This window comes from Hymenobacter edaphi, from assembly GCF_003258365.1.
GTDB lineage: Bacteria > Bacteroidota > Bacteroidia > Cytophagales > Hymenobacteraceae > Solirubrum > Solirubrum edaphi.
This window is the reverse complement of the sequence record NZ_QHKM01000005.1, coordinates 1-56,436: the sequence shown is the minus strand read 5'-3', so window position 1 is coordinate 56,436 and position 56,436 is coordinate 1. Positions and strand designations below refer to the sequence as shown.

At 64.9% G+C, this 56,436-nt stretch carries 49 protein-coding genes and 1 tRNA gene (1 of these 50 only partly in view); 24 read left to right on the top strand and 26 right to left on the bottom strand.

Annotated features, from left to right (window positions below; genetic code table 11):
• On the top strand, positions 1-671 hold the 3' portion of the coding sequence (locus tag DLM85_RS16225; protein WP_243635997.1) for a serine hydrolase domain-containing protein. 2,530 nt of this gene lie to the left of the window's left edge; 671 of the gene's 3,201 nt are visible here — the last part of the coding sequence; its start codon lies beyond the left edge, outside the window; its stop codon occupies positions 669-671.
• 304 nt (positions 672-975) lie between these two features.
• Here the strand turns inward: DLM85_RS16225 and DLM85_RS16220 are convergent, their stop codons facing one another.
• Positions 976-1,473, bottom strand: coding sequence for a DUF2059 domain-containing protein (locus tag DLM85_RS16220; protein ID WP_165822165.1), 498 nt, complete (start codon positions 1,471-1,473; stop codon positions 976-978).
• Positions 1,474-1,732: 259 nt separating this feature from the next.
• On the opposite strand from DLM85_RS16220, the gene DLM85_RS16215 reads away from it, so the two are divergent.
• Entirely contained in the window at positions 1,733-2,404 is a 672-nt protein-coding gene (locus DLM85_RS16215; RefSeq protein WP_133257097.1) for a hypothetical protein, read from the top strand.
• A gap of 125 nt (positions 2,405-2,529) precedes the next feature.
• On the opposite strand, the gene DLM85_RS16210 is transcribed toward DLM85_RS16215, so the two are convergent.
• The 5 genes from DLM85_RS16210 to nagB all read right to left on the bottom strand — a co-directional run bounded on the left by DLM85_RS16210 (position 2,530) and on the right by nagB (position 11,988).
• Complete coding sequence (locus tag DLM85_RS16210) at positions 2,530-3,708, bottom strand: acyltransferase family protein (RefSeq protein ID WP_111479172.1); 1,179 nt, start codon at positions 3,706-3,708, stop codon at positions 2,530-2,532.
• Between the two features lie 170 nt (positions 3,709-3,878).
• Positions 3,879-5,066, bottom strand: coding sequence for an acyltransferase family protein (locus DLM85_RS16205; RefSeq protein ID WP_111479171.1), 1,188 nt, complete (start codon positions 5,064-5,066; stop codon positions 3,879-3,881).
• Between the two features lie 86 nt (positions 5,067-5,152).
• Positions 5,153-6,475: a RagB/SusD family nutrient uptake outer membrane protein gene (locus tag DLM85_RS16200; RefSeq protein ID WP_111479170.1), complete on the bottom strand. Its 1,323-nt coding sequence runs from the start codon at positions 6,473-6,475 to the stop codon at positions 5,153-5,155.
• Between the two features lie 20 nt (positions 6,476-6,495).
• Positions 6,496-9,717 (bottom strand): SusC/RagA family TonB-linked outer membrane protein, encoded by a 3,222-nt coding sequence (locus DLM85_RS16195; protein ID WP_111479169.1) that lies wholly within the window; start codon positions 9,715-9,717, stop codon positions 6,496-6,498.
• A 348-nt stretch (positions 9,718-10,065) separates the two neighbouring features.
• The gene (gene nagB, locus DLM85_RS16190) at positions 10,066-11,988 is read right to left on the bottom strand and encodes a glucosamine-6-phosphate deaminase (RefSeq protein ID WP_111479168.1); all 1,923 of its coding nucleotides are present in this window, start codon (positions 11,986-11,988) and stop codon (positions 10,066-10,068) included.
• Positions 11,989-12,339: 351 nt separating this feature from the next.
• Between nagB and DLM85_RS16185 the strand changes: the two genes are divergently transcribed.
• The 3 genes from DLM85_RS16185 (at position 12,340) to DLM85_RS16175 (ending at position 18,477) form a co-directional block, all read left to right on the top strand.
• A complete protein-coding gene (locus DLM85_RS16185; protein ID WP_111479167.1) occupies positions 12,340-15,468 on the top strand; it encodes a SusC/RagA family TonB-linked outer membrane protein in 3,129 nt (1,042 codons plus the stop codon).
• Positions 15,469-15,589: 121 nt separating this feature from the next.
• On the top strand, positions 15,590-17,140 hold the full coding sequence (locus tag DLM85_RS16180) for a SusD/RagB family nutrient-binding outer membrane lipoprotein (RefSeq protein WP_111479166.1): 1,551 nt from the start codon (positions 15,590-15,592) through the stop codon (positions 17,138-17,140).
• 47 nt (positions 17,141-17,187) lie between these two features.
• Entirely contained in the window at positions 17,188-18,477 is a 1,290-nt protein-coding gene (locus DLM85_RS16175) for a hypothetical protein (protein ID WP_111479165.1), read from the top strand.
• A gap of 121 nt (positions 18,478-18,598) precedes the next feature.
• On the opposite strand, the gene DLM85_RS16170 is transcribed toward DLM85_RS16175, so the two are convergent.
• The 4 genes from DLM85_RS16170 to DLM85_RS25525 form a co-directional block, all read right to left on the bottom strand.
• Positions 18,599-20,407: a glycoside hydrolase family 10-like protein gene (locus DLM85_RS16170; protein WP_243635996.1), complete on the bottom strand. Its 1,809-nt coding sequence runs from the start codon at positions 20,405-20,407 to the stop codon at positions 18,599-18,601.
• Between the two features lie 150 nt (positions 20,408-20,557).
• Positions 20,558-21,001 (bottom strand): BLUF domain-containing protein, encoded by a 444-nt coding sequence (locus DLM85_RS16165; protein WP_165822164.1) that lies wholly within the window; start codon positions 20,999-21,001, stop codon positions 20,558-20,560.
• A gap of 204 nt (positions 21,002-21,205) precedes the next feature.
• Positions 21,206-22,045 carry an alpha/beta hydrolase gene (locus DLM85_RS16160; RefSeq protein ID WP_111479162.1) on the bottom strand — a complete coding sequence of 280 codons (840 nt, stop codon included), beginning with the start codon at positions 22,043-22,045 and terminating at the stop codon, positions 21,206-21,208.
• A 414-nt stretch (positions 22,046-22,459) separates the two neighbouring features.
• Positions 22,460-22,630, bottom strand: a complete 171-nt coding sequence (locus tag DLM85_RS25525; RefSeq protein WP_165822163.1) for a hypothetical protein — start codon at positions 22,628-22,630, stop codon at positions 22,460-22,462.
• 255 nt (positions 22,631-22,885) lie between these two features.
• Here DLM85_RS25525 and DLM85_RS16155 point away from each other — a divergent pair, with 255 nt between their 5' ends.
• Both DLM85_RS16155 and DLM85_RS16150 read left to right on the top strand, forming a co-directional pair.
• On the top strand, positions 22,886-23,524 hold the full coding sequence (locus DLM85_RS16155) for a flavin reductase family protein (RefSeq protein WP_111479161.1): 639 nt from the start codon (positions 22,886-22,888) through the stop codon (positions 23,522-23,524).
• Positions 23,525-23,539: 15 nt separating this feature from the next.
• Complete coding sequence (locus DLM85_RS16150) at positions 23,540-23,941, top strand: DoxX family membrane protein (RefSeq protein ID WP_111479160.1); 402 nt, start codon at positions 23,540-23,542, stop codon at positions 23,939-23,941.
• 79 nt (positions 23,942-24,020) lie between these two features.
• On the opposite strand, the gene DLM85_RS16145 is transcribed toward DLM85_RS16150, so the two are convergent.
• Positions 24,021-24,737 (bottom strand): 3-ketoacyl-ACP reductase, encoded by a 717-nt coding sequence (locus DLM85_RS16145; protein WP_111479159.1) that lies wholly within the window; start codon positions 24,735-24,737, stop codon positions 24,021-24,023.
• Between the two features lie 199 nt (positions 24,738-24,936).
• Between DLM85_RS16145 and DLM85_RS16140 the strand changes: the two genes are divergently transcribed.
• A complete protein-coding gene (locus DLM85_RS16140) occupies positions 24,937-26,205 on the top strand; it encodes a tol-pal system protein YbgF (RefSeq protein ID WP_243635995.1) in 1,269 nt (422 codons plus the stop codon).
• Between the two features lie 3 nt (positions 26,206-26,208).
• Here DLM85_RS16140 and DLM85_RS16135 read toward each other — a convergent pair whose 3' ends face one another.
• The gene (locus tag DLM85_RS16135) at positions 26,209-26,631 is read right to left on the bottom strand and encodes a hypothetical protein (protein ID WP_111479157.1); all 423 of its coding nucleotides are present in this window, start codon (positions 26,629-26,631) and stop codon (positions 26,209-26,211) included.
• Positions 26,632-26,994: 363 nt separating this feature from the next.
• Between DLM85_RS16135 and DLM85_RS16130 the strand changes: the two genes are divergently transcribed.
• Together DLM85_RS16130 and DLM85_RS16125 are read left to right on the top strand one after the other, a co-directional pair.
• On the top strand, positions 26,995-28,278 hold the full coding sequence (locus DLM85_RS16130) for a T9SS type A sorting domain-containing protein (protein WP_111479156.1): 1,284 nt from the start codon (positions 26,995-26,997) through the stop codon (positions 28,276-28,278).
• 204 nt (positions 28,279-28,482) lie between these two features.
• A complete protein-coding gene (locus DLM85_RS16125; protein WP_111479155.1) occupies positions 28,483-30,288 on the top strand; it encodes a DUF885 domain-containing protein in 1,806 nt (601 codons plus the stop codon).
• Positions 30,289-30,460: 172 nt separating this feature from the next.
• Here DLM85_RS16125 and DLM85_RS16120 read toward each other — a convergent pair whose 3' ends face one another.
• Positions 30,461-30,892: a hypothetical protein gene (locus DLM85_RS16120; RefSeq protein WP_111479154.1), complete on the bottom strand. Its 432-nt coding sequence runs from the start codon at positions 30,890-30,892 to the stop codon at positions 30,461-30,463.
• 166 nt (positions 30,893-31,058) lie between these two features.
• On the opposite strand from DLM85_RS16120, the gene DLM85_RS16115 reads away from it, so the two are divergent.
• Positions 31,059-31,841 (top strand): adenine nucleotide alpha hydrolase, encoded by a 783-nt coding sequence (locus DLM85_RS16115; protein ID WP_243635994.1) that lies wholly within the window; start codon positions 31,059-31,061, stop codon positions 31,839-31,841.
• 147 nt (positions 31,842-31,988) lie between these two features.
• On the opposite strand, the gene DLM85_RS16110 is transcribed toward DLM85_RS16115, so the two are convergent.
• The 4 genes from DLM85_RS16110 to DLM85_RS16095 form a co-directional block, all read right to left on the bottom strand.
• Positions 31,989-33,101: an MBL fold metallo-hydrolase gene (locus tag DLM85_RS16110; protein ID WP_111479152.1), complete on the bottom strand. Its 1,113-nt coding sequence runs from the start codon at positions 33,099-33,101 to the stop codon at positions 31,989-31,991.
• A gap of 29 nt (positions 33,102-33,130) precedes the next feature.
• A complete protein-coding gene (locus DLM85_RS16105) occupies positions 33,131-34,603 on the bottom strand; it encodes an HTTM domain-containing protein (protein ID WP_243635992.1) in 1,473 nt (490 codons plus the stop codon).
• A gap of 158 nt (positions 34,604-34,761) precedes the next feature.
• Positions 34,762-35,229 (bottom strand): hypothetical protein, encoded by a 468-nt coding sequence (locus DLM85_RS16100; protein WP_111479151.1) that lies wholly within the window; start codon positions 35,227-35,229, stop codon positions 34,762-34,764.
• A 223-nt stretch (positions 35,230-35,452) separates the two neighbouring features.
• Entirely contained in the window at positions 35,453-35,746 is a 294-nt protein-coding gene (locus DLM85_RS16095; RefSeq protein WP_133257096.1) for a hypothetical protein, read from the bottom strand.
• 243 nt (positions 35,747-35,989) lie between these two features.
• Between DLM85_RS16095 and DLM85_RS16090 the strand changes: the two genes are divergently transcribed.
• Positions 35,990-36,394, top strand: a complete 405-nt coding sequence (locus DLM85_RS16090; RefSeq protein WP_111479149.1) for a thiol-disulfide oxidoreductase DCC family protein — start codon at positions 35,990-35,992, stop codon at positions 36,392-36,394.
• A gap of 40 nt (positions 36,395-36,434) precedes the next feature.
• On the opposite strand, the gene DLM85_RS16085 is transcribed toward DLM85_RS16090, so the two are convergent.
• Positions 36,435-36,917, bottom strand: a complete 483-nt coding sequence (locus tag DLM85_RS16085; protein ID WP_111479148.1) for a MarR family winged helix-turn-helix transcriptional regulator — start codon at positions 36,915-36,917, stop codon at positions 36,435-36,437.
• Between the two features lie 145 nt (positions 36,918-37,062).
• On the opposite strand from DLM85_RS16085, the gene DLM85_RS16080 reads away from it, so the two are divergent.
• Both DLM85_RS16080 and DLM85_RS16075 read left to right on the top strand, forming a co-directional pair.
• Positions 37,063-38,064, top strand: a complete 1,002-nt coding sequence (locus DLM85_RS16080; protein WP_111479147.1) for a zinc-binding dehydrogenase — start codon at positions 37,063-37,065, stop codon at positions 38,062-38,064.
• Between the two features lie 117 nt (positions 38,065-38,181).
• The gene (locus DLM85_RS16075) at positions 38,182-38,445 is read left to right on the top strand and encodes a hypothetical protein (RefSeq protein ID WP_111479146.1); all 264 of its coding nucleotides are present in this window, start codon (positions 38,182-38,184) and stop codon (positions 38,443-38,445) included.
• Positions 38,446-38,528: 83 nt separating this feature from the next.
• Here the strand turns inward: DLM85_RS16075 and DLM85_RS16070 are convergent, their stop codons facing one another.
• Both DLM85_RS16070 and rfaD read right to left on the bottom strand, forming a co-directional pair.
• Positions 38,529-39,959, bottom strand: coding sequence for an FAD/NAD(P)-binding protein (locus tag DLM85_RS16070; protein WP_111479145.1), 1,431 nt, complete (start codon positions 39,957-39,959; stop codon positions 38,529-38,531).
• 108 nt (positions 39,960-40,067) lie between these two features.
• Positions 40,068-41,033, bottom strand: a complete 966-nt coding sequence (rfaD, locus tag DLM85_RS16065) for an ADP-glyceromanno-heptose 6-epimerase (protein ID WP_111479144.1) — start codon at positions 41,031-41,033, stop codon at positions 40,068-40,070.
• A 376-nt stretch (positions 41,034-41,409) separates the two neighbouring features.
• Here rfaD and DLM85_RS16060 point away from each other — a divergent pair, with 376 nt between their 5' ends.
• The 5 genes from DLM85_RS16060 (at position 41,410) to lpxB (ending at position 46,103) form a co-directional block, all read left to right on the top strand.
• Positions 41,410-42,321: a bestrophin family protein gene (locus tag DLM85_RS16060; protein ID WP_111479143.1), complete on the top strand. Its 912-nt coding sequence runs from the start codon at positions 41,410-41,412 to the stop codon at positions 42,319-42,321.
• 175 nt (positions 42,322-42,496) lie between these two features.
• Positions 42,497-43,405, top strand: coding sequence for an ABC transporter substrate-binding protein (locus tag DLM85_RS16055; protein ID WP_111479142.1), 909 nt, complete (start codon positions 42,497-42,499; stop codon positions 43,403-43,405).
• Entirely contained in the window at positions 43,402-44,406 is a 1,005-nt protein-coding gene (locus tag DLM85_RS16050) for a FecCD family ABC transporter permease (RefSeq protein WP_111479141.1), read from the top strand. Before DLM85_RS16055 ends, DLM85_RS16050 begins: the two co-directional genes overlap by 4 nt.
• Positions 44,407-44,482: 76 nt before the next feature.
• The gene (locus DLM85_RS16045) at positions 44,483-44,902 is read left to right on the top strand and encodes a 6-pyruvoyl trahydropterin synthase family protein (protein ID WP_111479140.1); all 420 of its coding nucleotides are present in this window, start codon (positions 44,483-44,485) and stop codon (positions 44,900-44,902) included.
• Positions 44,903-44,993: 91 nt separating this feature from the next.
• Positions 44,994-46,103 (top strand): lipid-A-disaccharide synthase, encoded by a 1,110-nt coding sequence (gene lpxB / locus DLM85_RS16040; RefSeq protein WP_111479139.1) that lies wholly within the window; start codon positions 44,994-44,996, stop codon positions 46,101-46,103.
• A 348-nt stretch (positions 46,104-46,451) separates the two neighbouring features.
• Here the strand turns inward: lpxB and clpX are convergent, their stop codons facing one another.
• The 6 genes from clpX to DLM85_RS25105 all read right to left on the bottom strand — a co-directional run bounded on the left by clpX (position 46,452) and on the right by DLM85_RS25105 (position 51,449).
• On the bottom strand, positions 46,452-47,678 hold the full coding sequence (gene clpX / locus DLM85_RS16035) for an ATP-dependent Clp protease ATP-binding subunit ClpX (RefSeq protein ID WP_111479138.1): 1,227 nt from the start codon (positions 47,676-47,678) through the stop codon (positions 46,452-46,454).
• Positions 47,679-47,935: 257 nt separating this feature from the next.
• Entirely contained in the window at positions 47,936-48,229 is a 294-nt protein-coding gene (locus tag DLM85_RS25110) for a hypothetical protein (protein WP_133257095.1), read from the bottom strand.
• 112 nt (positions 48,230-48,341) lie between these two features.
• On the bottom strand, positions 48,342-49,046 hold the full coding sequence (locus tag DLM85_RS16030) for an ATP-dependent Clp protease proteolytic subunit (protein WP_111479137.1): 705 nt from the start codon (positions 49,044-49,046) through the stop codon (positions 48,342-48,344).
• Between the two features lie 134 nt (positions 49,047-49,180).
• A complete protein-coding gene (gene tig, locus DLM85_RS16025) occupies positions 49,181-50,509 on the bottom strand; it encodes a trigger factor (protein WP_111479136.1) in 1,329 nt (442 codons plus the stop codon).
• A gap of 127 nt (positions 50,510-50,636) precedes the next feature.
• A tRNA-Leu gene (locus DLM85_RS16020) sits at positions 50,637-50,721 on the bottom strand.
• Between the two features lie 257 nt (positions 50,722-50,978).
• On the bottom strand, positions 50,979-51,449 hold the full coding sequence (locus DLM85_RS25105) for a hypothetical protein (RefSeq protein ID WP_133257094.1): 471 nt from the start codon (positions 51,447-51,449) through the stop codon (positions 50,979-50,981).
• 262 nt (positions 51,450-51,711) lie between these two features.
• On the opposite strand from DLM85_RS25105, the gene DLM85_RS16015 reads away from it, so the two are divergent.
• From DLM85_RS16015 to DLM85_RS25790, 5 genes are all read left to right on the top strand, one after another.
• Positions 51,712-53,919: a RelA/SpoT family protein gene (locus tag DLM85_RS16015; protein ID WP_111479135.1), complete on the top strand. Its 2,208-nt coding sequence runs from the start codon at positions 51,712-51,714 to the stop codon at positions 53,917-53,919.
• Between the two features lie 74 nt (positions 53,920-53,993).
• Positions 53,994-54,464, top strand: coding sequence for a Fur family transcriptional regulator (locus tag DLM85_RS16010; protein ID WP_111479134.1), 471 nt, complete (start codon positions 53,994-53,996; stop codon positions 54,462-54,464).
• Positions 54,461-54,811: an STAS domain-containing protein gene (locus tag DLM85_RS16005; protein WP_078011413.1), complete on the top strand. Its 351-nt coding sequence runs from the start codon at positions 54,461-54,463 to the stop codon at positions 54,809-54,811. Before DLM85_RS16010 ends, DLM85_RS16005 begins: the two co-directional genes overlap by 4 nt.
• Positions 54,812-56,083: an adenylosuccinate synthase gene (locus DLM85_RS16000; protein ID WP_111479133.1), complete on the top strand. Its 1,272-nt coding sequence runs from the start codon at positions 54,812-54,814 to the stop codon at positions 56,081-56,083.
• Between the two features lie 59 nt (positions 56,084-56,142).
• The coding region (locus tag DLM85_RS25790) for a hypothetical protein (RefSeq protein WP_207891043.1) at positions 56,143-56,436 on the top strand (294 nt) is incomplete at its 3' end.

Here is a 56,436-nt window from a genome sequence, read left to right as displayed (position 1 = left end):
ACTCCGACCTCTCGTTCTACCTCTACCCGCAGCTGGTGCAGCAGCAGACCGGCAAGTCCTTCGAGCAGTTTCTGAGCGAGGAGCTGTACCGCCCGCTAGGCGCCGGTACCCTGGGCCTGCACCCGCAGTGGCGCTTTCCGCAGGCGCGCATCGTGCCGACGGAATACGATTCGCTGTTCCGCAAGCAGCTGCTGCACGGCACGGTGCACGACGAAGGCGCGGCCCTGCAGGGCGGCCTTTCGGGCCACGCCGGTTTGTTCGGCTCGGCCAACGATTTGGCCAAGCTGGTGCAGCTCTACGCCTGGGAAGGCCAGTACGGCGGCCAGCAGCTGCTCAAGGCCGAGACGGTGCGCGAGTACACCAAGTGCCAGTTCTGCCCCGACAACCGCCGCGCCCTGGGCTTCGACCGCCCCGCCAACGACCCCAAAGTCAACACGGCCAAGGACGCCTCCGTGCGCAGCTACGGCCACACCGGCTTCACCGGTACCTACTTCTGGGTGGATCCGCAGTATGATCTAATGGTCATCCTGCTCACCAACCGCGTGAACCCCACGCGCCGCAACAACAAAATCACCGAGCTGAGCGTGCGCTCGAAGCTGCTGCAGCTGGCCATCGACGCGGTGAAGTCCGAGCGGCCCCAGGTGGAGTCGACGGTGGAGAAGGAGGAGTAGAAATCAGGGCGTCATCCTGAGCAGAGCGAACCGCCGGAAGGCGAAGTCAAGGACCTTCCGCCAACCCTGCACCAACCGAGAAGCGCAGCCACCAACGCCCAATCGTCCGGGCTCGGTGGCTGCGCTTCTGGGTTTACCCGAAAAGCGTCTGCTCGTTGTAGGCAGCGGCGGTGCAAGGGTCGAGGAAGGTCCTTGGCTTCGCCTTCCGGCGGTTCGGCGGCGCCGCACGCCAGATGAAGGATGACAGGCTATTTTATCGACGGGCAAATTCACGACGGGCAATTCTGCCGTTTCGCTACCCGTACTACTCCTTCATCGTCCTCGATAGTTTGTCTTCGATGCTTTTCTGCAGCTCGGGCAAATGCTCCTGCATGCGGCGCTGCCCCAGGGCCATGCCGGCGGCCATCAGCTGGCTTTGCTTGCCGGTGAATTTCTGGCCGGTGGGGGAGGTGTAAAACTTGCGCAGGTCTTTCAGCTCCTTTTCGCTGAACTCGCGGGCGTAGAGGTCGGCCATGTCGTCCTTGAGCGCGGCCCAGCTCATGTACTTGTGCAGAAAGCCGCGCATTTCGGGCTCCACGGCCTTCAGCTCGGGCCGCTGAATCATTTGGGCCGTCACCATCTGGTCGAGGGCGTTGGTGGCGGTTTGCTCCATCTGCATGGCCACGAGCAGCTCTTCGGCGGCTTTGCGCTGGGCCGGGGCTACGGGCGTTACGGGGGCGGCACTGGGTGTCGCAGTGGCCTGGGCCGAGGCGGCCGGCGCGGCCAGCAGCAGGCCGGCGGCAAGCGCGAGTAAGTGTTTCATAGCAAGGCGGTACGGGATTTTACGGCCCGCGGCCACGCCGGCAAGCAACCATTTGTCCCCGATGGCTATCTGTAGCAGTGAAGGCGGCAGCGGCGGGGTACTCATTACCAGGCCGCTGCCGTCGTGTTTGCCGGCGTTTCGCTTAGCTGACAACCACATGCTTATGCTATTTACAAGCGCCGTCGTCCGCCCCATCTTTGCATCGTTGGCCGGCGCTACCCGCCGCCCCGCTTCGCCCCCGCTTACGCCCCTGCCCGCTATGAAAACAATGCTATCCACCTGGCTGCGCCGCCCCGTGCTGCCGACCGCGCTGGCCGCCGGGCTGCTGCTGCCCGGCTGCGGCAGCGGGCTTTTTCCCGAGCCCGAAAGCCAGGAGCTGCCCGTGTACCAGGTCAGCCAGGCCGAGCAGGTCTGGGCCACGCCCTACCGCCTCGGCGAGGAGTGGCGCTTCCGCAACGCGGCGGGCTACGAGCGCCGCTACCAGGTGAAAGGCCTGGCCGACCAGCAGCTGCCCGGCATTGCCCTCGGCTCGCAGCGCGTGCAGTACTACCGGCAGGGCCTGAGCGCCCGCCTGGAGCGCGTCGACTCGGGCTACGTGGCCCGGCCCGACCAGGATAAGTACCTGGCGACGTTCAGCATGAAGGCCGCCGTGCCCAAAACCACCGAGCTGCTGACCGTGGAGCTGACCTGGGGCCCCAGCCGGCTGCAGCTGCCCGCCACGGCCCAGCCCGCGGCCCTGCCCGCCGACGTGCGCCTGCTGCCCACGGCCACGCTCGGCACCCGGCAATATCAGAATGTGTGGGAGTACACCAGCCTGCTGACCTCGGCCGCCCGCGTGCCGGCCGGCGCCGTGCGGCAGGTGTACTACACGAAGGAAAACGGTGTCGTACGGTTTGTGGAAGCCAACGGCACCGTGTGGGACCGACAGTGACCCCTGCGGTTCCAAAATTGGTGAGTGAAAATGGTGAAGCAGGCGGTTCCCTTTGGGGCCGCCCGCTTTGCGTTTGGGGCGGTACGTAAACGCGGCCCAGGCCGCCGCGGCGCGGTCCGCCAGGGTCAGATTTTGATGAAGATGCGGCGGCGGTACAGCTCCCAGGCTAGCAGACCCCAGATGGCGGTATAATCGAGGGCGTAGAACAGCGCGGCGTGCTGGGGATTGGCAAAATGGGGCAATACCTGAGTTTGAAACAGCCAGTTGCGCACCGTGTCGGTGCCTCCGCCGGGCATGGTTACGTCGTAGGAACTGAGCAGCTTGTCGACCAGTTCGGAGAGAAAGTAGATGGTAATGGCGTTGGTGCCGAACACCAGCAGCGGGGTGAGGCCGCGGCGCCACTGCTGCACGTCGAGCAGCCAGTACATGGCGGCCAGCAGCACGCCGGCAATGCCGCCCGCGTAGAGCACGAACGAGCTGGTCCAGAGCTGCTTGTTGATGGGAAACCAAGCGTTCCAGATAACGCCCAGCCCGATGCCGAGCAGGCTGGCCGCGAACAGCCAGGCCACGCGCGTGGCGGCGTCGATGTGCGTCTGGCGCAGCCAGCGGCCGGCAAATACGCCCAGCAGCCCGGTGCAGATGGACGGGAACGTGCTCAGAATGCCCTCGGGCTCGAAGGAGTAGAACTCGTCGTAGAGGTGGCGCTGGGTGAGCACGAGGCGGTCGAGCCAGGTGCCGAGGTTGGTGAGGCGCTCCAGGTTGGCGGGGCCCACGCCGGGCACCGGCACCAGCTGCAGCACCAGGTTGTAAGCCACCAGGATAAGGGCGAAGAGGCCGAGCTGGGTGCGCCAGCGCGTTTTCAGAAACAGCAGCGAGCAGGCGAAGAACACCAGCCCGATGCGCTGCAGCACGCCCATGATGCGAAACGAGGTGAAGTAAAACTTCGGCGTCAGGTCGATGAGCATGCCCAGGGCAATCAGGATGAGCGTGCGGCGCAGAATGGTGAGCAGCACCCGCCGCTGCCGGGCCGGGTCGTGGCGGGCGCGGTCGAGGGCAAACACCAGGGACACGCCCACGATGAAGAGGAAGAAGGGAAACACCAGATCGGCCGGGCGGCAGCCGTGCCACTCGATGTGGCTCAGCGGCGCGTAGTAGGGAAAGGCGCCAGGGAAGTTGACCAGCAGCATCACGATGACCGTGAGGCCGCGAAAGGCGTCGAGGGAAACCAGGCGGCCGGGGCCGGAGGCTTCGGCCACGGGCGTGGTGTGGGTGGTGGCGCGGGCGGCCTCGTCAACGGATTGCATCAGGGGTAAAATAAGTTCGGCAGCGGAGGTAGCGCGAACGGCCAGTGCGCTGGCGCGGGACTGGATAAGCGTCGGAAGGTCAGGTGTCTACCCGGACAATCATTGCGGCATACGCAAATCGTCCGCAGGTCAGCGAAGCTAAAATCCGGGTTATCCGAATCAATCCGTGGTCAGACCTTGATGATGATGCGGCGGCTGTACATCCACCACAAAATGCCCAGCCAGATCAGCACCAGGGCCAGGGCCCCGGCCAGGGAGGCGTTGCGCGGGTCGGCAAACAGGGGCACGAACAGGGTCTGGTACAGCCACTCCTTCAGGCCGGTATCGGCGGCTTTGCCCGTGGGGTCGGGCAAGCGAATCAGGCTGAGCGTGCGCGGAATCAGGCCCGAGAGGAAGAACACGGTAATGGCGTTGACGCCGTAGACGAGGAAGGGCTTGATCCAGCCGCGCCACTGCTGCACGTCGCAGAGCCAGTAGAGCAGGGCGAGGCCGCCCACGGCCATGCCGCCGGTATAGAGCACGTAGGAGCTGGTCCAAAGGCTCTTGTTGACCGGAAACCAGCTGTTCCACACCATGCCCAGCACGATGAGCAGCGCGGCGTCGATAAACAGCCAGACCACTTTCTCGGCCGGCGGCACGTCTGACCGCCGCAGCCACTGCGCCGTGACGACGCCCAGCAGCCCGGTGCCCACGGCGGGCAGGGTGCTCAGCAGCCCCTCCGGGTCCCAGGTTTTGCTGACTTTCCAGAGGTGGGCCGAGGTGAGCAGGGTGCGGTCGAGCCAGGCGCCGAGGTCGTGGCCGGGCAGCAGCTGGGCGGTGGCCTGGCCAGGGGCGGGCACCAGCTGGAGCAGCAGGTTGTAGCCAATGAGGATGCCGGCCAGCGTCCAGAGCTGGGTGCGGCGCGAGGTGGTCAGAAACAAGGCCGAGCAGGCGAAGAACACCAGCCCGATGCGCTGCAGCACGCCCAGAACGCGCACCGTCGCGAAGTCGAACTTGGGGTAGAGCGAGAGAAACAAGCCCAGCCCGAACAGCAGCGCCGCCCGCCGGGCCACCCGCAGCAGCGTGGGGCCCGGCGCCCCGCCGCGCTGCTTCACTCCGTCCAGCGCGTAGACCAGCGAGACGCCCACGATGAAGAGGAAAAACGGAAAAATCAGGTCCGTCGGGGTGCAGCCGTTCCAGGCCGCGTGCTCCAGCGGCTCGTAGATGTGGCCCCAGTCGCCGGGATTGTTCACCAGAATCATGGCCATGACGGTCAGGCCCCGGAATACGTCGAGCGAGACGAGGCGGCCCGGCTGCGAGGCCTCGGCCAGCGGCAGGGTGTGGGTGGTGGCTTCAGCGGCCTGGTTGGTGGATTGCATGGGGCGTAAAGAACGAAAAAAAACGCCCCGCCTCGGCGGGAGGCGGGGCGTTTGGAAGACGCATAGCGTTCGGGCGGGGTAGTCGCTCAGATGGCCGGGTCGGGCGGCGTCGAGGGGTTGTTTTCGCGCTCTACCCGCGGGTAGGGCAGGAAGTTGCGGTTGCGCTCGGCGCCGGTGGTGCCGGGCCCGGGCCGCGAGAAGCGGCGGCTGTCGTCGAGGCGGAAGCCCTGGAAGGCCAGCTCCACCTGCCGGTTGCGGTAGATGTCGAGCAGCACGGCCTCCTGGGTGAGCGGGCCCGCGTAGGGCGCCAGCCCCGCGCCGGGCGGGCCGGTGGGCGGGCCGCTGGCGGTGGTGGTGGTGGCCGCGGCGGTGCTGGTGCGCACGCGGTTCAGCTCGGTCACGGCGTTGGGCAGGTCGTTTTTGCGGGCGTAGGCCTCGGCCCGGATCAGCAGCATCTCGCCGGGCACGTACACCGGAATGGGCGCCCCGGCGAGGGTGTAGAAGCCGGTGCCGCGGTTTTGCTGGGCCGTGGGCGTGGCGCGGGTGTAGAACGGGATGCGCCGGTCGCCGGCCTCGGGTGCCAGCGCCCCGGTCAGGCCCAGGTTCACGTCGCCGGGCTCAAACACGTTGCGGTTGCCAAAGGCCACCTCGAACAGCGGGTTGCGGGTGTTGTCGTCGAAGTTGAATACCGAGCGGCTGGCCAGGTCCACGCGGCCGGCGGCGGCCAGGGCCTTGTCGTAGTCGCCGGCCAGCAGGCTGTAGCGGGCAATGAGGGCCTGCAGGGTGTTGGCGAGGTTGATGCCGGGCACGATCTTGCCGTTGAAGTCGGCGGACACGGGGTTGGCGGCCAGCCCGGCCGCCGCCGCTTCCAGCTGCGTCACGGCCGACTGCAGCAGCTGCACCCGGGGCACGAAGGCCGCGTTTTCGCCCACGGCCAGCGGCCCCTGCTCGAAGAACATGGCCTGCGTGCCCAGGGCCAGCGCCCGGAAGATGCTGGCGTAGGCCACGATGCCGCTGCGCGTGCCCAGGTCGGCGGCGTTGCCGGCATTGGCCAGCACCAGGTCGGCGTTGGCCTTCACCAGCTGGGTCTGCGTCCAGAGGTTGCGCACCACCACGTTGCCGTTGGTGATATTGCCCGCGCCCAGGCTCACGTTGTACTCCTCGATGTTGCCCACGTTGATGACCGTCAGCTCGCGGGTGGTCAGGCCGCCGGCGGCCACCAGGTTGTAGAGCGGGCTGAGCGCGCCGCCGGTGGTGAAGCGGTGCTGCAGCCCGTTGCACACGGTAATCAGCCCGTCGGAGGTCGAGAGTACCTGCTCCTGGCTGGCGGTACTCGGGTTCAGGTAGTCTTTGGAGCAGCCGCCGGCCAGCAGGGCCAGCAGCGGCAATAGTCGCAGGTATCGTTTCATCGGAATGGCAGGGGAAGGGGTTAGAACGAGGCCGTGAGCTTCAGCTGGTAGGTGCGCGGAATGGGCACGTTGCCGAAGTCGATGGCCCGCAGCAGGTCCGACGAGCCGCCGGCGCTGGTTTCCGGGTCGAAGCCGTTGTAGTTGTCCCAGGAGGCGAGGTTGCGCCCCACCAGCGACACGTTCAGGCTGCTGATGAGCGGGCTGATTTTGGGCAGCTCGTAGCTCAGCGAGGTTTCGCGCAGCTTCACGAAGGAGCCGTCGTCGACGCGAAATTCCTGGGTGTTGTAGATGGCGAAGATGTAGCCCCGGGGCAGCTCGCCGCGCAGCTCCTTCTCGGCCAGGTCGCCCAGGCCCACGCCCTGGCGGGTGCGCTTGTCGGCGTTGAACACGTCCACGCCCTGCACCGCGTCGAGCAGCACGTGCAGGGTGAGCTTCTTGAACGTGAGGTTGGTGCTGAACGAGCCCGTCCACTTCGGGTTGGGGTTGCCGATGATCAGGTTGGCAATGGTAGTGCCGGTGGCGTAGCTGGGCTGGCCGGTGCCCTCGCGGGCCGGCGTGAAGCCCACCGCGCCCACGCCCTGGTCGCTGGTGCGCTCGTCCTGCGGAAAGCCCTGCGGGGTGAGCAGCAGGGAGCCGTCGGGGTTGCGGGCGTAGCCCGAGCCGTAGAACACGCCCACCGGCTGCCCGGCCAGCAGGTACACCGGCGCCCCGGCCACGTTGTCGACGGAAATGGCCTGCGGCCCGTTGGTGCCCGGCAGCTCCAGCACCTTGTTGCGGTTGCGGTTGAAGAGCAGGGCCACGTCCCAGCTCAGGGCGGCGGTGCGCACCGGCACGGCCGTCAGCTGCAGCTCCAGGCCCTTGTTTTCCAGCGTGGCCACGTTGTTGGTGATGAAGGCCCCGCCGCTGGAGGGCGCCAGGTTGCGGCGCACCACCAGGTCGGTGGTTTTCTGGCGGTACACCGTGGCGCCCAGGCTCAGCCGGTCACTCAGGAAGCTCAGGTCGGCGCCGCCCTCGATTTCGGCCACCCGCTCGGGGCGCACGTTGGGGTTGGCAAACCGCGCGCCGGGCAGGTAGGTATTGCGCCCCAGAAAGCCCACCGGCTGAAACTGGTAGAACCGCTCGTAGCTCTCGATGCCGTTCAGGTTGCCGGCCTCGCCGTAGCTGGCGCGCAGCTTCAGCCCGTTGAAGGCCTTGGCGTAGCCCGCGTTCTGCCAGAAGTCCAGGTCCGACAGCACCAGCGAGGCGCTGATTTTGGGGTAGAACTGGTTGGTGGAATTCTCGCTGAACTTCGACGACCGGTCGCGGCGCACGGCCCCGGTCAGGAAGGCCAGGTTGCGGTAGCCCAGCGTGCCCTGCACGTAGGCCCCGCTCAGGTCGAACTGGTCCAGGTCGTAGCCGGCCGTAACGGTGGTGCTGGAGGCTCCGCTGACGGTGGTGATGAACGGGGCCAGGTTCTGGCCCTGGGTGCGGCTGATTTCCTGACGGCTGTACTGGTAGCTGTAGCCGCCCAGCAGCGAAATTTTAAACGTCTCGCCCAAGGGCCGCTCGTAGCCCACGTTCACGTCGGAGTTGAGCAGCAGGGCGTTGGCCAGCCCGTTGGCGGCGTAGCCGAAGGGGTAGCGCTGGGCCGGCAGGCCGGCCGTGGCCTGGTAGGGGTAGGGCCGGATGTAGCTCTGGCCCACCTGCGAGTACACGTCGGCCCCGAGCACGTAGTCCACCGAAAAGCCCTTGAACGGGTTCAGGTTCACCTGCACGTCGCCGATGGTGCGGCTCACGCGCTGGGTAAACTTCATGTCCTCGATGGTGGAAAGCGGATTCACGCGCGTCGGCTCCACGGCCAGCAGGTCGCCCTTGGCGTCGCGGCGGCTCAGGTCGTAGATGTTGTTGGTGATGTTGACCGAGTTGATCGGGCTGTAGAACACGTTGCCGTTGGCCTTTTCATTGGCGAAGCTGTTGCTGTAGGCCAACCCGGCCGTCACCTTGGCCCACTTGGCCAGGCGCTGGTCCACGCGGGCGCGCAGGTTGTAGCGCGTGAAGTCGGTGCCGCGGATGATGCCCTGGTTTTTGAGGTAGCCGCCCGATACGTAGTACTGCGTGCCCTCCGAGCCGCCCGTGAGCGAGATGCCGTTGTCGGTGCCGTAGCCGGTGCGGAAGATGTCGTCGAAGTAGTTGTAGCGCGTCACGTCCACCAGGTTGGTGGCCAGGGTCGTGTTGGTGTTGGCCCGGTTGATGACGGTCGTCGTCACGCCCGGCTGCCCGGCCAGCGTACCCACCGCGCTGATGGGGTAGAGGCGGAAAGTGTTGGTCGTGCCGTTGACCACGTACGTATCGGCCCCGAACTGCTTGCCGTAGGTATTCACCGGCACCATGTGGCGCAGCTCGTTGATGCTGAAGCTGGTGTAGGCCGACACGCGCACCGCCCCGCTCTGCCCGCGCTTGGTGGTGATGAGCACCACCCCGTTGGCCGCCCGCGAGCCGTACTGCGCCGCCGCCGCCGCCCCGTTAATCACGTTGATGCTGGCAATGTCGTTGGGGTTCAGGTCGGCCAGGCGGTTCTGGCCCGCGTTGGCCACACCCACGTCGTTGGTCACCGCCAGCTGCGACACGTTCACGCTGTTGTTGCTCACGATAACCCCGTCGATGACGTACAGCGGGTCCGAGGGGCCGGTAAGCGAGTGTACCCCGCGCAGCCGCACCGACAGCGAGCCGGCCGGGTCGCCGGAGTTCTGCACGATCTGCGCGCCCGGCACCTTGCCCTGCAGCGAGTTCAGCACCTGCCCCGAGCCGCTCTGCGTCAAATCCTTGGCCTGCACCGTGCTGATGGCGTTGCCCAGCTCGCGCCGGCTCACGCTCACGGTGGAGCCGATAACCACCACGTCGTCGAGGCTCTGCCGGGCCTCGCTCAGCGCCACGTCGGTGGTGACGGCGCTGGCGCTGCCCAGCGCCAGCGGGCGGCTCTGGTTCTGGTAGCCGATGGTGGAAAACTGCAGCGTGTAGCTGCCCGGCGCCAGCTGGGCCGTGAAGCGGTAATTGCCGTCGGCGTCGGTGCTGGCGCCCTGGGTGGTGCCGCTCACCAGCACCGTGGTACCGGGCAGGCCCTGGCCGCGGGCGTCGGTGACGCGGCCCTGCAGCGTGTACTGCTGCTGCACCGCCTGCGCCACGGCCGCCGCTGGCGGCAGCAGGCCCGGTATCAAGCAGCCGCCAACCAGCAGCGGCCGCGCCCATGAGTAGGTGTTGCGCATAGAGGAAAGAGAAAAGGTGGGAAGTAACTGGAATGCCTGAGTAATGTACAATATTTAATTACATATAAAATGCAAGCTAAACCCTGGGCGCGGCCGGCGTTTCAAGGCGACAGGATAGGCGTGGTTTCGGCGCGCGCAAAGCCGCGCAAATCCGGCCGCCCGCCGTGGCGAATCCGGGCTTGATTGTGCTAATTTGGTCGGGTGAGCCACGATTTCCGGCAACGCGGTATCGGGCTCAAAAGGCCGCGTCCCGGCGGGCCGGAGCCACCTGGCTCCGGCCCGCCGGGACGCGGGTAGCTGCGGCCGTTGGACTACGGCGCGTTACTTTACATTGTCCAAGAACGGCCGTTAGTACTGCCAGCGCACGAAGGCCTCGATGCCCTCGTACTCGGGCAGGCCCAGCTGGTCGTAAATCCGGGCGGTGGTGCGGTTGCGCTCTTCGGCCCGCTGCCAGAACTCGCGCTGGTCGGCCCCCGGAAACAGCGGCCGGTCCTTCTGCGACTGGTGCTTGAAAATGGCCCGGCGCTTGCGCGTCAATTCCTGGGGCGAGAGCGGCACGGCCATTTCAATCTGGTCGATGTCCCACTCCTGCCAGGCCCCGCGGTACAGCCATACCCAGCAGTCCTGCAGCCAGTCGGTGCCTTCGGCCTTCAGGCGCTGCACGGCCTGCATAATGGCCGCCAAACACACCCGGTGCGTGCCGTGCGGGTCCGACAGGTCGCCGGCGGCGTAGATCTGCTGGGGCCGAATGCGGTTCAGCAGGTCGATGGTAATCTGGATGTCCTCTTCGCCGAGCGGCTTTTTGCGCACCCGGCCGGTTTCGTAGAAGGGCAAATCCAGGAAGTGGGCGCGGGTTTCCGGGTCGAGGCCGGCCAGGCGCAGCGCGCTTTTGGCCTCGCCGCGCCGGATCAAGCCCTTGATCTGCTGCACCTCCGCCGAATCGACCTGCCCGGGCGCCTTGTTGGTCAGAAACGCCGACACGCGCTGGTACATCTGCTCAGCGGGCTGCTCGCCGGGCAGGCGCAGGGCCTGGTCGTAGTCGGCCACGAAATCGGCGAAGCGGATAGCCTCGTCGTCGAACACGGCGATGTTGCCGGAGGTCTGGTAGGCCACGTGCACCTCGTGGCCCTGGTCGACGAGGCGCAGCAGCGTGCCGCCCATCGAGATGACGTCGTCGTCGGGGTGCGGGGAGAAGAGCAGCACGCGCTTGGGGAAGGGCGCGGCGCGCTCGGGGCGGTAGGTGTCGTCGGCGTGGGGCTTGCCGCCGGGCCAGCCGGTGATGGTGTGCTGCAGCTCGTTGAACACGCGGATGTTCAGCCCGTAAGCCTGCGAGTCGGAGGTGGCCAGCAGGTCGGAGAGGCCGTTTTCGTTGTAGTCCGCGTCGGTGAGCTTGAGAATGGGCTTGGGCAGGGTGCGGGCCAGCCAGGTCACGGCCTTGCGCACGGTGGCCGCGTCGTGCCAGTTGCTGGGCAGCCCGGCCAGCCAGGGCGTTTTGCGGCGCGTCAGCTCGGCGGCGGCGGCCTCGTCGAGCACCACCTGCACGGCGGGGTGGCGCTGCAGGTAGGTGGCCGGCACCGAGTCGGTCGGCTCGCCCTCCACCGTGCGCTTCACCACGGCGGCCTTGCCCTCGCCCCAGGCCATCATGATGATCTGGCGGGCATCGAGGATGGAGCCCACGCCCATGGTGAGGGCCCGGCGCGGCACGTTCTCCTCGCCGTAGAAGTCCGAGGCCGCGTCGGTGCGGGTGATGTGGTCGAGGGTAATGAGGCGGGTGCGCGACTGGGCGCCCGAGCCGGGCTCGTTGAAGCCGATGTGGCCGGTGCGCCCGATGCCGAGCAGCTGCAGATCGATGCCGCCGGCCTGCTCGATCTGCTCTTCGTAGCGGCGGCAGTACTCGCTCACGTCCTCGGGCCGCACGGTGCCGTCGGGGATGTGCACGCTGCCGGCCGGAATGTCGATGTGGTCGAAGAGGTACTCGTGCATGAAGCGCACGTAGCTCTGCAGCGAGTCGGGCGGCATGGGGAAGTACTCGTCGAGGTTGAAAGTCACGACGCCGGCAAAGCTCAGGCCCTCCTCGCGGTGCAGCCGCACCAGCTCCTCGTACACGCGGGTGGGCGTGGAGCCGGTGGCCAGCCCGAGCACGGCGGGCCGGCCCTCGGCGGCCCGGTCGCGGATAAGGTCGGCAATCTGCCGGGCTACGGCCACGGAGGCCAGCTCGGAATCGGGGTAAACCTGGACGGGGACGCGCTCGGCGCTGGCGACGGGGTGCATAGGCGGGGCGGGGGTTGGATGGTGGGAGGGAGACGCCAAGGTAGTGGCTTTTGTCAGCGGCTGTCAACTTGTACCCTGCAAAGTTTGCCCCCGGCCCGGGCCTTGACTTGTGCAGGTGCTGCGGTTAACTTTAATCCCGCTTTACAACCGAAAGGTGCTAGTTTTAGCACAACTTGGGGCAATCCGGACGGCAGCAGCAGCTTTTTAAACCGCTGATTTCTCCTATATGTCAGTCTTTTGTCCCGTTTCCCTCATTTGCCCTCCCGCCGCCTGAATTTGCATCCGCGCGCCGCTATATAGGGGCGCGCGTTCTGTTTTGGCCCTTTTTCTCCCACACTTTTCCCTATTTCAATGACAAAACTTCTATGGTCCTTAGCCCTGCCCGGCCTCGCGCTGGCGCAGCCGGCCCTGGCCCAGCAAACGCGCACCGTCACCGGCACGGTGACGGCCGCCACCGACCGCTCGCCCCTGCCCGGGGTGAACGTGGTGGTGAAGGGCGGCACCACCGGCACGCAGACCGGCCCCGACGGCCGCTTTTCCCTGCAGGTGCCCGAGGGTGCCACGCTGGTCTTCAGCTTTATTGGCTACGACGCGGTGGAGCGCGCCGTGGGCAACAGCAGCGCCGTGGACGTGGCCCTGGCCGCCAATACCACCCAGCTGCAGGAAGTGAAAATCACGACGGCCTTCGGCATTCAGCAGGAGCGCCGCCAGATCAATTACGGGGCCCAGCAGGTCACGGCCAAAGACCTTATCGAGTCGCGCCAGCCCAACATCGTCAATGCCCTGCAGGGCAAGGTGGCGGGCGTGCAGGTGACCAGCTCGGGCGGGGCGCCCGGCGAAGGGGCGGCCATCGTCATCCGGGGCGGCAACTCGCTCGACGGCGACAACCAGCCGCTGTTCGTCATCGACGGCATCATCATGGACAACTCCTCGTTCGTGGAGTCGACGGCGCCCGGCGGGGGCTCGGCCTTCAACGGGGTGCTGGGCCGCTCGGTGGCCTCGCCCAACCGGGCCTCCGACATCAACCCCGAGGACGTGGAGAGCATGACGGTGCTGAAAGGCCCGGCCGCCGCCGCTCTCTACGGGCTGCGCGCCGCCAACGGGGCCGTCATCATCACCACCAAGAAGGGCAAGGCCGGCGCGGTGAGCATCGACTACCGCACCCAGTTCTCGGTGGACGAAATCAACCGCCTGCCCAAGCTGCAGAACGTGTACAAGCAGGGCACGGCCGGCGTGTTTGACCCGACCACCCGCCTCTCGTGGGGGCCGCAGTTTGCGCCCGGCGAAGAGGTGTACGACAACCTGGGCAACTACTTCCAGAAAGCCTACTCCTGGCAGAACTACCTGACCATGACCGGCGGCACCGATAAGGGCTCCTTCCTGCTCTCGGCCTCCAACCTGGACCAGCGCGGGGTGGTGCCCAACTCGGACTTCGACAAAACCACCGTGCGCCTGTCGGGCACGATGAAGTTTTCGCCCAAAATCACCGCCCAGGGCTCGGCCCAGTACCTGAACTCGGGGGGGCGCCGCTCCCTGCAGGGGCCGGGCCTGTTCGGCGGCTCGGGCGGCTATTTCGTGAGCCTGCTGACCTGGCCGCGCAACGACGACGCCCGCAACTACCTGAACCCCGACGGCACCCGCCGCCGCCTCATCGGCGGGGTGGGCACTTCCGACCCCGACAACCCTTACTTCACGGCGGAGCGCAACCCGGTGACGGACCGCACCAACCGCCTGATCGGCAACGCCCAGCTGACCTACCAGCCCGCCAGCTGGGCTACGCTGAACTACAACCTGGGCACCGACCTCTACACCGAGCAGGTGCGCTCGGTGCGGGCCATCGGCACCTCGCAGCCCAGCAACCAGAACGGGGGCATTTCGGAGACGACGACGCGCAGCCGCCTGCTCAACTCCTACTTCACAGCCCAGTTCACGCGCAGCTTCGGCGACAACCTCGGGGCCACGCTGCTGCTGGGCAACTCCGTGGAGCAGAGCATGCGCGAAGCCACCGACATCATCGGCCTGGTGTTCCGCTCGCCGGGCATCAACTCCATCAACAACACCGAAAACCGGGGCGCGCTGACCACCAACTCCACGCGCCGCCTGGTGGGCAACTTCGCCCGCCTGAACCTGGATATATTCCGGCAGGTGACGCTGGAAGTCAGCGGCCGCTACGACATGTCGTCGACCCTGCCCCGGCCGGACAAAAACAAAAACTTCGGCCAGGGCTTCCTCTACGGCTCGGCTTCGGCCGGCTACGAGTTTACCCGCACCCTGGGCCTCGACAACAACAACATCCTGAGCTACGGCAAGCTGCGCCTCTCGGTGGCCGAGGTGGGCAAGGACACCGGCCCGTACCGGGTGGAGTCGCCGCTGGCGCAGAGCACCTACATCGGCGGGGGCTTCCGCCTGGGCTTCTTCGGCTCGAACAGCCAGCTGAAGCCCGAGCGCACCCGCTCCTACGAGGTGGGCCTGGACCTGCAGTTCCTGAAGGGCCGCCTGGGCCTCGACGCGGGCTACTACTACGCCGAAACCCGCGACCAGCTCATTGCCCCGCGCGTGAGCCAGGCCTCGGGCTTTATTCTGCAGTACATCAACGGCGGCAAGGTGGTCAACGAGGGCATCGAGCTGGCCCTGTCGGGCAAGCCGGTGGTGCTCGACAACGGCTTCACCTGGGAAGTGCTGGCCAATTTCTACCGCAACCGGAACCGTGCCAAGGAGCTGCCCAGCTTCCTGACGGAAGTCAACCAGTCGGACTCCTGGGTGATTGACGTGGCCCGCGGCAGCGCCTTCCCCGACAAGCCCATTTCCTCCATCGGCGTCATCGACTACCAGCGCGTGGTCGACCCGAACTCGCCCTACAACGGGCAGGTTATCATCAGCCCCACCACCGGCCTGCCCTCGGTGGTAGCCGGTACCTTCGTGTACGCCGGCGACCGGGCCCCCGACTTCACCACGCAGCTGACCAACACCGTGAGCTACAAGGGCCTGTCGCTGGCCTTTCTGCTCGACTTCCGCAAGGGCGGCAAGGTGGTCAACGGCAACGAGTGGGTGATGGTGCGCAACGGGCTGAGCGAGCGGACCCTGGACCGCTACAACACCACCATCATCGACGGGGTGGTGCGCCAGGCCGACGGCTCTTACTCGCCCAACACCCGGCCCGTCGAGCTGACGCAGGGCTACTACACCAACCAGTACGCCGGCACCGGCTGGGCCTTCGTGGAAGACGGCTCCTGGACGCGCCTGCGCTACGTGGCGCTCAGCTACCGCCTGCCCCAGACCTGGCTGGGCGGCTCCTTCGTGAAGGGCGTGGAGCTGTCGGTGACCGGCCGCAACCTGCTGCTGTTCACCAAGTACTCCGGCGCCGACCCCGAAACCTCCTCGGCCGGCGCGGGCGTGCGCGGCGGCGGCTCCGGCGGCTTCGACTACGGCAGCACCCCCGCCACCCGCGGCGTGGACATGGCCCTGCGGGTCAATTTTTAATACATGAGCAGATGACCGGATACGTCCATGAGCAGAGGAACGACTTGCGCAATACCGCATTTTCGGCGCCCATCTACTCCGCTACTCATCCGCTGATCCGCTCATCCTTCAATTCAATCCGATGAAAAAATACCTTCTCCTTCTGGGCTTGCTACTGGGGGGCGGAATGCTGACGTCGTGCGAGAAATTTCTCGACGTGAACACCGACCCCAACAACCCGGTCACTTCCACGCCCAACTTCCTCTTGCCGGGCGGCATCTCGCAGGCCTTTCAGCAGCAGATGTTTACGGCGCTGACCACTTCCTACATCACCCAGTACGTGGTGCGGCGCGCCCCGGCCGCCAGCACCGATCAGTACTACTTCACCACCGGCAACAGCACCAACACCTTTAACTACCTGTACTTCTACTCGGCCGGCAACCTGAACGCCACCATTGCCGCGGCCCAGGAAGAAGGCTCCCCGCACTACGTGGGGGCCGCCAAGGTAACGCTGGCCATGGGCCTGGCCCACGCCACCGACATGCTCGGCGACGTGCCCTACTCCGAGGCCTTCCAGGGCGCGGCCAACTACACGCCCCGCTACGACCCGCAGGAACAGGTGTATCAAACCATTTTCCGCCTGCTCGACGAGGGCATTGCGGAGCTGCAGAAGCCGGCTTCGGCCAACCTGCGCCCCCTGTACCTGACCACGCCCAGCATCAGCGGCGACATCCTCTACAAGGGCGACGTGCAGAAGTGGATCCGGCTGGCCAACGCCCTGAAGGCCCGCCAGCTCAACCACCTCACCAAGAAATCCAGCTACAACGCCACCGCCGTGCTGGCCGCCGTGGACGCGGGCTTCCAGAGCTCGGCCGACGACGCGCAGCTGCAGTTCGAGACGCCCGTGCCCCCCATCACGGGCAGCACCAACATCTTCGGGACCACCCGCGCCAACTTCGCCACCGGCACCTACTCGCTGAACCTGCTGCGCTACCTGAACGGCAACATCGCCAACGCCACCTACCCCGGCGTGGTCGACCCGCGCCTGCCGGTCATGGCCAACACGGCCAGCCTGGGCGCCAACCCCGGCGTGTCGGGCGGCACCACCATCGGCGGCGTGGCCGACTTCTACTACAGCTGGTACGCCCGCGACCTGGGCTACTTCGAAACCGTGACCTTCCACGAGCTGAAGTTCATCGAGGCCGAGGCGGCGCTGAAGTCCGGCAACCGCGCCCGCGCCTTCACGGCGTACCGCCAGGGCATCGAGGCGCACATTCGCAAAATCGGCGGCGGCGGCACCTTCACCTCCCTGGGCCTGACGGTGACCTTCCCGCTCATCACCCAGGGCCAGATTGATGCTTACCTGGCCAGCCCGGCCGTGGCCCAGACCCCGGCCGACCTGACCGAGCGCCGCATCATGGAGCAGAAGTACATCAGCATGTTCCTGAACCCGGAGTCGTGGTCGGACCTGCGTCGATACGATTACCGCTCCGACATCTACGTGAACTTCGCCTACCCCGCCGGCGCCAACCCCATCCTGAACCCCACGCCCACCGACCCGGCTTCGCGCAAGTTTCCGCGCCGCCTGGCCCCGCCGCAGACCGAGACGCTCTACAACCCGCAGGCCGTGGCCGCGGCGGGCGGCAACGACCCGGCCTACGTGACCTTCCCCGTGTGGTGGGACCAGCCGTAATGCCCGGCGCGCCTTCTGTTTTTTTCTCTCCCTGATGTTCTCTCCCGATGAAGATATTAAGTAACCCGCGGCTCCGCCTGGCCCGGTGGACGCCGCTGCTGGCCGCGGCGGGTCTGCTGGCCCTGGGCGCCTGCGAAAAGGAAATCGAAACGCCCTACCAGGTGCAGGACGAAGGTGGGTTTGCCACCATCGGCGCCCAGCCCAGCGGGCTGCTCACCAAGTACGCCCCCGGCGAAACGGTGCGGCTGGTGGTGGGCTACAACGCCGCCGATAAGATTCGCGACGTAACGGTGTTTCACGTCATCAACCGCCAGGACTCGGCTGTGGTGAGCACCACCCCGGCGGGCGGCACCATCGGCACCTCGGGGCTGACGGAACTGGTCATCCCGTACGTGGTGCCGGCCAACCTGGCCAACAAAATCCCGGTGCGCGTCGACGTGACGACCACCTTCGAGAACGGGGCCACGCGCCTGCGCCGCTTCGCCTACAACGTGGCCGCCGCGCCCACGCTGCGCCTGGGCACCACCGCCTCGCCGACGACCATTACCACCTTCCGCAACAACCTGGCCGCCACGGCCCAGTCGGTGGGCGACATCATCGGCTACAACTTGGTGATTAACGAAGGCGGCATTGCCACCGTGCCCACCACGCCCACCACGGCCACCCTGTTCAAGAACGTGGACAGCCTGACCACCTTCTACCGCATCGGGACGGGGGCGCCGGTGCGGGCCGGCGTGGTGCTCAACCCCAGCACCGGCGCTGCCAACGCCCGCACCGTGGACGTGCGCGTGCCGGCCGGGGCCCAGGGCCAGGCCGTCACGTACTCCTTCACCGCCTACGCCGGGCCTTTCACCGCCAGCATCAGCGCCGCGCCCATCAGCATCGTGGCGCCGGCGCCGCTGGCGCGGGTGCGCACGGGCCGCATCACGGCCGGGGCCGGTTCCCCGCAGGACTCCGCCGCCTACGACCTGCGCCTGGGCGCCAACGTGCTCAACAGCGCCGCCGCGGCTACCAAGGACGCCTACGCCTACGTGACGACCACCAGCACCGGCGCCAACACGCTGGGCCTGCGGGCCGAAAACACCACGGTGTACTACCGCATTCCGGCCGCCACGGTGGCCACCGGCTACTACACCACCGCCACGGCCAACGCCGTGGGCACGCTGATGTACACCAACGCCACCTCCCTGGCCGGCAACCCCGGCCCGGTAGCCGTCAACGACGTCTTCGCCGTGCGCGTGCGCGGGGCCGAGCCGATGCTGCTGCGCGTGGTAGGCGTGCGGCCCAGCGCCTCCGGCTCCACCGGCCGCATCACCTTCGAGTACCGGGCGCTGTAGCGGTCCGATACTGCGCGAAAAAGCCCGCCCGGATGCATCCGGGCGGGCTTTTTTCTTGTGGGACGATTGGCTCCTGGGGTAAGGGGCGGCGCTCGGCCTGCGACAAAGCCCGCGCGGCGGCCTACCGGCCAAATAGCCGCCGGAAGAAGCCCTTTTTCTTCTTGGCCGGCTGCTTGGTTTTGGTCTTGATGCTGATGTTGTTGCCTTCCGTCGTGGTTTTGGTCATGCCAGGGCGCTCCTTGGTTACCGTCGGGGGCAAGGTCACGGCGGGCGTGGCGTTGGGGTCGGGCGTGGTCGGTAGGGGCGTGGCGGGCGTTTCGGCGCGGGCCACGACGGGGCCGGCCACCGAGCCGATGGTCGTCACGCGCAAGGGGCCGCTTTCGTTGTGCAGGCGGTCGAGGGCCGTCACGTAGTAGGCGTACTCGGTGCCGTAGCGGGCGGCCGTGTCCACGAAAGCCTCGCTGCCGCGCCGGCGGCTGGGCCGAATGGCGAGGATGTGGCGCGGGTCGTCGGGAGTGGGCTGCTCGCCGCGGGCAAAGCGGTAAACGACGTAGGCAGCGGCCGAGTCGCCGTCGGCGGCGGCGGGGCCGGCCTGCCACAGCAGCGTAACGGGCCCGCCGCCGCGGGTGAGCGTGAGCTGCTGCACCGAGCGCGGCGGCACGGCGTCCTTCCACGGCATGGTGGGCAGCAGCGCCGGGTAGCGGAACAGGTTCTGGCGCAGCGAGTCGGTGGTCTTAAGCGGGTTCAGCAGCACCGATTTGCCCGAAAAGAACACGCTGCCGCTGATGTCCTGCGGGTAGGAGCGGTTCAGGCGCACCTGCCGCGGCAGCTCGCGCGGGCTGCGCCAGGTCGTGTCCGACTTGGTGCTTTCCAGCATGCGGTAGGCGCCCTGCCCGATGTAGAGGTGCCGGTCGTAGCGGTTGCGGCTCCACCATTCCAGCAGCGTGGCGTAGGAGGCGGCGCGGAAGTTGGTGCTCCAGTACAGCTGCGGCAGCACGTAGTCGACCCAGCCCTGGCGCAGCCACTCGCGCGCGTCGGCGTAGAGACCGGTGTGGCCCTGGAAGGCGCGCGTGTCGGAGCCCTCGGGGTCCTCGTTGCTGTTCATCCACACCCCGAAGGGCGAAATGCCGAACTTCACCCAGTGCTTTTCGGCCTCGATGGCGTCGTGCACCTGCTTTACCAGCTGGTTCACGTTCTGGCGGCGCCAGTCGGGCAGGCTCAGCCCGTCGGGGTTGTACTGGGCGAAGGCCGCCTCGTCGTGGATGACCTGCCGGGCCTCGGGGTAGGGGTAGAAGTAGTCGTCGAAGTGCACCCCGTCGATATCGTAGCGGTGCACCACGTCCACGATGACCTCGGTGATGTAGGCGCGCACCGCGGGCAGGCCGGGGTTGTAGAGCAGCTTGCCCGAGTAGCGCAGAAACCACTCCGGGTGGCGGCGGTAGGGGTGCGTCGGCGCGAGGCGGGCCGTGGTGGTGTCGGTGCTGGCGCGGTAGGGGTTAAACCAGGCGTGGAACTCCATGCCGCGCTTGTGGGCCTCGTCGACCAGGAACGGCAGCGGGTCCCAGCCCGGGTCCTTGCCCTGGCGGCCGCTCAGAAACTTGCTCCACGGCTCCAAAGCGCTGCGGTAAAAAGCGTCGGAAGCGGGCCGCACCTGCAGGAAAATGGCGTTGATGCCGGCCCGCTGGTGGCCGTCGAGCATCTTCTGGTACTCGCGGCGCTGCTGCTCGGGCGTCAGGTCGCGCCGGCTGGGCCAGTCGATGTTTTCGACGGTGGCAATCCAGACGCCGCGCAGCTCGCGCTTGGGCGGGGGCGAAGGAATGGGCGTGGTGATGACCGCACCCTTAAACGACTTCACCGGCGGCGCCACGGCCGAAGGCTGCGCCCATACCGAACCCGAAACAAGCAGCGCCGACCCGGCGCCCAAAAGCAAACGACAACGCATCAACAAAACTCCGCGAACCGCCCCAACCACCGGCCCGAGCTGACCGGCCGCGCGCGGCCCCGCTGCAAAGTACGGACTTAGCAGCCGAGGCATCAACAACCAGCGCTTTACGCGCAGCCCAGTCTGCCCCGCCGCGCGCTAACTGGCCTGAGCCGGGGCCTCATCGTCCCAGGGGCGCACGAAGTAGCGCAGGGCCTCCAGGCGCAGCACGTCTTCCTCGCTGAAGCGGCCGGGCGGCAGTTCCCACTGCTGCAGCGGGATGTAGCCGGCCGCGTAGGCCAGCTCGTCGGTTTCTTCCTCCCAAAACGCCATGTGCCACTGCGCGAAGCGCCGGTGCGGAATGGCTTCGTCGGCCAGGGTGATGACGCCGTGGTGGCGCAGGTCCTTCGCAATCTGGCCGTAGAGGTAGCGCACGGCCGCTTCTTCGCCCTCCAGAATCTGGGTGATACGCCCACCGTCGTAGAGCAGAATGCCCGTGACGTGGTGGCGGGCATTGCGCAGCCGGGAGTGCCGCAGCAACTCCCGCAGCTCGGGTGTGGTGAAGGGCCGGGTAGCGGTGCTGACGTAAATAATTTGGTGCATGAGCGGGTAAAACCGCCCCTGAATACGGCTGCCAACGCCCGAAGTTTGGTTGTCGGGCCCGCTGCCCGCCTCGGCGCAGGAGCGTGAAGAAGTCATTCGGCGGCGCTACGCTACGCTTCCCCGCAGCAGCGCAACGTGAACCGGCCTGCGCAGCCGCTGGTTTTCCGCTGCCTTGCGCCGCCCGACAACTTCTTCACTGTTTGCTTAATAGGCGCCGGCCAGTTCCGGCACGGCGGCCTCGGCGGCGGCCGGCGCCTGCTCCTGCCGTTGCAGCCAGCTCAGCACGAAGTCGGCCACTTCCTGCCAGCCGGGCTGGCCGAGGATGAAGTGGTTGCGGCCCGCAAATTCCTTGAAATCGGTGACGCTGCCGGCGTACCGGGCATAGCGGCGGTAGTTGGCGTAGTTCAGCGAGGCGGGCATGATGTGGTCGGCCTCGCCCGCTACCAGCAGCAGCGGCACGTGGGGCCGCCGAAAGTCCACGCGGGCCGCCCGCGTCAGCCCGTCACGCGAAATGCGCTTGGATTCGGGAATGGTCAGCTGCTCGTAAGCTGCGCGCTGCGCCTCCAGGGGCATGCCGTTGACGAAGGCGTACTGCCACTGCCGGAACGACATCATAAAGGGCTTGTTCACGTCGGTAAGAAAGCCCAGCGGGCCCCAGGTGGCGCGGTAAAACGACCATTTGAACGTGAACACGCCCTGTGGCGCCACCGAGTCGATGGCGACGCCGGCGGCGGCCAGGTCGCGCTGCACCAGTAGCTGGGTGAGCAGCCCGCCGTAGGAGTGGCCGATGAGAATGGGCTTCTCGGGCAGCTCGCGGATAATGCCCGCGAAGTGGTCGATAAGCTGCGTCAGGCGCAGCGAAGCCAGCTGCGGATCGGGGTGGCGGCGGCGCAGCTCCTCCACGGGGGCGTCTTTGTAGAGCCAGGGCGGCGCCAGGCAGGTGTAGCCGCGGGCCTCGAAGTAGGCTTGCCACTCGTCCCAGCAGTGGTGGCTGACGAAGGCCCCGGTAAGGAACACGATGGTGCGGGTGCTGCGGTTTTCCATAGTGCGTACGTGGGTAAAGGGTGAAAAAAGAAGCGGAGTCTTGATTCAGCGGCCCATAGCCGAAAGCGCAATGGCAGCCCGGTCCGCCGGCAGGCCGGTGGAAGAGGCGGGTGGGAAAAGGCAGGGGAGAAGGGGGCAGCCGACACGCGCCGCGGTGGGCCGCGGCGTGGGCAGAAGAGTAGCAGGCCGAAAGCGTAGGGGCTTTCAGTGCGGAGTAGAAGCTACAATGTAAAGGGTCAGGTGGTTACGTGCAATATTAAAATAAATAAATATTCTAGAGTGTCTGGTAAATGGCTTTGTTGGGAAAGGGGCTGAAGTCACCCGTATAGCAACCGATGGCCAGCTAAACAGCCACAAAAAAGCCCGGCACGATGGCCGGGCTTACCTATTGCAGGGGAAATTTAGCGACGGGGACTAGCACCAGCGGCCGGAGCGCGGCTGCGAAGCGGGCTGGGTGCGGTCGGGCTCGGGCTCCTGACCGGGCTGCTGCGAGCGGCGCGGACGGGGCGAGCGGAGCGGGTCGGAGGGCCGGGCGGGGGGCAGACCCTGATGAGCGGCCGGAATGGGCACAGTTTGCTTAAACATAGCGGTAAGCGGTGAGGCCGGCGCACCCCAGCGGTGCGCCGGCAGCTGTCTTATACGGCACCGCTGCGGCTTGGTATACAGAAAGTTGTCGGGGCGCTTACGAAACTGTGGCCGCGGCACGCGTTGCGCGCGCGACCAGCCAAGCCGGCGCAGCCACAATCCGGGGCCGGCAGCGAAATGGCGCTGCTTCAGCGGGCGGCGCAGAAACATTGCGCGGGGCCCGGCGGTAGTGCTGCCAGTTACTTTCCCACCGCCATGCACCACTTCACCGCCGCCGACATCCGCAGCTTCGACAAGCTCTACCGCCTCAACCTCGTCAACGCCGTCACCGGCTTCAAGCCGGCCAACCTCGTGGGCACCGCCGACACAGCCGGAGCCACCAACCTGGCCATTTTCAGCTCGGCCCTGCACCTGGGCTCCGATCCGCCGCTGCTGGGCCTGGTCACGCGCCCCGCCACCGTGCCGCGCCACACCTACGAGAACATCCGGGCTACGGGCTGCTACACCCTCAACCACGTGCACGCCGATTTTGTGGGTCCGGCCCACTACACCTCCGCCAATTTTCCGCGGGAAGAATCAGAGTTTGATGCCGCGGGCCTGACAACCGTGTGGCGCGACGGGTTTGCAGCGCCCTACGTGGCCGAAAGCCAGCTCAGCATCGGCCTGCGGCTGGTCGAAGAGCTGCCCATCCGGCTCAACGGCACGGTGCTGCTCATCGGGGCCGTCGAGCACGTGTACGTGGCCCCCGCCGGCCTGCGCCCCGACGGCACCCTCGACCTGGCGGCCCTCAGCGACGTGTGCATCTCCGGCCTCGACAGCTACTACCGCGTCGAGCCGCTGGCCCGCTTTGCCTACGCCCGCGCCGGGCAGGGGCCGCAGCCGCTGCCGTCGTAACCCTTGTGCTCTACCATGAACCTGACCAACGCGCAACTCGCCTTCGTGCTGGGCCGCCTGCTGATGGGCGTCAATTTCCTGATGCACGGGCTGGTACGTTTGCCCAAGCTGGCGACTTTTCGGGCCGGTATGGTGAAAAGCTTCGCCGATACCTGGTTGCCGGGGCCATTGGTGGGCGCCTTTGCCACCGGGCTGCCAGTGCTGGAGTTCAGCGTGGGCCTGCTCCTTGTGCTGGGGCTGTTCACGCGCTGGGCCCTGGTCGGCGGATTGCTCATCCTGCTGGCCCTGGTGTTTGGCACCAGCCTGCAGGAGCAGTGGGATACGCTCGGCACCCAGCTCGTGCACGGGCTGTTCTTCTACCTGCTCCTGCTTCATGCCGACCAAAACCGCCTTTGCTTGGACCGCAGAGCGCAGTAATGCCAGGGCAGCGAAACCCCTTAAACACCGAATGCCCGGTTGATAGCCGGGCATTCGGTGTTTCTGCAGCCTGCTACGCCTACGGATTGGTGCTCCACAGTCCGGCTTCCTTCACGAACACGCGCCGGTTCAGCTTCAGCTGCGACACAATCAGCTCGGCCAGGTCTTCGGGCTGCATCACCTTGTCGGGGTTGCCGTCGGTGAGCTTCAGCTCGGCCGCCAGCGGAGTGGCCACAGTGCTCGGCGTGAGGGCCGTCACGCGGATGTTGTGCTTGCGCACTTCCTGCATCAACGATTCCGACAAGGCCAGCACGGCCGCCTTGGAGGCGCTGTAAGCGCTGGTCACGGCCGCGCCGCGCTGCCCGGCGGTGCTGCTGATGTTGACAATGTCGCCCGTCTGCCGCTCGATCATCTGCGGCAGCGCGGCGCGGGTGACGAAGTAGGTGCCGAGCACGTTCACCCGCAGGATGTTTTCCCAGGCCTCGGGCGTCAGTTCCAGAAACTTGCCGAAGGCGGCCGTGCCGGCGTTGTTGATGAGAATATCGAGGGGGCCGAGCTGCTGCTGCACCTGCGCCACGGCGGCTTCCACGGCGGCCAGATCGGCCACGTCGGCCGTCACCACGGCGGTTTGCACGCCCAGCGCCGCCAGCTCCTGCGCCAGCTCGCGCAGCGGGGCTTCGCTGCGGGCCAGCAGGCCCACGTTAACGCCTTCCTGGGCCAGGGCCAGGGCCACGGCTCGTCCGATACCCTGGCCGGCGCCCGTTACCAGGGCATTTTTTCCGCGCAGATTTTCCATGTAAGAAGGGGAGAAGGTAAAAAAAGTGGAGTCTGTATAACTGAATCGGGAGCGGCGGGTTTCAACGCCAGCCGCCGGCTTTTCGCCGGAAGCCCGACTATAATGCAGCCGGAACCTCCCCGAGCCCGTATGTTAGCTGCGCTGAACCGGCAGGCTTTCCCGCTGCGTTATGCCGCTGCCGGCCGTTGTCCCCTCCTCTATGCTCTCGATGCTGCGCCCCGCGGGGCTCTGGTTGTTCTTTACCCTGGGCTTACTAGGGCTGGCCGGCGGCGCGCAGGCGCAGCAGCCCGCCGATACCACCCGGCAGCAGCCGGTGCGCAACATCCAGCTCGAAGGCGTGGAAGTGCTGCCCGACGCGCTCAACTCCAAAAACTGGCTGCTGCTCAACAAGGACATCCAGCTGGAGCTCGACGGGGCCGTGCACAACCTCTACGACTTCAAGTTCGACCGGGCCGAAAAGCAGTTTCGCTCGCTGCGCCGCCGCTACCCGCAGCACCCCATGCCCTACTTTCTGCTGGGCCTGAGTCAGTGGTGGAAAATCGTGCCCAGCAACGTGCAGACCAAGCTCTACGACCGGCCGTTCTTCGCCTACATGGACTCGGCCATTACCCGCGCCGAAACCCAGTACCGGGCCGATAACCAGAACTACGAGGCCTGCTTTTTCCTTTCCGCCGCTTACGGCTTTGCCGCTCGCCTGCACGCCGAGCGGAAAAACTGGACCAAGGCCACCGTCTACAGCAAGGAGGCGCTGAACTACCTCGCCAAAAGCCAGGAAGCCAACGGCCTGAGCCCGGAATTTCTCTTCGGGCAGGCCCTGATGAACTACTACGCGCCCTGGATTTCCGACAACTACCCGCTGCTGCGCCCGGTGCTGCTGTTCTTCCCGCGCGGCAACCGGCAGCTGGGCCTGCAGCAGCTGCGCAACGTGGCCGCCAACGGCTTCTACACCGCGCCCGAGGCGAAGTTCTTCCTGATGAAGATTCTCTACAACGACGAAAACGACCCGGCCGCGTCGTTGCCGGTGGCGCGCAGCCTGGTGGCCAGCTACCCCGACAATGCCTACTTCGAGCGGTTCTGCGCCCTGTTGTGCTACAACCGCGGCGAGTACGAGGAGTGCGAAAAGCTCAGCCGCGACATTCTCGATAAGCTCAACCGCGGCCTGCCCGGCTACGAGGCCGTGAGCGGGCGCTACGCCACTTTCTTCCTGGGCTGGCTGCACGAAAACCGCTACGACGACCTGGCCAAGGCCCAGGACTACTACCAGCGCTGCATCGTCTTTGCCGAAAGCACCGGCGAAACCGGGCCCGGCTTCTACGTGCTGGCCAACCTGCACCTGGCCCGCCTCGCCGCCGACCGCCGCGACGTGGCCACTGCCCGGCGCTACTTCGCGGTGGTGGAAGACAAAGCCGACCGCAAATCAGGCGAGGCCCGCGAGGCCAAGGAATACCTCCGGCAGCACAAGAAGTAGCGGCTACTGCGCACTCAGCCAGGCTGCCGCTTCGGCCACCGTGCCGAAATACCGGAACGTGAGCAGCCCCGGCGGCAGCTGGGCGCCGATGGACTGCGCCGCCAGCCGACCCAGCGGCGCGTGGTTTTCCACCACCGCGCAGTGCGAGTAGCCGGCCTCGCGCACCGCCCGCGGAATCCACTCCTGCACCATCCAGGTGCCAATATCGGCCGGCAGCGGGGGACGCTGGCTATGGTCGCTGAGCAGCTTGTGCAGGCCGAAATGCTGCAGGGCCCGCAGCGTCTGCTCGTACACGGCCCGCAGCTCGTCGGGGCTGGTTCTGGCGGCGCTCCAGCCCAGATGCAGGTAATCGGAGCTGAGCGGGTGGCTGATGACGGCCGCGGCGTTGTGGTAGTAGCGGGAAACGGGACCGGAAAGTGGAGGCATAACGGAAAGATACACGCCGGACTCCGGCTGATGCAACGCCGTCCGCCCGGGCGCAAGGCGACTACCGCCGCGTTGGGGTAGTTTCGGTCCCAGTCCGGGAACGGCTGTGGCCTGGTTTGGGAATTGAACTTTTGCGGCGAAGGCAGGGGCGGGGCCTCAGGCAGAATTTCTTATACTCTGTCTTGATAGACAGGGTTTTGATCGGCTGATGTATCTGCAATTTTAAATATTCAAATTGAAATATTCTATTAAATAATCAAACCCTGTTGGTCGGCGGCTGCGTATTAGAGCCCAGAATGAATCAACCAACTCGCGTCATTATGCAACACCTCAACCCTCATTTCCCCTTAACCATGTACTTCCATGAACCCGACCATACTCCGCTTTGCTTTTTCGGCCCTGACCATGGCCGCTGTTGTTTCCGCGCAGGCCCAGACCACCTACACTTCCCGTGCGGGTGGGGGTAACTGGAGCGACCCGAACACCTGGACCGTCAGCGGCGCCGGGCCCCAGGTGCCCACCAACGTGACCACGCGCAGCGGTAACGAAACCAGCGACAACGTTATCGTCATCAACTCCAACGTGGTGCTGGACCAGGATTACAACGTCAGCGGCGACCACGCCAAGCTGATCATTACGGCCGGCGGCGCGCTGACCGACGGCGCCAGCCCCAATGCCCTCAACTTCGGCCAGCAGCAAGGAGCCGACATGGTGCGCCTCGACCTCGACGGCCGCCTCGACTTGAACAGCGTCAGCTTCTACAAGGCCGACGCCGATATTGCCGCCACCGCCGAGCTGACCACCAGCTGCAACATCGCGCTGGCCAACCAATCAGACCTGGTTATTGCCCCCGGCGCCACGGTCGATATCGACGGCAACCTGGTGGTGCGCCAGGGCAACCCCTCCATTTCGGGCTCGGGCACGCTGATGATCAGCGGCTGCGTGCTGACCAACAACAATGGTTCGCTCAACGGCCTGTTTGGGGCCAACCTGAGCGTGTGCGTGCAGGGTACGCCCAACAGCTGCGCCACCGAGGGCCTGAACTGCAGCACCCGCATTGCCGACTACATCACCATCGACGCCTGCCGCAACACCCCGCTGCCGGTGCAGCTCACCAGCTTCACGGGCAAGTACCTGAGCCGGCAGGTGCAGCTCGACTGGGTAACGGCCCAGGAGAAAGACGCCGACTCGTTTACGGTAGAGCGCTCCGTCGACGGCAAACGCTTTGACGCGGTGACGACGGTGCGCGCCGCTGGCAACTCCACCACCCGCCGCGAGTACAGCTACCTCGACGCGACCATGCGCCCCGGCCTGAACTACTACCGCCTCAAGCAGACCGACCACGACGGCACCTTCACGTACTCGCAGATTGTGCCGGTGCAGGCCGGTGCAGGCGAGCAGGCCCTGCAGGCCTACGGCAGCGGCGGCGCCCTGACCGTGGAAATGCGCACCGACGCCCAGTGCCGCGCCTTCCGCGTGATGGATAGCATGGGCCGCCTGGTATACACCGAAACCCTGCCCGAGGGCGCTACCGGCTTCGTGACGCGGCAGATTCCGCTACGCGGCAACAGCGGCAACGGCGTCTACATCGTGCAGGCCATAACCAGCACCGGCACGCTGAGCAAGAAGTTCTTCGTGCAGGAGTAAATCCACCCCCCAGCGTCCACCCTGGGTAGCCCGCCGGCCTCGTGCCGGTGGGCTTTTTTTGTGGCTTCCCGCCCGGCGCGGCGCAACCAACGGGGCCGGCGGGCGTTTGTTGCGGCGCCGCCGGCTAGCGGGGCATAGGGTGGTGCGAATCCTGGAAAACCGGCTAGTTTTAGTGCGCATTTGCACTCCCACTTCCTTGCCTGCATGAAGAACCGCTACTTCGCCGCCAGCCTGCTGGCCGGCACCCTGCTGCTGGGCTGCTCCCAGCAGACGGCTACCGAAAACTCCTCCGCTTCGCCCCAAACGGCTACCGACGTGAAAGACCTGGGCTCCGTGCTCGACCAGTACTGGGAGGAAAACGCCAAGCTCTTCCCGCTCAGCGCCACCACCAACGGCGACAACCGCTACAACGACCAGCTGCCCAACGACCAGACCCAGGCCTTCCGCGAGCAGCTGCGCCAGTACTACCAGAAGTACCTCGCCCAGCTGCAGAACTTCGACCGCGAAAAGCTCGCGGATAACGACAAGATCAGCTACGACATCTTCCGCTACGACCTGCAGATGAACCTGGACGGGCTGAAGCTGAACACCTGGATGATTCCGTTTCAGCAGTTCTGGGGCCTGCCGCTGAGCATGGGCCAGTACGGCGCCGGCGGCAGCGTGCAGCCCTTCAAGACGCCCGAAGACTACGACAACTGGCTGGGCCGGGTGCGCGGCTTCTCGGTGTGGGCCGATACGGCCATCAGCAACTTCCGCCGCGGCATGCGCGCCGGCGTGGTGCTGCCCCGGCCGCTGGTGCAGAAGATAATTCCGCAGATGCAGCAGATGGTGGTGACCGACCCCACCAAGAGCGACTTCTACGGTCCCATCAAAACCCTGCCGGCCAGCTTCTCCGATGCGGACAAGCAGCGCATCACGGCCGCCTACCGCACCGCTATCATGAACGAGCTGGTGCCGACGTACCGCCGCCTGGGCGAGTTTCTGAAAACCGAGTACCTGCCCAAAGCCCGCACCAGCACCGGCATTGCGGCCGTGCCCGAGGGCCGGGCCCTGTACCGCTACTTCGTGCGCAACTGGACGACCACCGACAAATCGGAGGAGGAAATCTACCAGACGGGCCTGAGCGAGGTGAAGCGCATCCGCGGCGAGATGGAGCGCGTGCGCCAGCAGGTGGGCTTCAAGGGCGACCTGAACGCCTTCTTCAACTACATGCGCTCCGACAAGCGCTTCACGCCCTACAAGTCCGACGCGGAGGTGCTCAATGCCTTCCGGGCTATTCAGGCGCGCATCACGCCCAACCTGCCCAAGCTGTTCGGCCGCACGCCCAAGACGCCGTTTGAAATCCGCCAGACCGAGGAGTTCCGCGAGGCCTCGGCCTCGGCCGAGTACCAGCAGGGCACGCCCGATGGCTCGCGTCCCGGCATTTTCTACGTGCCCATTATCGATGCGAAAACCTTCCGCACCACCTCGGGCATGGAGTCGCTGTTTCTGCACGAAGCCATTCCGGGCCACCACTACCAGATTTCCTTGCAGCAGGAGAATACCGACCTGCCCAAGTTCCGGCGCTTTGCCTGGTACGGGGCCATGGGCGAAGGCTGGGCCCTCTACACCGAAAGCCTGGGCCGGGAGCTGGGCCTCTACACCGACCCCTATCAGTACATGGGCGCGCTGGGCGACGAAATTCACCGCGCCATCCGCCTCGTCGTCGACGTGGGCATGCACACCAAGGGCATGACGCGCGAGCAGGCCATCAAGTACATGATGGACAACGAGGCCATCGACGAGCAGGGTGCCACGGCCGAAATCGAGCGGTACATGGCCATTCCGGGCCAGGCGCTGTCGTACAAAATCGGCCAGCTCAAAATCCGGGAGCTGCGCGATAAATACGCCAACCAGCTCGGCGCCAAATTCAAGATTCAGGACTTCCACGACGAGCTGCTCAAGGACGGCGTGATGCCCCTGGCCGTGCTGGAGCAGAAAATGGACGCCTGGGCGGCCAAGCAGCAGTAAGCCGCCAGTGGTCAGCAGCAACGACGTCGGGCAGGAAGTGCCGTCCTACGCCGTGTGTTCAGGATGACGGCCGACCGGCCATAACGAGCTTGCCAAACGACGTCAACCCAAGCAAAAAGCCCCGCAGCCTGTTGGTTGCGGGGCTTTTTGCTTGGGGGCCGGAACGCGGCAGCTAGTTCTGGGCGCTGTTGTTGCGGCGCGGCTGGTTGGTGGGCTGGGGGGCAGTGCCCTGCTCCGGCTGCTTGGCGGCGTCGGGGCTGGCCTGGCGCGGGGCGCCGACGTTGCGGACGCTGGGCGTGGGCGTGCTGCCGGGCGTGCCGTCGCCGGTGCCGCTTTCGGTGTATTTGGAGGTGTTCGGGTCGCCGCCGGGCTGGGAGCTGATGGCCTCGGCCGTGGAGCGGGCCATGGAGCCGGTGCCGATGGGCCGGTACGCCTTGCCGCCGCCCGATACGCTGTCGCGCTCGGTATCGACGCGGGTGGCGCGCGGGGCGCGGGCGAAGGAGTCGTTGTTGGTGTGGTCGACGCCGGGGCTCCAGGAATTGTCGCAGGCGGCCAGGGGCAGCAGAAGCAGCGCGGCGCTCAGCACGCGGGAGGAGGTCAGCATAACACGGAGGAGTTTGGAATGGGAGAAGTACAGATGAGTGCGGCTGCTGCCGTATACGCGGCGCGCCGTGCCTATGGCTACGTACCCGCGGCGCGGCAGTTGCGCCACGCCCGGGTCGCGCCGCTGCGGTGCATCTTTGCGCTTCGCCACCAATCGTTTTGTTGCTGTGACTTCACCCGCCGCCGTCATGAGCTGGAGCGGGGGCAAGGATTCGGCCCTGGGCCTGCACCACGCCCTGCAAAGCCCCGATCTGCGCCCCACGCACCTGCTTACCACCCTCAACGAGCACTACCAGCGCGTGGCCATGCACGGCGTGCGCGCCGAACTGCTCCACACCCAGGCCCGGCGCATCGGCCTGCCGCTGCACGAAGTATGGCTGCCCGAAATGCCCTCGATGGAAGTGTACGAGCAGCGCATGCGCGCGGCCCTCGATGCGCTGGCCGCCCAGGGCGTGCGCACCAGCCTCTTCGGCGACCTGCACCTGCGCGACCTGCGCCAGTACCGCGAGCAGCAGCTGGCCCGCGCGGGCTGGCAGGCGCGCTTCCCCATCTGGCACAAGCCCGCCGCCGAGCTGTGGGCCGAGTTTTTCGACCTGGGTTTCCGCGCCGTTGTGGTCTGCACCAACGAGCAGCACCTCGACCCGAGCTTCTGCGGCCGCGAGCTGGACCGTGACTTCCTGCGCGACCTGCCCCCGAGCGTCGACCCCTGCGGCGAAAACGGCGAGTACCACAGCTTCGTGTACGACGCGCCCTACTTCAGCCAGCCCATAGCCGTGCAGCGCGGCGAGCGGGTGCGCCGCACCTACCAGGCCAGCCGCCCGGCCGCCGAAGATGATGCCACCGACTGCTACCGCGCCCAGCCCGACCCGTTCAGCGCCGCCTTCTGGTACTGCGACCTGCTGCTGGCGCCGGCAGTTGGGGCTGTCGAGCAGCCGACGCGGGCTCATTAGCGCCGAAAAACCCGTTGCGCCTTGCCGGGACGGGCGTCCGCACGGTGCGAAAACCTGCCCGGCAAGGCGCAACGGGTACGCGCCGAAAGATGTAGCCCGCCGGCCGCGGCCGCCAGGGCCCGTGCCGCTGCGGCGCGCAGGCGAAGCCTACAGGTTCTGCGGCCCCGGAAACCACCCGCCCGGCTCATCAACCGGCGTAAACGGGTCGATGTCGGCCGCGTAGCCGGTGGCGGGCTGGTCGAGGTGGTGCGGCGAGTGGCGGCGGTAGCGCCGGCGGCGTTTGCGCACGGTGTCGCGCTGCTGCAGCCAGATGCCGATGCCCAGGCCCACGGTGGCGGCCAGGCCGCCGAGCAGCCAAGGCGTGCGCGGGTTGTGCACCGGGGGCGGCACGGCCCGCACGCCGGTTTCGTCGGCAATGGCCGGGTCGGGCAGGTAGCGGCCCCGGGCGGGCACGGCTCGCTCTTGGAAGTGCTGGGCCAGTTCGGTCAGCTCCTGCAGCAGCGCCTGCCCGCGCATGGCAATGCCGTGCCCAGTGGCGGCCACCCGGGGCTGCAGCCGCGCCAGCCGTTCGACGGAGCGGCGCGCCGCGTCCCAGTCGCAGGTGAAGTACTTGGGCGGGCCGTGCACTTCCTGGCGCTGCTCCCACACCGCCAGCGCCGATTCCTGCTGGGTGGTCACGAAAGCATCCCCGGCCAGCAGCACCCCATCCGACTCGCGGAAAAAGGCCACGTGGCCGGGCGTGTGACCAGGCGTGAAAATCCAGCGCCAGTCGGGCAGCTCGGGCACCGTGCCGTCGGCGGGCAGTGCCTGCGCGCGGCTGCCCACATCGTAAGGGTGCTTCGGATAAAGGCCCGACAGCCAGGCCATAGCGCCGCCGCCCACGGTGGGGTCGGGCGGCGGGTAGGCGGAGCGGCCGGTGAGGTAGGGCAGCTCCAAAGGGTGCGCGTACACGGGCACGTCCCAGTGCGCGGCCAGGGTTTCGAGGGCCCCGGCGTGGTCGAAATGCCCGTGGGTCATCAGGATGGCTTCGGGCCGGGCGCCGGGCCCGAACAGGGACTCCGCGGCGCGGCGGATCCGGCCGGCCGCGCCCGGCAGACCGGCATCCACCAGCACCCAGGGGCCGGCGTTTGGCGTCTGGCGCACAAAAAACAGGTTGACGAAAATATTGCGCAGGGCCCACACGCCGGGGGCCACAAACTGCAGCTCGGGCGTGGTGGCGCGGTTGGGGCGGGCGCGCAGGTGGTCCAGATGGTCGCTCATGTTGGTTGGGGAAAAGGCGAGGGAAAGATTCAGGGCTGGCAGCTGCACAGCACTTCGCGGGTGGGGCCCTGCACCCGGTAGCGGGGCAGGGATACTTCCTTCATATACACCACGTCGAGCTGCCGCAGCGGCGGATTACGCGGATTCTCGCGCCAGCGGCGCAGCAGGTAGTGACAGTAGTACGGCCGCATCCAGTCGTTGCTGACGAAAAGGTAGTTTTCGGAGTACTTGCGCCACCGGTCGTTCTTGTGCAGCGCCACCACCGAATACGGTTTGCGGTACGTCACCGGCTGGCCGCCGCGGTTCAGGTCGAGCCGGCGGCCGTCCTTGGTCTGGCCTTCCAGGATGTACCACCCGTCGTCCTTGAACACGGTGGGCGCGAACATCCCCCAGTGCTGGTCGGTGCGAAACACGTAGCCGAACCAGCGCAGCGGCTCGCGCATGGTGTAGCCGGGCCGGGCAATGCCATCGAGGTTCCACCAGATGGTATAGCCCAGCAGCACCAGCAGCACTGTGTCGCGCAGGGCGGGCAGCAGGCGGAAGTGCCGATGCACCTGCGGCTGCCAGTGGGCGCGCAGCTCCAGCGTCAGCGGCCACTGCCAGCGCGGCAGGCGCTGCCGCCAGCGGCCAAGGTGGCCGGCGCCGCGCTGCACCGGCGGCCCCAGGCGGCGCTCCAGCCCGTTCAGCACCGGCGTGGGCAGCAGCCCCAGCACCGAGGCGGCACTGATAAGAAAGAACAGCCCCACGAACAGCGTCAGGCTGATGCCGAGATGAAAGCCCCAGATAACCAGCACAAACACCGTGCGCCACAGGGGCGTGGCCACCGGAATAAACAGCAGCACCGGTAGCAGCAGCTCGGTGTAGAAGGTCAGGTGCGTGAGCACCTTCAGCAGCTCGTAGTGGGGGTAGAGCAGCCGGCCGCCGGGCATCAGCACCTGGTCCAGGCTGAGGGCGTAGTAAATGGCCGTGCCTTCGGAGCGCCACTCCGGGCCGCTTTTGAGCAGGGCCGTGCATACGTACACCAGCGCAATCTGCACCACGTAGGCCGCGGTGGCCGCGCTGAAATAGCGGTAGTGTGCGGGCGCCGGCCGGGCCTGCGCGTCCTTGGCCCACACCCGGCCCCAGGGCAGAAAGATGGCCCAGAACAGCAGCATGCGCAGCAAATCGTCGCCGCCCTGCACAATCATCGGGTTGCGGTTCTGCACCGATACCAGCAGCACCCACGACAGCACCGTCATGAGCCGGGTGCGCCAGCCCAGCAGCAGCCCCACGGCCGCCGCTGCCGCCAGCAGAAACAGCGCCGCCTGGGCCGCCCACAGCCCGCTCATGGTGTGCAGCGAGAATTCGTAGGGATTCCAGGCGCGCTCAAACAGCACGTACAGCGGCAGCACCCCCAGGTTGGTGTAGTGGGCCTCCAGGTCGGTGCTGCGGATGCCCAGATCGAGCAGAAGCACCGCCGCCACGGCCATGCGCATCAGGGCCAGGGCCCGCAGGTCGAGCACAAAGGGCCGGCGCAGCACTGCCCATACCCGGCCGGCCCGGCTGCCCGGGGGCGGGGCGGCCAGGCCGGCAGAAGGCGCAGAAAGGGCAACCTCCCCGGGGGAAAGTTGCCCTTGCGCCCGGTCAAGCAAGTCGGCCGAGTGGTGCAATGCCGGTCAGGTTAGCGGGTGGTCGTGCCGGAGGTAGTGGAGCCGGACGTGGTCGAGCCGGAGCGGGTGCCGCGGTTCTTGGTGCCGGTGTTCGATTTGCGGCCGCGGCTGCCCGAGGTGGTGCCCATCGTCGTCCCCGACGTAGTGCCCGAGGTCGTGCCCATCGTGGTCGAACCGGTGGTGCCCGAGGTCGTGCCCATCGTGGTCGTTCCCGAGGTCGTGCCAGCCGTGGTGCCCATCGTGGTCGTGCCGGCAGTGGTGCCGCTGGTCGTGCCCAGGGTGGTCGAGCCGGTGGTGCCCAGGGTAGTCGTGCCGGTCGTGCCTATGGTGGTCGAGCCGGTCGTGCCCATTGTGGTCGAGCCGGAGGTGGTACCCGAGGTCGTGCCCGTGGTGCCGGTCGTAGTTTGGGCAAAGCTGGCGGTGGAGAAAGCGGCGCTCAGCAGCAGCGCAAACAGCGGGGCAACAAATGACTTCTTCATGAGAAAGGTATTAAGGTTGTGAAGGAAAATGGGGCGAAAAGCGGTTAACGGCACAATGCAGCGCTGCCCTAAGCTTCCCCTAGTACGGATTCCAGCCATTAGGGATAAGGCCGAGGTTAGTTTGGCGGGCATTTGGCGGGGCAGAAAAAAAGGACAGCCACAAGGTGACGTCCTTTTTCTCCCTCCTCTTTCCAAAAAAATGCAAGCGTAACTAGTGGGGTGGCTATTGCGTGGTCGAGCCGCCGGTGGCAGCGCCCGTAGTGGCTTCGTTGGTGGTGGCCCCGGCACCCGTCGAGCCGGCGGTAGTGCCCTGCACCTCTCCCGAGGTTGCCGCGCCGCCGGCGTCCGTGCTTGCAGCCGCCGAATCGGAGTCCGTGGCCGTGGTGCCCATGTCGGTGCCGGAAGCGCCGGTTTCGGTGCCGGTACCGGAGTTGGTGTTGTGGTCGTTGCCACAGCCGCCTAGGGCCAGCAGCGCGCAAAATGCGCCCGACATGCAGAGAGTGCGTGTGCGGTTCATATCGATGAAAATGGGGCGGCGTGGTTGATTATAAAGCAGTTGCGGCAGGCAACACAAGGGGCTTATACGCCCTGCCTGGCCCGCAAGCTGAATTTTTGAGGGAAATTTTTGCGCACATTTTTTGCAACTACCAAGGAGTCTTTTTTGCCCGAAGCGGCCCACGCCGGACGTAGCCCGGCGCTCGGGCCCAACCGAACTGCCGCCGGCCGGTTACGTACTGCTTATCCGGCTCTTCTTTGTGCGATGCAGGCAGATTCTTCCGTAATTCTCTTTGATGGCGTGTGCAACCTCTGCCACGGGCTGGTGCAGTTCATCATCCACCGCGACCCGCAGGCCCGGTTCCGCTTCGCCTCCCTGCAATCGGCCGAAGGCCAGCGCCTGATGCCCGGCGGCGTCAACCCCGACCCGGCCAATCCCGACTCCGTGGTGCTCATCGAAGACGGCCAAGCCTACACCCACTCCACCGCCATCCTGCGCATTCTGCGCCGCCTCGGCGGCGGCTGGGCGCTCCTGTCGCTGGCGGGCGTGCTGCCCCGCCCCCTGCGCGACGCGGCCTACCGCTTCGTGGCCCGCCACCGCTACCGCTGGTTTGGCCGGCAAACGGAATGCTGGCTGCCCACCCCCGAGCTGAAGGCGCGCTTCCTCTAGCCCACGGCCCCCTGGCGACGGGGCACGTCTTCGCTGCGTGTCACGATGCCGCCTGCGTCGCCTCGGCCGCGTCGCGGGGAGGCAGCAGGCTCTGCAGCGTCTGAATCAGGGCCGGGGCCTTGCTGCCAAAAAACTGCTGGTCGAATTCTTCCAGGGCCCAGGCGGCCCGCACCACGGCTTTCAGCCCGGTCGAGGTGAGTTGCAGGCTGCGGGCGCGAGCGTCCTGTTCGCTGGTGGGGCGCTGCAGCAAGCCCTTTTCCTCCAGGGCCCGCACAATCTTGCTGGTAGTCATTTTGTCGTAGTGCGCGTGCTGGGCCACGTGCGCCTGCGTCACCGGCTCGGTTTGCTGGCCCGCCAGCCGCTGCACCGCCGCCAGCAGCAGAAACTGGCTGGGGGTCAGGTTCATCGGCGCCAGCACCTGGGCCAGGCTGCGCTGCCAGTGCGCGGTGGCCTGGGCCAGCAGGTAGCCGGGGTTTTCATCGGCGCCTTCGAAAGTGAACAGCGGATCGGTTGGTAGGGCCATCGGATTTTTGCTAGGTTGCGGCGGCCGGCGAGGTCCGGCCACTACCCTTGCGTAAACGGATTCACCGTAACCAAGTTTACTGTAACTCGGTTTACTGCTGTAAAAGTGCTCATTTAGCCGCGGTCAGCGGCTTTTTTATTTCCCCATGAAAGCTCTTGTTCTCGACGAGGTTGGCCAGCCGCTGCAGCTGCGCGACGTGCCCACGCCCCAGCCCCAGCCCGGCCAGGTGCTGGTGCGCCTCGCCGCTGCCGCCCTCAACCACCGCGACGTCTGGATTCAGCAGGGCCAGTACGCCGGCCTGCGCTTCCCCATTATCCTCGGCTCCGATGGCGCCGGCACCGTGGTCGAGCTGGGCGAAGGCATCGACGAAAGCCTGCGCGACCAGGCCGTTATCATCGACCCCAGCCAGAACTGGGGCGACAACCCGCGGGCCCAGGCCCGCTCGTTCAGCATCCTCGGTCTGCCGCACGACGGCACCTTCGCCGAGTACGTGGCCGTGCCCGCCACCAACGTGTACCCGCAGCCGGCGCACCTCTCGGCCGAACAGGCCGCCGCGCTGCCGCTGGGCGGCGTCACGGCCTACCGGGCCCTATTCACCCGCGGCCGGCTGCGCGCTGGCGAGCGGGTACTCATCACCGGCATCGGTGGGGGCGTGGCGCTGCTGGCCCTGCAGCTGGCCGTGGCCCGCGGCGCCGAGGTGTGGGTAACCTCCGGCTCGCCCGACAAAATCGAGCGGGCGCAGGCGCTGGGAGCCCGCGGCGGCATCAGCTACCGGCAGCCGGGCTGGGGCAAGGCCCTGGTACAGCAGGCCGGCGGGCCGTTCGACCTCCTGGTGGACAGCGCGGCCGGACCCGGCGTGGCTGAGCTGCTGGAAGCCGCCGCGCCCGGCGGCCGGTTGGTGTTCTACGGCGGCACCACCGGCACCATGACCAACGTGCCGCCGCGTCACATCTTCTGGAAGCAGCTCGACGTTCTGGGGTCTACCATGGGCACCGCCGAAGATTTTGCCGGCTTGCTGGACTTGGTCAACGGGGCCCGGCTGGTGCCCGTCACCGACCAGGTTTTCGACCTCGCCGACGGCGAACAGGCCATGCGTCGCATGGCCGAAGGACAGCAGTTTGGCAAGCTGGTGTTGCGGATAATTTAGGTGGGTAATGGTCTGATAACCAATGCTAAAAATTTTGGTTTTTGGCCTGGTTTCGGGAATGCCGCGGGCTTTTTTGGTGTTTTGAATCTGACTCTGACAACCAGCCGATAAGCATCCATGAAAACGCCCGATCAATACCTCAACGTACCGACTTTCCAGCTGACTTATCCCACCGGTGAAGACGTGGAAATGGTGCCCGTGGTGACGTACGATGACGCTCTGCGCGCCGTGGAAACCGCCCTGGCCGATGCCGAGAAATACCGTTACCTGCTCATGCGGGCCCTGCGCCGCACCCACGACGAGAGCAGCATGGCGGCAGCCTCCCCGGCCACCGGGGCCGAAGTCCGGCCGCTCTACCCCGATACCGATCTGGCGGCCTAAGCTCCGCTATTCTTACCTAAAGCTGAAACAGCGGCCCCGTCAGGAGCCGCTGTTTGTTTTTGACCGGGCCGGCGGCGTCCGGCTCAGGGCAGCAGCTGCGCATCTGGCTGCCCGATGCCGGCGGCGTGGCGGCGGCCCAGCACCGCGGCCAGGCTGGCCGCCTGCTGCCGCAGCTCCGGCACCGCCGTCGACTCAAACCACAGCGGGCGCAGGCTGGGGCCGAGCGTGTAAAGGCAGTCGGAGGCGTCGCCGGCGGCGTTGCGCAGGGCGCCTTCGACGTCGGTGAGCACGCCCAGGTGCAGGGCGTCGGGCACGAGCAGGCCGGCCTGCCGCAGCCCGACGACCAGTGGGTCGGTGAGCTGGGCGTAATCCAGCTGCGGGCCGGTGCAGAGCACCACGTGGTCGGCCGTCAGCTCGGTGGATACGTAATGCCGGCTCAGGCGCACGGCCAGCTGCGCGTCGCCGCGCGGCTCGATCTGGCGCACCCGGCCGTGGTGGACCTGCAGGCGGCCGCTGCCGAGCAACTCGTCGAGCACGGCGGCGTTAGGGGGCGGGTTGCGGTGGCGCGCGTTGCTCCAGCGGGTGCCCAGGTGGCGCAAAAACCGTCGCTGCTCCGCCAGGGGCCACGCTGCCCAGATGCGGCCCAGGTCGGGGCGCAGCGCATCGAGCACGGCCCGCCAGTTGAAGCCTTCGACCGCGGCCTGGGCTATCTGCTGGCGCACCACGCGCAGCACTTCGCCCACCGTGCGCCGGCCGGCCAGGTGCGTGGCGTAGTAGCTGGGGTAGGGCGTCACGGGCGCCGGGGTGTGCGGGGCCGGCCATTGCCCGTGCCGCGACACGGCCAGCAGCGGCCCGCGGTGCCCGTCGGCGCGCAGGGCCACGAGCACGTCCAGGGCCGTCAGGCCGGTACCGATGAGCAGCACGGATTCTTCCGGGCCGATGCTGCGCAGCGCGCCGGGCAGCCAGGGGTTGGCGTGGAAGCGTGGGTGCTCGGCGTAGCCGGTGGCGGGCCGCACCGGCAGGGCCGGGGCGAAGTTGCCGAGCGCCAGCACCGCCGTGTGCGCGTCGAGGGCCGTGCCATCGGCCAGCTGCACGCGCAGGGCGTGGGCCGCGCCGGTCAGCGGCTGCGCGGCCACGGCCCGGGCGTGGCGCCACTGCAGGCGCACGCCGTTGGCCGCCGGCGCGGCCAGGGCCGGCGCCAGCAGGCTTTCGATGTAGTGGCCGTAGGTTTGGCGGGAGCAGAAGCCGAAGGCGCAATCGGCAATGCCGTGGCGCTGCAGCCAGTTCACGAAGTGGTTCGGCTCGTCGGGCAGGGCGCTGAGGGCGGGGCTGCGCACGTTCAGCAGCCACTCGGGCCGGCTGGTGGCGTAGGCGGTGCCGGGGCCCAGGCGCGGGCGCGGCTCCACCACGGTCACGTCGAGGGGCCAGGGGCCGCCGGGCAGGCGCGTGAGCTGCAGGGCCAGCAGGCTGCCAGCTACTCCACCCCCGATAATGACAATGCGGCGCCGCGTCATGCTGAGTCAGGCAAGGCCCAAGCGGACTTGGGCAGTTCGTCCGAAAAAAGGTAAAAATCCGGACAATGCCCTTCAGGCAGGCTGAACGGCAAGGCGGCGCGCCCGGGGCTACAGGTACGCGCCCGGCAGCAAAAAGTCGCGTACGTACTCGCGAATGCCGTCTTCCAGGCGCGTAAACGGCCGCTCGTAGCCGATGCCGCGCAGCTTGCTCATGTCGGCCTGGGTGAAGTACTGGTAGGTGTCGCGGATGTCCTCGGGCGTGTCCTTGAACCGGATATCGGCCGTCTTATCCAGGGCTGCGAAGGTGTTCAGGGCCAGATCGAGGAAGGTGCGCGCCTCGCCGGTGCCCAGGTTGTAGATGCCCGAGTGGCGGCGCTGGTGCATCAGGAACACGCACACGTCGGTCAGGTCGCGCACGTAGATAAAGTCGCGCTGCTGCTCCCCGTCGGCGTAGTCGGGGTTGTGCGAGCGGAACAGCTCCATCGAGCCGGTGCGCTGCACCTGCTGGAAGGTGTGGAAAATCACCGAAGCCATGCGGCCCTTGTGGTACTCGTTGGGCCCGTACACGTTGAAAAACTTCAGCCCGGCCCAGAAAAACGGCTTTTCCGGCTGTTGCACGGCCCAGTTGTCGAAGTCGTTCTTGGAGTCGCCGTAGGGATTCAGCGGGCGCAGCAGCGGCAGCAAGGCTTCCTCATCGGAGTAGCCCAGCGTGCCCGAGCCGTAGGTGGCGGCCGAGGAGGCGTACACCAGCGGCAGCTGGTAGCGCACGCACGCGGCCCACAGCTGCTTCGAGTAGTTCAGGTTCAGCAGGTCGAACACGGCCACGTCCTGCTCGGCCGTGTCGGTGCGGGCGCCGAGGTGGAAGACGAACTCCACCTGCTCGTGGTTTTTATCGAGCCAGTCGAAAAACTCGCCGCGGTCCACGTACTCGCGCAGGTGCTTGCCTTTCAGGTTCAAAAGCTTGCGCTCGGCCGAAAAGTTGTCGACCACGACCACGTCGTTGAAGCCATCGGCGTTGAGGCGGCTCACCAGGCAGCTGCCGATAAAGCCCGCTGCGCCCGTCACGATAATCATAAGCTGGAGTTGGGTTCTTCTGAGCTGCGAAGTACGCAGTTTCTGCCGGCTCGGGCGTGTCGGGGCGCCCGGCCCGGCGGCCGCACCTTGGCGCAGCAGGACTATTCGCAGAACCGGCGGCCGGCCCGCTATCGGGCCGGTGAGGCTGGAAATCCAGCCGCAAACGATTGCGGGAGCAATGGCTTAACACAATACAGATAGGCTTATAAAGGGTTTAATCGAGGATTAATATCGATTTAATTCAATTTTAATGGTTGTTTCCCAGCTTGTAGATGCTGAAGCTGCGTAGAAGCGCTTACGTGCGGGCGACCTATCGGTATGGTACTGATTGCGCCCCGCCCGGCACAGCGAAGTGTAGAGCTGTAAATCCAAGCTGATGCTGATAGACACCAAAATTCCGTACCGCTACATCTTTCACCAGATCAAGTGGGATGTGGCTCGCGTTATCCTGTTTTCCCTGTTGTTTCAGCTGCTGAAAACCTACGTGGCCAGCTACCTGCCGCCGGTGCCGGTGCAGCTGCCCACCATCCTGGGCAGCTTCATTTCGCTGCTGCTGGCCTTCAACATGAACCAGTCGTACGACCGGTGGTGGGAGGCACGCAAGGTGTGGGGGGCCATCGTAAACGACTCGCGCAGCCTGGTGCTGCAGCTGCGGCAGTTCATCGACCCGCGCCAGATGCCCGCCGGCGAGGCGGCCCGGCTGCTGCGCCGCCTGGGCCACCGCCAGATTGCCTGGTGCTACAGCCTGGGCCAGAGCCTGCGCGGGCAGGATGCCCTGGCGGGCCTGCCGCAGTTTATCAGCCCCGAGGAAATGGCCAGCGTGGCCGAACACCGCAACAAGCCGCTGGCCCTAATGCAGCAGCACTCCGACGACCTGGCCACGCTCACCCAGGCCGGCGCCCTCAATACCTTCCAGCAGGTGCAGCTCGACAGCACGCTGGTGCGCCTGGTGGCCTCCATGGGCCAGGCCGAGCGCATCAAGAGCACGGTGTTTCCGGTGACGTACCGCCTGTTTATTCATCTCTTCATCTACCTGTTCCTGATTATCCTGTCGCTGGGGCTGGTGGAAGAAGTGGGCCTGATGGAAATTCCGGCCCTGACGATTGTGGCTTCGGCATTTTTCCTGCTCGAAAAAACCGCCAAGTTCATGCAGGACCCCTTCAACAACAAGCCCACCGACACGCCGGTGTCGGCCATTGCCCGCACCATCGACATCAACATCCGCCAGCTGCTGCACGAGCCCCAGGTGCCCGAGCCGCGCAAGGCCGAGGAATTCTACCTCATGTAAGGCGAAAAGCCCGTTGCGCCCCCGCAACGGGCTTTTTTTTGCCTGGTCGAGCACGGGCCCGCCAGCGAGTAAGCTTTGCCGGTAGGGGAGTGCCGCGTGACGGCGCGCCGCGGCCGGCGCCGCATTGCCCCGGCGGATTACGCCGTTGGCGGACGGGGCTCTACCTTTGCCGGCCATGCTCAGAAGACGATTGTTGCCGCTGCTCGGCCTGCTGCTGACCGCCGCCTGCTCGCCCGCCACCGATTCGGCCGATGCTCCGGCCCAGGCCCCGCCCCGCCCCCTGACCGTGCAGGACGACCTCGGCCGCTCGGTCACGTTTCAGGCCCCGCCCCGCCGCATCATGGCCCTGGCCGCCTCCATGACGGAAATGCTCTACGCCGTGGCCGATACCGCCACCATCGTCGGGCGCACCCAGGTGTGCGACTACCCGGCCGCCGCGCTGCGCAAGCCCGTGGTCAACAGTTACCCGCTCGACTTTGAGACGCTCGTCGGCCTGCACCCCGACGTGGTGTTTACCGTCGAGGGCATTACCAGCCCCGCCGATGCGGCCCGCCTGCAGCAGCTGGGGATTCCGGTGTATTACCAGCGCTACCAGCGCGTCACCGACGTTTTCCGCGGCCTGCGGGACCTGGGCCGCCTGCTCGGCCGCCAGCCGCAGGCCCGGCGCCTCACCGACTCGCTGGCGCAGGAGCTGGGCCAGCTGACCGCCGACACCGCCGGCCCGCATCTGCGCGCTTTGGCCGTCATTTCCAACGACCCGATCTACGCCTTTGGCCGCAACACCATCTTCACCGACAAAATCCGCCTGGCCGGCGGTCAGAACGCCCTGGCCGAGGATTTTCCGCAGCCGTATCCTTCCCTCACCCGGGAGTATATTCTGAAGCTGAACCCCGACGTCATCATCGGCGGGCGTTTCGGGCAGCTGGACAGCACCTTTTTCCGCATGTACCCCGAGCTGCGCCGCACCACCGCCTACCGCACCCGCCGCGTGTTCCCCGTCACCGGCGACCTGATGGACCGCCCCAGCCCGCGGGTGGTGGAGTCGGTGCGCGAGCTGCGGGGCCTGCTGCGCCCCGCCCGATGAGCCGCCGGGCACCGCTGCTGTTCCTGGGCCTCGTGCTGCTGGCCGCGGCGCTGCTGCTGGCCGGCCTGCGCGTGGGCAGCGTGGCCGGCGCCGATTATGCCACGCTCTGGCAGGCCCTCGGGCACTACAACGCCGAGAACCCCGCCCACGTGGTACTGATCGAGCTGCGGCTGCCGCGCCTGCTGCTGGCGCTGCTAGCCGGCGGCGGCCTGGCCCTGAGCGGCTACCTGATGCAGGCCATGGTCAACAATCCGCTGGCCGACCCCTACCTGCTCAGCACCGCCTCGGGCGCTTCCCTAGGAGCGCTGGTGATAAACATTCTGCTGCCCACGGCCAGCGCCGTCACGCCCTGGTTGGTGCCGCTGGGCTGCCTGGCCGGGGCGGTAGGGGCCACGCTACTGGTCATCGGCCTGGGCAGCCGCCGCGGCCGCCTGATTCCCACCCAGCTGCTGCTGGCGGGCGTGGCGCTGTCGTCTTTGCTGAATGCGCTGGGCGGGCTTATCACCTTCCGGGCCCAAACGGATTCGCAGCTGCGGGCTGCTATTTCCTGGGGCCTGGGCAGTCTGGAACGCGCCGGCTGGCCCCTGTTGGGCGGCCCGGCCGTGGCGGTGCTGCTGGGCATGGTGGCCGCCTGGCTGCTGCGCCGCCACCTGAATGTGCTGCTGCTGGGGGAAGAGCGGGCGGCGGCCCTGGGCCTCGACGTGGGCCGCACGCGCTGGCTGCTGCTGCTCGTCTCGTCGGGCATCACGGCCGGGGTAGTGGCGCTGTGCGGGCCGCTGGGCTTTGTGGGCCTGATCGTGCCGCACGCCACGCGCGGACTGCTGGGCGTGACGGGCCGGCTGAACGTGGCCTTCTGTGCCCTGCTTGGCGGCACCTTCCTGCTCGGCTGCGACCTGCTGGCCCGTCTGCTCAATCCGCCCGCCGGCCTGCCCGTCGGCTTGGTCACGGCCCTGTTCGGCGTACCGTTCTTCGTATATTTGCTGCGGAAAAAAGGGGCTTAAGGACGATGATCCGACTGGTTCGGCCCGGTGCCGCGGCCGCGGCCTCGTCTCTAAGCCCCTCCTTGCCTCTCTGCCCATGATTTACATCAGTCGCCAGGAACACTTCAACGCCGCCCACAAGCTCTACAACCCTGCGTGGAGCGAGGAGCGCAACAAGGAAGTGTTCGGGCCCTGCGCCAACGCCAACTGGCACGGCCATAATTACGACCTCATCGTCACCGTCAAAGGCCAGCCCGACCCCGACACCGGCTTCGTCGTCGACCTGAAAGCCCTCAGCACGCTGATTCGCGAGCATATTATTCAGCACGTCGACCACAAGAACCTCAACCTGGACGTGCCGTTCATGGCCGGCAAGCTGGCCAGCACCGAAAACCTGGCCGTGGCCTTCTGGCAAATCCTAGAGCGGGAGCTGCCTCGTATTACCGATACGGCCCGGCTGCACGGTATCAAGATCTACGAAACGCCACGCAACTTCGTCGAATATTACGGGGAGTAATTCTGAATGCTGAATTATGAATGCTGAATTCTCTGGAGTTCAGATTCTCTCCAATTCAGAATTCAGAATTCATAATTCAGAATTCCACCACGTGAAATACTACCTCATTGCCGGCGAACGGTCCGGTGACTTCCACGCCGCCCGCCTTATGGGCGCCCTTAAGCAGCACGATGCCCGCGCGGAATTCCGCTGCTGGGGCGGCGACATGATGGAGGAAGCCGGCGGCACCATGGTGCACCACTACCAGGAAATGGCCATCATGGGCTTTCTGGAAGCCGCTACCGCCGTGTTCAAGTTCCGCCGCTTCCTCAAGGAATGCGAGCAGGACCTGCTGGCCCACAAGCCCGACGTGCTCATTCTGGTCGACTACGCGGGCTTCAACCTGCGCGTGGCCAAATTCGCCAAGGCGCACGGCATCAAGGTTTTCTACTACATTTCGCCCAAAATCTGGGCCTGGAACCAGGGGCGCGTGCATAAGATCAAGGCCCTGGTCGACAAGATGTTCGTCATCCTGCCCTTCGAGCGGGAGTTCTACCAGCGCTTCGGCTACGACGTGGACTACATCGGCAACCCCACCGCCGACGCCGTGCACGAGCACCCCGTGACCGACGACTTCCACCAGCGCAACGGCTTCGATCCGCAGCGGCCCATCATTGCGGTGCTGCCCGGCTCGCGCAAGCAGGAAATCGAGGAAATGCTCTTTGAGATGCTGCGCATTCTGCCGCCCTTCCTCGATTACCAGTTCGTGGTGGCCGGCGTCTCCAACCTCGACCCGGGCTACTACCGCCACTTCGAGCGCATCAACGTGCGCATCGTCACCGACCAGACCTACGACCTGCTGCGCCACGCCAAAGCGGCCGTGGTCACCAGCGGCACCGCCACCCTGGAAACCGCCCTGTTCGACGTGCCCCAAGTGGTCTGCTACCGCACCAGCGCCGTGTCGTACCAGCTGGCCAAGTCCTTTATCAAAGTCAAGTACATTTCGCTGGTCAACCTCATTGCCGGCCGCGAAGTAGTGAAAGAGCTGATCCAGGGCGACTTCACCGCCCGCAACCTCGTCACCGAGCTGCACCGCGTCCTCGACGACGAGAAATACATTGCCGAAGTAAAAGCCGGGTACGCCGAAATCCGCGAGAAACTCGGCCGTACGAATGCTGCCGATAAAGCTGCGGAGCTGATGGTGGGTTACTTGAATAATTGATTTAGCTCTTGTTGCTTATGTCCATGGACGGATTCTGGCAAGTACTTGATCTGCTATTACAGTTTTCTGTAGAGCTTATTACCTTCTTGCTACTCGCTTGCTTAGGAGCGTTGATCCGCTGGGGGATATGCAGACTTGCCAACAAGAATATTTCACTTCAGGATACGTTTTCTGTTGACCCTTGGGCAAATTTTGGCCTCGCTATTTTTATGGTACTACTATTCGTTGTAGGTCACCATTGGCTCATGAAGTAGATGCCTTAGCGTAAACTTCGAATTGACAATAAACAGCGAAGCCGGACAAGTTTGCTTGTCCGGCTTCGCTGTTTATTGTCAATTCGATAAGCCTTTACGCCGCCCGCAGCTGCTTCAGCGGCGACTTCTCGAACTTCTCGTGGGCGTAGTCCAGGTCGATAACCAGCTCCGTCTGATCCGTCACCGAGGGCATGTCGAACATGGCGTCGGTCATGATGCTTTCACAGATGCTGCGCAGGCCGCGGGCACCGAGGCGGTACTCGTCGGCCTTCTCCACGATGTAGTCCAGGGCCTCGTCGGTGAAGGAGAGGCTGATGCCTTCCATCTCGAACAGGCGGTTGTACTGCTTCAGGATGGAGTTCTTGGGCTCCGTCAGGATCATGCGCAGCGTGGCCTTGTCCAGCGGATTCAGGTGCGTGAGCACCGGCAGGCGGCCGATCAGTTCGGGAATAAGACCAAACTGCTTCAGGTCCTGGGCCGTGATGTAGCGCAGGAAGTTGTTGGTGTCCACCTTCTCGTCCAGCAGCGTCTTGGCGAAGCCCAGCGGCTTGGTGTTCAGGCGGCTCTTGATGATGCGCTCAATGCCCACGAAGGCGCCGCCGCAGATGAACAGGATGTTCTCGGTATTCACCGTAATCATCTTCTGCTCGGGGTGCTTGCGGCCGCCGTGCGGGGGCACGTTCACCGTGGTGCCTTCCAGCAGCTTCAGCATGGCCTGCTGCACGCCCTCGCCGCTCACGTCGCGGGTGATGCTGGGGTTGTCGCTCTTGCGGGCAATCTTGTCCACCTCGTCGATGTAGACGATGCCGCGCTCGGCCGCTTCCACGTTGTAGTCGGCGGCCTGCAGCAGGCGGGTCAGGATGCTTTCCACGTCCTCGCCCACGTAGCCGGCTTCGGTCAGTACCGTCGCGTCAGCAATGCAGAAGGGCACCTGCAGCACCGAGGCCAGCATTTTGGCCAGGAAGGTTTTGCCCGTGCCGGTTTCGCCCACCATGATGATGTTCGATTTTTCAATCGTGACGTCATCCTTGCCGGCGGGCTTCTGCATCAGGCGCTTGTAGTGGTTGTAGACGGCCACCGCCAGCACCTTCTTCGCTTCATCCTGGCCTACCACGTATTGATCGAGGTATTCCTTCATGTCGCGGGGCTTCACGAGGTTGAACTTCGGCGTCTTCGAGTTCGAACGAATCTTGTTCTCTTCGTTCAAAATCTGCTGCGCCTGCCCGACGCACCGCTCACAGATGTGCGCGTTGATGCCGGAAATCATGATGGAAACCTCGCGCTTGCTTTTGCCGCAAAACGAGCAGGTGATATCTGCCATTGTCGAAGGAAAGTCGAAAAACTAACGGAATTAGCCATACTGGGCCGAATACCGCTTCAAAGGTACGAATTCGCAAACGCCCCGCTCTCACCTAAAAGTGCCGAACCGACAGGCTTCTATAAAAAGAACAACCGTCTCACCCTGAAGTTACCATTCAGAATGAGACGGTTGCATGAGCGGCCGTCTGCCGCTGAAACTTTGTCGCCGAATGGGCGGAATTACTGGCTGAGCGAATGCAGCCTTGGCTAATTAGAACGTCATGCTGAGCTTGTCGAAGCATCTCTACCAATAACCAAATCAAGCTCGTCATGAAGGTGAAACAAGTGGCAACCGCAGTGTTGCTTGAAAACGGCCACTTCGTGCCACTCAGGCACTTTCAGCACAAAAGCGTGCTTGAAATCAACGGTAGAGCCATCCTCGAATCTGATGCGGACCACGCTATCTGAAGGAAAATCGGAGGCCCCAAACGTATGATACCTGGTTTCCCCTTTCGCAATCAAATATTCCCGAATCTTGGTCTTCCAGCGTTCCGGTAAGTCAGCGTGGCGCATCAAGCTTAATTCTTGAAACACAAGAACGTCATGCTGCAGGCTGCAAGGAAGCGGTAGAGATGCTTCGGCAAGCTCAGCATGACGTTCTGATTATTTCAGCGTCGCCAAGAAATTACTTCTCCAGCTTGTGGCGCTCCAGCACTTCGTCGATGATGCCGTATTCCTTGGCTTCGTCGGCGCGCATCCAGTAGTCGCGGTCGGAGTTGTCGTGCACTTCCTGGTAGGTTTTGCCGGTGTGCTTGGCCAGGATGTCGTACAGCTCTTTCTTCAGCTTGAGGATTTCGCGGGCGGTAATCTCGATGTCCGACGACTGACCCTGCACGCCGCCCGAGGGCTGGTGAATCATCACGCGGGCGTGGGGGAGGGCCGAGCGCTTGTCCTTGGCCCCGCCGGCGAGCAACACGGCGCCCATGGAGGCAGCCAGGCCGGTGCAGATGGTAGCCACGTCCGGACCCACGTACTGCATCGTGTCGTAGATGCCGAGGCCGGCGTACACCGAGCCGCCGGGCGAGTTGATGTAGAGCAGAATGTCCTTCTTGGCATCGGCCGACTCCAGGAACAGCAACTGGGCGGTGATGATGTTGGCAATGTAATCATCCACCGGCGTGCCCAGGAACACGATGCGGTCCATGATCAGGCGGGAGAATACGTCGATTTCGGCGAAGCGCGTGGGGCGTTCCTCGATAACGGAGCGCGTCATGCCCGTGACGAAATGGCTGCTTTGGCCTTCGATGTGGTGCAGATACTGATCGACACCCAAGCCGCTCAGGCCTTGACCCTTAACGGCGAATTTGCGGAATTCCTGTTTGTTCAGCATTGACTGAAGAGGTAGGAGAATGATTGGTACGGCGTGATGCCAGCGGAAACACCGGAAGCCAAGGGTACGAAAAAAGCCCTTACTCCGACGAAGTAAGGGCTTTTTTTTAGCGGGAATCAACCCCGGCGCGGAAATTACGCCTGCGGGGTGTTCCGGAAGTCCTCGGCCGTCATCGGCTGGTCCTTAACAACAATCTGACCACGCAGGTTGTCGACTACTTTGTCTGCCAGAATGGCTTCGTACTCCTGCACGTAGTTCTTGCCGTTCTCCTGACGCAGGTAATTGTCGGCAAAGCCGCGCACCGATTCGCGCAGCTCCTCGCCTACCTCCGGCATGTTGAACTGGGCCAGAATCTTGTCCATGGTACGGTCCATGATTTCCTCGTTCGACACCTTCAGCTCCTGCTCCTCCACCACTTTGTTGCGGATCAAGGACCACTTCAGCTCCTTCTCGTAGTCGTCGTAGTGCTCCTCGATCTGCTCCTTGGTCAGCTTGCCCTGGTTGGCCGCCAGCAGCCACTTCTTGAAGAATTCCTTGGGCAGGTTGATTTCCGTGGAGTCAACCAGCTTCTGAATCAGGCGACGGTTCAGCACGTTGTTCGACTCCCGGTCGTAGTTCTCCTGGATGGTTTCGCGCACTTTGGCGTCGAAATCCTCCTTCGAGGTCACCACGTCCTTGCCGAACACCTTGTCGAACAGCTCCTGGTTGTACTCCGACTGCTGCGAGCGGTGAATCTGCTCCACTTCGAAGGTGTACTCGCCATCGACGCCGGCAGCCAGCTCCTTGGAGAGGCCCGTGAAGTTGGCAATCAGGGTCGCGTCGCCGCCGAAAGCGTCCTTCAGGTCGAAGCTCACCACGTCGCCGGCCTTCACGCCCACGAACTTGTCGGCGTTGTTTTTCAGCTTGTTGGTGGGCAGCATCACTTTCTGCGAAAACTCGGTGGTTTCCTGCTTCAGCTGGCCCGAAATGTAGTCACCGGCCTCCGAGGTTTCAGGGGTGGTGTTTTCGCCGAACTGGCGGCCGATCTGCTCGTAGGTATCGTCCAGGGTGTTCTGGTCCAGCTCCACTTTCGGGCGCTCCACTTCGAACGAGTCACCGGTGGGCAGCGAGAAGTCGGGCACCAGGCCCAGCTCGAACTGGAATTCAAAGTCCTTCTGGGTGTCGAAGTCCACGCTGGCGGGCACCGGCAGCGGCTCGCCCAGCAGGCGCAGCTTGTTCTCCTTGATGTAGGTGTCGACGGCCGAGTTCAGCTGCTTGTTGATTTCGTCAACCAGCACGCCCTTGCCGTACATCTTGCGCACCAGCGCCGCCGGCACCTTACCCGGCCGGAAGCCCTTGATCTGCGCCCGCTTGCTGACGTCCTTGATCTGCTTTTCTACTGCTTCCGAGTAGTCAGCTTCCGTGAGGCGCACGGTCAGCAGGGCGCCCTGCTGTTCGTCTTTGTTGTCGAGGGTGATGTCCAAAACGAGTCGGAGGTTAAAAGTAAGCGGGCCGTGGGCCCAGTTAGATAAAAAGGCAACAAGCCCCCAACGCACCGGGGCCGGGGTGTTGAGGGCCTGCATTGAGGCTGCCATCGAAACGGCAGAGAAGTGGTGCGGATGGAGGGACTCGAACCCACACGCCTTGCGGCACCAGATCCTAAGTCTGGCACGTCTACCAATTTCGCCACATCCGCATGCCGGGCCGGTCGCCGCGGGGCCGCAAAGCTAAGCAAGTGCGCCGGAATATCAAACCCTTGCGCCGGGTTGGCGGTTAGGCGGCGCTGCGGGTGGCATTGGGCCGTTAGGCTGAGCGCAGCCGAAGCATCTTTACCGCTTCGTTGTATGTTCCGAATTAACCAAACAGTCAGTCCTGTAAATGATTGGAGTGTGGGCTCAATAAAAAAGGCCCTGCTGGAGTAGCAACGGGGCCTTTTCTGTTTTTTTAAATGCTTCAGCGCGGGATAGGAGTATATCTGAAGCAAAGACGGTCCTCACGGTCCTCATAAGCTGGTGCTTCATAGACCATGATACGAGCGTATGGACTTTGGTAACGTGTGGCACTACCATCCGGCAACGACCCCATCATTTGGCAGTTGGCTGCTACGAACTTTAGCATGTTATCCGCAGCTGGAGCACCTTTTGGAATGCTAATCATAACCTCAGTCGCCATCCCATCTATAATCAGATAGCTTAACTCCATGCCATTTGCCCCAACGTAAAAAAGAAGCGAACCGGGTTTGGGAGCAAGCAGCAAATGGTCTCCATATCGGAAACTTGCATTTGTTTTCATTGCCTCGAAAATCTGGTCCACTGTCTTACCAATATATTGCCCATAAGGGTCTCGATGATCGTATGGCATCGGAGCTTGAGCTTTTGCAATGCCACAAACCAGCAGAAGGGCAAATAAGAGTAAGCTTTTCATGAGATATATTTTGTCGGAAAGTAACATCTACTCATGTCCGCTCCAACTGTGCGACTTAATGGTATTCCCCATTGCGCTTATTAGGCCGTGCCGGTAACGCCCAGCCCCCATCCGCTGTTATCTTACCCAGAACCAACCACCCCTTCGCCCAGCCGAACCGTGCTTCCGAACAGTTCCGCCCAATAGGAGGGACCCCACCGGGCGCGGTTTTCGTACCTTCGTCGGCCGCCCTTCGCAAGCGGCCCGCAGTGCTTTTTCGCCAATGGCAACTCTCATAGATCCGGAGGTAGAGCGGCAGGAAATCCTGCGCCACTACCGCAAACTGCTCCGCACGGCCAAGCCCTACCTTAAGGGTGGCGACGCCAAGCTCATCAAAAAGGCCTTCAACACCTCCCTGGAGGCCCACAAGGACATGCGCCGCAAGTCCGGCGAGCCGTACATCCTGCACCCGCTGGCCGTGGCGCAGATTGTGGTGGAGGAAATCGGCTTGGGCACCACCAGCATCGTGGCGGCCCTGCTGCACGACGTGGTGGAGGACACGCCCTGGGAAATTTCCGACGTGGAGCGCGAGTTCGGCACCAAGGTCGCCCGCATCGTCGACGGCCTGACCAAGATTTCGGGCGTATTCGACTACGGCACCTCCGAGCAGGCCGAGAACTTCCGCAAGATGCTGCTGACGCTGTCGGAAGACGTGCGCGTTATCCTCATCAAAATCGCCGACCGCCTGCACAACATGCGGACGCTCGACTCGATGCCGCGCCACAAGCAGCTCAAAATCGCGTCGGAAACCATCTACCTCTACGCCCCGCTGGCCCACCGTCTCGGCCTCTACGCTATCAAGAGCGAGCTGGAGGACCTGCACCTCAAGTACACCGACACCGACACCTTCCGCGACCTGACGCAGAAGGTGCGCCAGAGCCGCGGCGCCCGCAACCGCTTTATCAAGGAGTTCGTGGCCCCGCTCGACGACGAGCTAAAATCCCAGGGCTTCGACTTCGAAATCAAGGGCCGGCCCAAGAGCATCTACTCCATCCTGCGTAAGATGCGCAAGCAGAACATTCCCTTCGAGGAAGTCTACGACCTGTTTGCCATCCGCATCATCCTCGACGTGCCGCCGGAGCAGGAAAAAGCCGCCTGCTGGCGCGTCTACTCCATCGTCACCGACTTCTACCAGCCCAACCCCGACCGCCTGCGCGACTGGGTGAGCACGCCCAAAGCCAACGGCTACGAGAGCCTGCACACCACCGTCATGTCGCAGACCGGCCAGTGGGTGGAAGTGCAGATCCGCTCCCGGCGCATGGACGACATTGCCGAGAAAGGCTACGCCGCCCACTGGAAGTACAAGGACACCGGCGCCGTGCAGCCTGAATCCTCGCTCGAAGCGTGGATTAACAAGGTGCGCGAGATGCTCGAAACCAACAACTCCAGCGCCCTGGAGTTTATGGACGAGTTCCGCCAGAACCTCTTCGTCAAAGAGGTTTACGTCTTCACCCCGAAAGGCAAGCTGGTTATTCTGCCCGACGGCGCCACCGCGCTGGATTTCGCCTTCGAAATCCACACCCAGATTGGCCTGCAGTGCCTCGGCGCCAAGGTCAACCAGAAGCTGGAGCCGCTCAGCTACCGCCTGCGCAACGGGGACCAGATTGAAATCCTGACTTCGCAGAAGCAGCGCCCCACCGAGGAGTGGCTTAGCTACGTCACCACCTCGAAAGCGCGTAGCAGCATCAAGGATTACCTGCGCGACGACAAGCGGGCTAAAGCCGAGGACGGCAAATTCCTGCTCGAAAAGCGCCTGGAGCTGATAGGAGTGGAGCAGACGCCGGATAACCTGAACCGCCTGTTGGCGCACTTCAACGTCCACAACGCCCACGAATTCTACTACCGCCTGGCCATCGGGCAGGTCGACGGCCGCGAAATCAAGGAAAGCCTGTTCGACCCCACCGTCCCGCTCCCGCGCACCCCCTCGATGCTGGAGCCAAAGGCCTTCGACCAGGAAGTACAGAAGCTGCGCGGCGTGCGCCCGGATATGCTGGTCATCGGCCAGACCACCGACCAGATCCGCCATACCATCGCCACCTGCTGCAACCCCATCCCCGGCGACGACGTGTTCGGCTTCGAAACCGACCAGGGCATCGTCATCCACCGTACGTCCTGCCCGAAAGCCACCACGCTCATGTCCAGCTTCGGCAACCGCATCGTGCGCGCCAAGTGGACCGAGCAACTGGAGCTTGCCTTCCTGGCCGGCATCCGCATCAAGGGCTCCGACCGCGTTGGCCTCGTCAACGACGTAACCAAAATCATCAGCAACAGCCTCAAGGTAAACATGCGCTCCATCACCATCGACTCCGACGACGGCATGTTCGAGGGCCAGATCATGGTGTTCGTCAACGACACGGCCCACCTCGAGAAGCTGATCCAGCGTCTCAGCCGGGTGCGCGGCGTGCTTTCGGTCGAACGGTTTGGGTCCTGAACCGGTTAACGGTTCGTCATTTCAGCATGTCGGAGTACATAGCTGGTACACCTTAGTATATATAGGAGCACAAAATGCTTGATGTTGCCAAGTACGAGGAGGTAAAGAAGATTTTCACCGCCTACCTCGAAAGCAAGGGCCTGCGCAAAACCTCCGAGCGGTACGCCATCCTCGAAGAAATCTACTCGCGCACCGGCCACTTCGACGTGGAGGAGCTCTACGCCGGCATGAAAGACCGCGGCGTGCAGGTCAGCCGCGCCACCGTGTACAACACCTTGGATTTGCTGGTCGAGCATCACCTTGTCAGCAAGCACCAGTTCGGCCGCAACCTCGCGCAGTACGAGAAGTCCTACGGCTACCGCCAGCACGACCACGTCATCTGCACCGAGTGCCACAAAGTCGTGGAGTTCTGCGACCCGCGCATCCACGGCATCCAAACCATGGTCGGGGAGTTATTGAACTTCCATATCTTGCACCACTCTCTAAATCTTTACGGCATTTGCGGCGACTGCCGCGCCAAAGCCGCTCGTACCAACCCTGAATGAGAACCGACGCCAACCTGCAAGACGGCATCCTCTCGGTCCGCCTCTCCGGCGACCTGATTGGCAGCCCCGATTCCCAACAACTCCTCCAGACCGTTGACCAGCACCTCGGCGACGAAGCCGTTAAGCTCTGCTCCGTCGACCTTTCCAACGTCCGCTACGTCAACAGCTCCGGCATTGGCGTGCTCGTATCGCTGCTGACCAAGTTCCGCAGCCGCGGCGGCGAGCTGGTCCTGATCAACCCCGCCGAGCACCCGCGCAAAATGCTGGCGCTAACCAAACTCACCTCCATCTTCACCATCGCCGACGACGAAGCAGCTGCCTCTAGCTTGCTCAAAAACGCCAATTAAATGCCCGTAGACGTACTCGTTGGCCTCCAGTGGGGCGACGAAGGAAAAGGTAAAATCGTGGACGTGCTTGCACCCACGTACGACGTAGTAGCTCGTTTTCAAGGCGGCCCCAACGCCGGCCACACCCTCACCTTCAACGGCACCAAGCACGTCCTGCACCAGGTGCCATCGGGTATCTTCCACCCGCACATTATTAATGTAGTCGGCAACGGCGTCGTCCTCGACCCCGTCGTCTTCCGCGAAGAGCTGCGCAAGCTCACCGCCCGCGGCGTCGACGGCACCGCCAACCTCTACATCTCCAAGAAAGCCCAGCTAATCCTCCCGTCGCACCGCGCGCTGGACCGGATCTGGGAAGAAGCCCGCGGCGGCGGCAAAATCGGCTCTACCTTAAAAGGCATCGGCCCGACCTACCAGGATAAAATCGGCCGCACCGGCCTGCGAGTAGGCGACATCCTGCACCCCAACTTTAAGGAGCGCTACAACGAAGCCGTCGAGCGGCACCGCCAGCTCGCCAACTTCCACCAGCGCGAGCTGGAAATCGAAGAAGCCGAGCCCATCTTCTTCGAAGCCGTCGAAGAGCTCCGCCAGCTCCGCCTTGTTGATACCGAGTACCTGCTCAACGACCTGCTGGCCCAGGGCAAACGCATCCTGGCCGAAGGCGCCCAAGGCTCTCTGCTCGACATCGACTTCGGCACCTATCCCTTCGTCACCTCCTCCAGCACCGTGGTAGCCGGCGCCTGCACCGGCCTCGGCATCGCCCCGAAGCACATCGATAAGGTGTACGGCATCAGCAAAGCCTACTGCACCCGCGTCGGCAGCGGCCCGTTCCCCACCGAGCTTCACGACGAAGTAGGGGAGAAGATCCGCCAGGCTGGCCGCGAATTTGGCTCTACCACCGGCCGCCCCCGCCGTTGCGGCTGGATCGACCTGCCGGCCCTGCGCTACGCCATCATGCTGAACGGCGTCACCGAAATCCACCTGATGAAAGCCGACGTGCTTTCCGATTTCGACGAAATCCAGGTCTGCACCCACTACCGTCGCCCCGACGGCAGTACTACCGAGCATCTGCCCGACCTCGCCGAACTGCAGGAATTAACTCCTGAGTATAGCCCTCTGCCCGGCTGGCAAACCAGCCTCGACAATATCTCGGATTCCGCCAATCTGCCTGCCCAACTCACCGCCTACGTGCAATACCTTGAGCAGCAGTTGCAAGTTCCCGTAAGCATCGTCAGCGTAGGGCCCGACCGCATCAGCACAATCCACCGGAACTAGTCGTCAGTCGGAAAATAAATGCGAAGGCCCGCTTGACATTGCGCAAGCGGGCCTTACCTTTGTCATCCCAGTTCGGCAAACGGCCAGCTAAAACCTCGAATGAGGAAGTCTTGAAAAGTTTTTCGGTCAAGTTGCTTGACTTTTTCGAAGCGGTGATGCTACCTTTGCACCCCGCTTCAGCAGGAGGCGGCGAGGACAGCAGGCGGCGAAAAAAAAGGTGGCTGCTGGTCTTGACACGAAAGGAAAGAAGTTCCGATCTTTGCCCTCCGTTTCGCTGTGAAACGGCCGGTTGCCGAGAGCGACCAGAAAAAAACCTGGGCTTGGAACTTGCAAAGTGGCGACCGAGTTTGCTA

What these genes read in the sequence shown, in the direction of transcription:
- DLM85_RS16220 (WP_165822165.1), bottom strand. Translation starts at nt 1,473, where the DNA reads ATGAAACACTTACTCGCGCTTGCCGCCGGCCTGCTGCTGGCCGCGCCG.
- DLM85_RS16215 (WP_133257097.1), top strand. Translation starts at nt 1,733, where the DNA reads ATGAAAACAATGCTATCCACCTGGCTGCGCCGCCCCGTGCTGCCGACC.
- DLM85_RS16210 (WP_111479172.1), bottom strand. Translation starts at nt 3,708, where the DNA reads ATGCAATCCGTTGACGAGGCCGCCCGCGCCACCACCCACACCACGCCC.
- DLM85_RS16205 (WP_111479171.1), bottom strand. Translation starts at nt 5,066, where the DNA reads ATGCAATCCACCAACCAGGCCGCTGAAGCCACCACCCACACCCTGCCG.
- DLM85_RS16200 (WP_111479170.1), bottom strand. Translation starts at nt 6,475, where the DNA reads ATGAAACGATACCTGCGACTATTGCCGCTGCTGGCCCTGCTGGCCGGC.
- DLM85_RS16195 (WP_111479169.1), bottom strand. Translation starts at nt 9,717, where the DNA reads ATGCGCAACACCTACTCATGGGCGCGGCCGCTGCTGGTTGGCGGCTGC.
- nagB (WP_111479168.1), bottom strand. Translation starts at nt 11,988, where the DNA reads ATGCACCCCGTCGCCAGCGCCGAGCGCGTCCCCGTCCAGGTTTACCCC.
- DLM85_RS16185 (WP_111479167.1), top strand. Translation starts at nt 12,340, where the DNA reads ATGACAAAACTTCTATGGTCCTTAGCCCTGCCCGGCCTCGCGCTGGCG.
- DLM85_RS16180 (WP_111479166.1), top strand. Translation starts at nt 15,590, where the DNA reads ATGAAAAAATACCTTCTCCTTCTGGGCTTGCTACTGGGGGGCGGAATG.
- DLM85_RS16175 (WP_111479165.1), top strand. Translation starts at nt 17,188, where the DNA reads ATGAAGATATTAAGTAACCCGCGGCTCCGCCTGGCCCGGTGGACGCCG.
- DLM85_RS16165 (WP_165822164.1), bottom strand. Translation starts at nt 21,001, where the DNA reads ATGCACCAAATTATTTACGTCAGCACCGCTACCCGGCCCTTCACCACA.
- DLM85_RS16160 (WP_111479162.1), bottom strand. Translation starts at nt 22,045, where the DNA reads ATGGAAAACCGCAGCACCCGCACCATCGTGTTCCTTACCGGGGCCTTC.
- DLM85_RS25525 (WP_165822163.1), bottom strand. Translation starts at nt 22,630, where the DNA reads ATGTTTAAGCAAACTGTGCCCATTCCGGCCGCTCATCAGGGTCTGCCC.
- DLM85_RS16155 (WP_111479161.1), top strand. Translation starts at nt 22,886, where the DNA reads ATGCACCACTTCACCGCCGCCGACATCCGCAGCTTCGACAAGCTCTAC.
- DLM85_RS16150 (WP_111479160.1), top strand. Translation starts at nt 23,540, where the DNA reads ATGAACCTGACCAACGCGCAACTCGCCTTCGTGCTGGGCCGCCTGCTG.
- DLM85_RS16145 (WP_111479159.1), bottom strand. Translation starts at nt 24,737, where the DNA reads ATGGAAAATCTGCGCGGAAAAAATGCCCTGGTAACGGGCGCCGGCCAG.
- DLM85_RS16140 (WP_243635995.1), top strand. Translation starts at nt 24,937, where the DNA reads ATGCTCTCGATGCTGCGCCCCGCGGGGCTCTGGTTGTTCTTTACCCTG.
- DLM85_RS16135 (WP_111479157.1), bottom strand. Translation starts at nt 26,631, where the DNA reads ATGCCTCCACTTTCCGGTCCCGTTTCCCGCTACTACCACAACGCCGCG.
- DLM85_RS16130 (WP_111479156.1), top strand. Translation starts at nt 26,995, where the DNA reads ATGAACCCGACCATACTCCGCTTTGCTTTTTCGGCCCTGACCATGGCC.
- DLM85_RS16125 (WP_111479155.1), top strand. Translation starts at nt 28,483, where the DNA reads ATGAAGAACCGCTACTTCGCCGCCAGCCTGCTGGCCGGCACCCTGCTG.
- DLM85_RS16120 (WP_111479154.1), bottom strand. Translation starts at nt 30,892, where the DNA reads ATGCTGACCTCCTCCCGCGTGCTGAGCGCCGCGCTGCTTCTGCTGCCC.
- DLM85_RS16110 (WP_111479152.1), bottom strand. Translation starts at nt 33,101, where the DNA reads ATGAGCGACCATCTGGACCACCTGCGCGCCCGCCCCAACCGCGCCACC.
- DLM85_RS16100 (WP_111479151.1), bottom strand. Translation starts at nt 35,229, where the DNA reads ATGAAGAAGTCATTTGTTGCCCCGCTGTTTGCGCTGCTGCTGAGCGCC.
- DLM85_RS16095 (WP_133257096.1), bottom strand. Translation starts at nt 35,746, where the DNA reads ATGAACCGCACACGCACTCTCTGCATGTCGGGCGCATTTTGCGCGCTG.
- DLM85_RS16090 (WP_111479149.1), top strand. Translation starts at nt 35,990, where the DNA reads ATGCAGGCAGATTCTTCCGTAATTCTCTTTGATGGCGTGTGCAACCTC.
- DLM85_RS16085 (WP_111479148.1), bottom strand. Translation starts at nt 36,917, where the DNA reads ATGGCCCTACCAACCGATCCGCTGTTCACTTTCGAAGGCGCCGATGAA.
- DLM85_RS16080 (WP_111479147.1), top strand. Translation starts at nt 37,063, where the DNA reads ATGAAAGCTCTTGTTCTCGACGAGGTTGGCCAGCCGCTGCAGCTGCGC.
- DLM85_RS16075 (WP_111479146.1), top strand. Translation starts at nt 38,182, where the DNA reads ATGAAAACGCCCGATCAATACCTCAACGTACCGACTTTCCAGCTGACT.
- DLM85_RS16070 (WP_111479145.1), bottom strand. Translation starts at nt 39,959, where the DNA reads ATGACGCGGCGCCGCATTGTCATTATCGGGGGTGGAGTAGCTGGCAGC.
- rfaD (WP_111479144.1), bottom strand. Translation starts at nt 41,033, where the DNA reads ATGATTATCGTGACGGGCGCAGCGGGCTTTATCGGCAGCTGCCTGGTG.
- DLM85_RS16060 (WP_111479143.1), top strand. Translation starts at nt 41,410, where the DNA reads ATGCTGATAGACACCAAAATTCCGTACCGCTACATCTTTCACCAGATC.
- DLM85_RS16055 (WP_111479142.1), top strand. Translation starts at nt 42,497, where the DNA reads ATGCTCAGAAGACGATTGTTGCCGCTGCTCGGCCTGCTGCTGACCGCC.
- DLM85_RS16050 (WP_111479141.1), top strand. Translation starts at nt 43,402, where the DNA reads ATGAGCCGCCGGGCACCGCTGCTGTTCCTGGGCCTCGTGCTGCTGGCC.
- DLM85_RS16045 (WP_111479140.1), top strand. Translation starts at nt 44,483, where the DNA reads ATGATTTACATCAGTCGCCAGGAACACTTCAACGCCGCCCACAAGCTC.
- clpX (WP_111479138.1), bottom strand. Translation starts at nt 47,678, where the DNA reads ATGGCAGATATCACCTGCTCGTTTTGCGGCAAAAGCAAGCGCGAGGTT.
- DLM85_RS25110 (WP_133257095.1), bottom strand. Translation starts at nt 48,229, where the DNA reads ATGCGCCACGCTGACTTACCGGAACGCTGGAAGACCAAGATTCGGGAA.
- DLM85_RS16030 (WP_111479137.1), bottom strand. Translation starts at nt 49,046, where the DNA reads ATGCTGAACAAACAGGAATTCCGCAAATTCGCCGTTAAGGGTCAAGGC.
- DLM85_RS25105 (WP_133257094.1), bottom strand. Translation starts at nt 51,449, where the DNA reads ATGAAAAGCTTACTCTTATTTGCCCTTCTGCTGGTTTGTGGCATTGCA.
- DLM85_RS16015 (WP_111479135.1), top strand. Translation starts at nt 51,712, where the DNA reads ATGGCAACTCTCATAGATCCGGAGGTAGAGCGGCAGGAAATCCTGCGC.
- DLM85_RS16010 (WP_111479134.1), top strand. Translation starts at nt 53,994, where the DNA reads ATGCTTGATGTTGCCAAGTACGAGGAGGTAAAGAAGATTTTCACCGCC.
- DLM85_RS16005 (WP_078011413.1), top strand. Translation starts at nt 54,461, where the DNA reads ATGAGAACCGACGCCAACCTGCAAGACGGCATCCTCTCGGTCCGCCTC.
- DLM85_RS16000 (WP_111479133.1), top strand. Translation starts at nt 54,812, where the DNA reads ATGCCCGTAGACGTACTCGTTGGCCTCCAGTGGGGCGACGAAGGAAAA.